Raw genomic sequence first — 57,185 nt, forward strand, 5'->3', positions numbered from 1 at the left:
CGCCCCGTCGCCACCATGATGGACATGGGCGTGGCGAGGCCGAGCGCGCAGGGGCAGGCGATGATGAGGACGGAGACGGCGGCGACCAGCGCGTGAGCGAGCGCGGGCGCGGGGCCGAAGAGGCTCCATGCGGCGAAGGCGAGGATGGCGACGGCGATGACGGCGGGGACGAAGATGCCGGCGACCTTGTCGGCGAGGCCCTGAATGGGCGCGCGCGAACGGCCCGCTTCCGCGACGAGGGCGACGATGCGGGCGAGCATGGTTTCCTCGCCGACGCCTTCGGCGCGCATGAGGAAACTGCCGGAGCCGTTCAATGTGCCGGCGATGAGGCGGGCGCCCGGTTCCTTTTCGACGGGGAGCGACTCGCCGGTGATCATGGATTCGTCGACCGCGCTGCGGCCTTCGACCAGTTCGCCGTCGACGGGGACGCGCTCGCCGGGGCGGACGCGGAGCATGTCGCCTTTTGCGATGTCTTCGAGGGGGACTTCCTCGTCGGTCCCATTCACCTCTTTGTTTTTCGGCAGGCGGCGGGCGGTGCGGGGGGCGAGGTCGAGAAGGGCGCGGAGCGCGTCGCCCGTGCGCTCGCGGGCGCGGAGTTCCAGCACCTGGCCGAGCAGGACCAGAGCGGTGATGATTGCGGCGGCCTCGAAATAGAGCGGCACGGCGCCATGCGCATCGCGGAAGGCGGGCGGGAAAATGCCGGGGGCGAGGACGGCGGCGAGCGAATAGAGGTAGGCGGCGCCGGTGCCCATGGCGATCAGGGTGAACATGTTGAGGTTCATCGTGCGGAGCGAGGCCCAGCCACGGACGAAGAAGGGCCAGCCCGCCCAGAGGACGACGGGGGTCGCCAGCGCCAGTTGCAGCCAGCCGGAAGCTGTGGCGCTCAGGGGAATGTGGAGGCCGAGGAGGTGGGCGCCCATTTCCATCGCGAAGAGGGGGAGAGCGAGGACGGCGCCGACCCAGAACCGGCGCGTCATGTCCTTCAACTCTTCATTCTCGGGCTTTTCGCGCGAGACGGTCATGGGTTCCAGCGCCATGCCGCAGATGGGGCAGGAACCGGGGCCATCCGCCACGATCTCCGGGTGCATGGGGCAGGTGTATTTCGAGCCGGGGGCGGCGGCCTTCGGCGCGTGGCCGTGGGCGTGGCCGTGAGCATGGCAGCAGGAGGGGGCAGTATTTTCGGCGTTCATAAGGTCTCCGGAGCTTTCCAGCTTGTTGGCGCGTTGTCCGTGAGGCGAATATGGGGCTTCCAGTAACGGGAAGGTCAAGGCCCGCAAAGGCTTGACGCCCCCGCGCGGGGCTGGCACTTCGCTATTGGGGGACTCGAGAGGCCGACAAGGAGAGTATGTCCGGCATGGCGGCAGGAATGCGTGCGGGCGACCCGGCCGAGGAGCGCCCATGAGAGGCGCATCGCGGCGCGCGGTCCCGGTCCTCATCGCGCTGGCGCTGGCCGCCGGCTTCGAGGCACCGACGCGCGCGGCCGGGGCGGAGAGTTCCTATTCATGGGACCGGCCCAAGGCGGCGCTCGCCTTCACCACCGAGGTGAGGGGGCGGCGCATTCCCGACTACCTGCGGACGCTGCTGGAAGACGCACGCGAGCTGAGCCCGGACGCCGAGAACGGCGCGCCGCCGCCGACGACGCTGTCGCAATTGCGGCGGCGGGCGCAGGAGGACGCGAAGCGGCTCGACGAGGTGCTGCGCTCGGAAGCCTATTACAACGGCAGCGTGGCGGCTTCGGTGCGGCAGGCGGCGGGCGGCGATTTCGAGGTGATCTATTTCGTCATCCTGGGCCCGCGCACGATGATCCGCGACTTCAACATCGTCTATAGCGGCCATCCGCAGGGCGGAGAGGGGATGCCGATGACGGGGGCGGAACTCGGCCTCGAACCCGGCAAGGCGGCGCGGGCGGAGCGCGTGATCGAACTCACGAGCGCGGCGATCTCCCATCTGCACAATAACGGCTATCCGAACGCGGCGCTGGACCGGCGGCGCGTGATCGTGGACCTGTCGTCGGAGGCGGCGGATGTGACGCTCTACGTGTCGGCGGGGGACCGCTACCGCTTCGGGCCGGTGTTCGTTTCCCATGCGGAGGGAGCGGAGGGGCGGACCGACCCGGACTATGTGCGTTCGCTCACGACGTTCCGGGACGGCGACGTCTACGACCGCAGTGAAATCGACAAGACGACGGACGAGTTGCGCGAGACGGGGCTCTTCACCGGCATCTCGATTTCTTCCGGCGAGCCGGTGGACGGCACGCTGCCGCAGCGGATCGAACTCACGGAACGCAAGCCGCGCACAGTCCGGCTCGGCGCGAGCTGGTCGTCGAGCGAGGGCGCGGGCGTGCGCGGAAGCTGGGAGCACCGCAACCTCTTCCGCCGGGCGGAGCGGCTGACGCTCGGGCTTTCGATCGCGCAGATCGCGCAGGCGGCGACGGCGGATTTCCGCAAGCCCGATTTCCTGCGGCGCGACCAGAGCCTGCTGGCGAGTTTCGAAATCGCGCATGAGGACAGCGATGCCTACAAGGAAAGCCGGATCAAGACGGGCGTGTCGCTGGAGCGCGTTCTGAGCGAGCGGTGGAAGGGTACGGCCGGCGTCACCTTCCAGGTGACGGAGACGGAGGATTCCAACGGGCGCATCTCCTATCAGCTTTTCGGCGTGCCGGTGACGCTGCGCTACGACAGCGCGGACGACCTGCTCGATCCGACCGAGGGCATACGCGCGATGGCGGGAGCGACGCCCTATTTCGGCACCAGCGACGGGAAGCCGACAACATTCACGAAGCTCGAAGCGACGGGCGCGACCTATCTCTCGCCCGCCGACGAGATCACCTTCGCGTTTCGCGGGCGCTGGGGCATGATCGCGGCGGAGGAGACGGTGGACGTGCCGGGCTCGACGCGCTTCTTCGCGGGCGGCGGCGGCTCGGTGCGCGGCTATGGCTACCAGATGGCGGGGCCGCTCGACGCGCAGGGCGACCCGACGGGCGGACGCTCCGTACTCGAAGCAAATGTGGAAGCGCGCTACCGGGCGACCGAGACGATCGGCGTCGTCGCCTTCATCGATGGCGGGCAGGCCTATGAAAACGTGGTGCCGTCTCTGGGCGACGAGCTGCTGTGGGGAACGGGGCTGGGGCTGCGCTACTACACGCCCATCGGGCCGGTGCGCGCGGATGTGGCGATACCGCTCAACCGGCGGCACGGCGTGGACGACGCGTTCCAGATCTATGTGTCGCTGGGGCAGGCCTTCTGATGACGGAGCGGGAAACATACCGGGCGACGATGGGCCTGATACCGCGGATCGGACGCGGGCTCCTCGGGCTCGGCTTCGCGCTGGCGGGGCTTGCGCTCGCGGCGATCGTGCTCGCCGTCGCGGTTCTCAATATTCCGGCCGCGCGGCACGGGCTGCTCCACTTCACGCTCGCGACCGTCAACACGGGCGAGACGCAAATCCGGATCGGCGACATCGGCGGGACATGGCCGGGGCAGTTGCGGCTGCGCGACCTCGAAATCGCCGATGCGGACGGCACGTGGCTCACGCTCGCGAATGCCGATCTCGACTGGCGGCCGCTGGCGCTGTGGCGGGGCGAGGTGCATGTGACGCTGTTCGAGGTGGCGGGACTGGAGGTCGTGCGCGTGCCGGGTGGCGAGGACAGCGCGGAGAATGAAGGGTTCTCGCTGCCGGTTCTGCCGTTCGATATCAGGATCGATACTTTCGGGATAAAGGAGACGCGGCTCGGGCGCGATGTCATCGGCGAGGAGGTCCTGTTCGATGCGTCGGGCTCGGCGCAGGCCACACGCCGCGTGACGCAGCTCGAACTCAATGCGATGCGGCGGGACGACGTGCCTGGCGAGGCGGCGGTTTCGCTGCTCTATTGGGGCGGGCCGGAGCGCGGGCGGCTGCGGGCGCAGGTGACGGATGGCGGCGCGGGCAAGCCCGGCATCGCGGCTCGGCTTTTCGGCGGCGGCGATTTCGAACGGCTGACGCTGACGGCGACGGGCGAAAGCCTGGCCGGGCTGATGACCGGCGAAGTGAAGGCGGAAGCGGGTGACTTCGTGCAGGCGGATGTCGAGGCACATGGCGCCATCGGCGAGCGGATCAACCTCACCTTCAACGCAGAAGCATCGGGCAGGCTGGTGGCGCGCGAACTCGAGTTCATCGGCGCGCCCCGGCGGGTCGCCATCAGGGGCAAGCTGACGGAGACGGAACGCGATGTGTTCCTGCTCGATGCACTGAACGTCGAAGCGGGCGAACTTCACCTGACGGGCGCGGCGACCGCGCGGCAGCTTGCGGCGGGGCCATACAGCATCGAGGCGGAGGGATCCCTGACGGGGCTCGGCCGGATGCTCGACCTGGAGGAGGCGGACCTTCTCGAAACCGTCGGCTGGCGGATCAAGGGCGACGCCGACGACGCGCTGACGGCGGCGAGGATAGAGGAAGCGGCGGTGACGACCGGCGCGGGCGTGGCGCGCTTCCGGGGCATACTCGATTTCGGCGACGTCTTTGCGATGTCGGGCGATGGCGAGGCCGAGATAACCGATCTCGCACCCCTGGGCGAGATGCTCGGCCAGCCGATGCGCGGGACGGCGCAAGTGTCGCTTTCGGATTTCACGCTCGAAGGCGATGCGGGGCGCGGCGACATTGCGCTGGAGACGAGCGCCATCGCGACGGACGATCCGGCGCTCGACCGGCTGCTGGCGCAAGGCATGGCCGGCACCGCTGCATTCCGGCTGGAAGAGGACGGCGCGATCGCCCTGCCCGGCATTTCGATCAAGGCGGGAGAGGGCTTCAGCCTGGACGGGAATTTCGCGTTGAGCGCGGAAGAGGTGGCGACCGGCGAGGCGACGCTTCAGGTTGCCGAGATTGGCGCACTGCTGCCGGATGCGGATGCGACCGGGACATTGACGGCGACGGCGCGGATCGACGGACCGCTGAGGACGGCGAATGCGGCGCTCAAGGCGGAACTGAGCGGCGGGACGCTGGCCGGGTTCGACGCAAGGCGCGCGACGGTCGAGGCGAGCCTCGCGAATGGGCGGGGGCCCCTCGCCTTCCGGCTCGAGGGACGCGACGGACGGGCAACGCTCGACACGCAGGTGACGCTGCCCGAGGAAGGCGGCGCGCGGCTCGACGCGATCGAGGCGAATGTTTTCGGCGCGCAGGCCGCCGGCACGGTTTCGATTTCGCCTGAGGGGCTTGCGAGCGGACATATCGGCGGCGAGCGCGTGGCGCTGCAGCCACTCGGCAAGCTGGCGGGGATCGCGCTCGAAGGCCGCGCCGACATTGCGCTCGATCTTGCCGCGCGGGCGGAGAAGCAGGATGCGCTGCTGACGCTGACGTCGCGGCGGATCGACGTGCAACTTGCAGACAGCCTGACTCTGGAGCGGGTGGATGTGCGCGTGGCGCTCGCCGATCTCATGGGCGACGCCGTCGTCGACGCGCGGGCGGAAGCGGAGGGCGGCGCGTCGGGCAATACGCGCTTCACGACGCTCGCCCTGACGGCGGCGGGGCCGCTGGAGCGGCTGGAGATTGCCGCACATCTGGCGGGCGAGCGGCTGACGCTGAAGGCGGAGCCTGTGAGGCTCGACATCGAGGCGCTTTACGAGCCGGACGGAATAACCGTGCGGAGGTTCGACGGGGCCATCGGCGGCGAGACGGCGGCGCTGGCGCGGCCCTTCAAGCTGGAGATGGCGGAGGGGCTTATCCGGGCGCGGGCGATGGCGCTCGAGTTCAACGGCGCGGCGGGACCGGGCAGCCTGACGGGCGCGCTGACGCTGCGGGCGCGGGCGGCGCAGGTGACGCTCGATATCGACAAGCTGCCGCTCGAACTGCTTTCGCCGGTGGTGCCGACGGAGGTGACGGGGGGCACGGTGTCCGGCACGGTCGAGATGGATACGGGACGCGAGCAGGCGGAGGTCAGGCTCCGCATTGCCGATGTGCAACTGGTGGAAAGCGGGCTTGAAGAGCGGCCGAGTTTCAACGCCACCGCCGATGCGACATGGGCAGGGCGGCGGCTGACGCTGAATGCGCGCGCGCTCGGCGTTTCCGAGGAGCCTTTCATTCTCCGCGCATCGCTGCCGCTGGTGCGTGACAGAGAGGGCGCGTGGCCGATGCTGCCGACGCGCGGCGCGGTGGACGGGAGCCTGACATGGAACGGGCCGCTGGCTTCGCTGATGGCGCTGTTCGACCTGCCGGGGCAGCGGCTGACGGGCGATGCCGACATTTCGCTGACGGCGGAGGGCGATATTTCCGCGCCGCTCGTTTCCGGCCGGGCGCGCATTGCGAACGGCACGTTCGAGAATTTCGAAACCGGCACGGCGATGCGCGATCTCGACATCACCATTCGCGGCGAACGGAGCGAAGCGATGAGCTTCACGATGAGCGCGCGCGACAGCGATAACGGGCGGCTGACCGGCGAAGGCACGGTGTCGCTTGCCGCCGGTGCGGCGCCCGCCGTCGATATCCGCACGCGCTTTGCCAACATGCAGGTGGTGCGGCGGCAGGACCTCGTGCTGGCGGTGGATGGAGACCTAACTCTGACGGGCCCTGCCCTGCCGCCGAGCCTCGATGCGCCGCTGCTGCTGCAGGGCGTGCTGACGACGACCGATGCGCGCTTTCACGTGCCGGAGAAGCTGCCGGGCGGCGTCGCGCATATCGACGTCATCGTGGTGCAGGGACCGGGCGAGGCGGACAGCGTGGAAGAGCCGGTGGCGGCGCCGCCGCTGCCGCTGATGCTCGATGTGCGGCTGGCGATCGGCAATCCGCCGGCGCGGGTGACGGGACGCGGGATCGACTCGCTGTGGACCGGCTCCGTCACCGTGACAGGGCTCGCGGAAGACCCGACGGTGACAGGCAAGCTGAGCAGCATGCGCGGCACGCTCGACTTCGCGGGGAAAACCTTCACGCTCACACGGGGCAACGTGACCTTTGCCGGGGAGCGGCCGGTGGACCCGCTGCTCGACATCGCGCTCGACTATGAGCGGAGCGATTTCGAGGCGACGGTTTCGGTGACGGGACGCGGCTCCTCGCCGAAGATCGGGCTCAGCTCCAATCCATCGCTGCCGCGCGACGAAATCATCGCGCGCATCCTGTTCGAGAAGGGCGTGGGCGAGCTGACCGCGTTCGAGGCGGCGCAGCTTGCGAACACGGCGGCGGAGCTTTCCGGCGGCGGCTTCGGCGGGTTCGGGATATTGGGCGAGATACAGAACACGCTCGGGCTCGACGTGCTGCGCGTGGACCAGGGCACGTCGGGCGGGACCACGGTTTCGGCCGGCAAGTATCTCCGGAAGGGCGTCTATGTGGGCGTCGAGCAGGGCGCGCTGGCGAGCGACAGCAGCGTGAAGGTCGAAATCGACATCACCGACAATATCAGCGTGGACACGAAGCTCGGCAACGACGCCTCGAGCGATGTCGGCGTCAACTGGAAGTGGGACTACTGAGACTTCCGCCTAGCGGGCGACGCCGTCCGGCGTGATGCCCTGCCGCGTCGTGGAGCCGGCGCTGAAATCGTTGATCCGGTCGAGCTGCTTCTGCTTCTGGATCTTCTCCTCGCGCTGCCGGCGCTCATATTCTTCCGCATACATTTCGGCGTCGTGGAGTTCCGGCGTGTCGTACTCCTCGTCGATATCCGAGCGGTAGTTGACGGGCGGCGAGTCGACGGGGTCCGAGAGCTCGTAAAGCGCGCCGGAATCGGCGGGCGGCGTTTCCCCGGCTTCCTGAGCCTGCAGCGGAGCGGCGGCGAAGACGAGGGCGAAGGCCGCACCGGCCGCCCAGGCGCGCGTTCTCACCCCGGCGAGGGAAATTACTGTTCCGGTCATTCGACACCCTTCCTTCATCAACCGCCCCAGCCCCGGCAGGGACCGTCCGAACGGGAACTATACAGGAAAGCCGCCAAGCCGGCACTCGCGGATTTCAGCCGGAAAGTGGCCGCCGCCGCCCGATGACGGCAGCGGGGGCCGGACGATCTGCCGCAGCCGCAACGGGCCGGCGGACACTCTGTCGCGGGGGTCCGGGCAGGGAAAATAGGTACAGTTTTTATGTGGGTATTACCCCCCGGCAAGACCCCATGAAGGGGCGAGACGGAAACGATCCGAGACGGCGGGAGCGATGACGAAGGTTACTTATATCGAGTTCAACGGAACGGAACACAGCGTCGATGTCGCCGACGGCCTGTCGGTGATGGAGGGTGCGGTTCGCTACACCATTCCCGGCATCGAAGGCGATTGCGGCGGCGCCTGCGCCTGCGCGACCTGCCACGTCTATGTGGAGGGCGGCTGGTTCGACAAGCTTGCGCCAATGGATGAACTCGAACGCGACATGCTCGATTTCGCCTTCGACGTGAAAGAGAACAGCCGCCTTTCCTGCCAGATCAAGGTCGACCCGTCGCTCGACGGGCTCGTCGTGAAGACGCCCGCGCGCCAGTACTAGAGAGACATAGCGAGATCAGGAACCACCGGCCGCACAGAAGAGAAAACAAGCGGCCAAGTCAGGAGGAAGACCATGAGTGCCAATGCCAAGGTCGTCTCGAAGGGCGACTGGAAAGTTTCGATGACGCCGGACGACATCTATCGCAACCCGATGGATATCGCCTGGACGTTCAAATACATCTTTTCGGAAGACAAGGTCGAAGACCTCTACAAGCGGGCGAAGCAGAACCAGTGGGATTCCGACGACCTGCTGCCGTGGGACACGCAGGTGGACCCGTCGCGCCCGCTGATCGCGAACGACAGCGACATCTACCACAAGATGCCGTTCTTCAAGCGGCTGTCGAAATCGCAGCAGGAAACCTTCACCGCGCATTCGACGGCGCAACTGCTGTCGCAGTTCCTGCATGGCGAGCAGGGCGCGCTGATGACGGCGGCCTGCGTCACGCATTCCGTGCCGGACGCGGGTGCGAAACTCTATGCCGCCACGCAGACGATGGACGAGGCGCGGCATGTGGAGGTCTATGCCAAATATTGCGAGAAGATCGCGCTCGTCTACCCGATGTCGCCGTGGCTGAAGCAGCTGATCGACGTGACGCTGCAATCCGACCGCTACGAGAAGGTGATGATCGGCATGAACATGATCGTGGAGGGGCTCGCGCTCGGCGCCTTCAACAACATGTACCGCACGACGACCTGCCCGCTTCTGAAGCAGCTCACCTTCAACGTGATGCGCGATGAATCGCGGCATGTGTCGTTCGGCCACGTGTTTCTCGGGCCGGTGTTCAAGAAGATGCACAAGGACGACCTCGAGGAACTCGCCGAGTTCGCGTTCCAGGCGGTCAACATTCTCGTCAAGGCGCAGACGGCGGGGACGATCGCCAACAAGGTCGATCCCGGCTTCATGCAGGTGCTGGAGAACAGCGGCATCGACGCCGACGACTTCTTCAAGGGATTGAAGGAGGCCCAGGACGCGGGTATCGCCAGCGAGTTGCCGCCCGGCCAGGTGCATGCGCTGAAGGATCTGATGATGCCGGCGCTGGCACGCGTCGGGTTGCTGACGCCGACCGCGCGCAAGAAGTACGACGAAGCGGGCATTCCCGTGTTCGACGACATCCGCGTGCTGCAGGCGATGGAAGGCGGACATCCGACCGGCGAAGCCGCGGCGGAGTAGGACGAAGGGGAACCGAGGGCGTTCCGGCGGTTCGGGCCGCCGGGACGCCACCGGCTATTGTCGCGTGGAAGGAGAGACGAGATGGCGAAGGCAGGCAAGACGGACGGGCGCGACGAGGAGCAACCGGATTTCCACCGCACACTGGTGGAGGGCATACCGGAGGCGATCATCGTTTCGACGCCGGAGGGAGAGATCACCTATTTCAATCCCGCCTCCGAACGGCTGCTCGGCTACAAGGCGGGTGAGGTGACCGGCAAGAGCATCACCGTGCTCGTGCCGCAGCAACCGGGACGCCGCGCCGATCCCGTGAAGTGGCTGGCGCGCTGGGCGGCGGAGCCGGAACACGAACAATCGCGCTTTCTCGACCTGATCGGGCGGCACAAGGACGGGCACGAGATGCCGGTCGATGTGCGCGTGGTGGAGGCGAGCATCGGCGGCGCACCGCGCTTCCTCATCACGTTCCGCGACAACAGCGTGCGGCGGCAGGAGCAGATCGCCTACAAGGACCGCAACCTGCTGTTCTCGCGCATCCTGATGGTGGCGGAAGACGGGATCATCTCGGTCGATGCGGAGCAGAAGATTTCGTTCTTCAACCTGAAGGCGGAGAAGATGTTCGGCTACCGGGCGGAAGAAGTGCTGGGACAGCCGCTCGACATGCTGCTGCCCGAACGGTTCCGCAGGCCGCATACCGGACAGGTGAAGGCCTTCGGCACATCGAAGGACGCCTCACGCTGGATGAGCGAGCGCGGGCCGGTGACGGGGCGCCGCAAGGACGGCACGGAATTCCCGGTCGACGCGACCATCACCAAGGTCGAGAGCGGTGGCAAGATCACCTATACGGCGCATTTGCGCAGCAGCGCGGGCAAGACAACCCGCCTTGGTTAGGGTACCTCCGCGACCTTGACCACCAGCTTGCCGATATTGCCGCCGTCGAAGAGCTTGTTGACGGCGACGGGCGCGTTTTCGAGGCCGTCAACGATGGTTTCGCGGTGCTTGAGCTTGCCCTCGGCGACCCAGGTGGCGAGTTGCGTCGCGCCTTCGGCGAACTTCGCCATGAAGTCGATGACGATGAAGCCGCGCACCTCGATGCGGCGCATGAGGATGGGCGAGAAGTCGGCGCGCATGGCCGGATCGCCGGTGTTGTAGCCGGAAATCATGCCGCAGAGAGGCATGCGGCTGAACAGGTTCATTCGCGCCATGACGGCTTCCATGATCTCGCCGCCGACATTTTCAAAGTTGACGTCGATGCCGTCGGGCGTCGCGGCCTCAAGCTGTTCGCGCCAATCCTTCCGCTTGTAGTCCACCGCCGCGTCGAAGCCGAGATCCTCGACGATGTGGCGGCACTTGTCCGGCCCGCCCGCGATGCCGACGGCGCGGCAGCCCTTGATCTTCGCGATCTGGCCGACGATGGAGCCGACGGCGCCGGCGGCCGCAGAGACAAGGACGGTGTTGCCCGGTTCGGGGCGGCCAAGCTCCAGCAGACCGAAATAGGCGGTGAGGCCCGTCATGCCGCAGGCGCCGAGCATGGTGGGAAGGCCAACGGGCAGCCCCTTCGGCAGTACGCCCATCGCGCTCATGCCTTCATCGGCGATGCAGTAGTCCTGCCAGCCGGTGAGGCCGCTGACATGATCGCCTTCCTTGTAGCGCGACGAATTCGACTTCACGACGACGCCGATGCCGCCGCCGCGCATGACCGCGCCGATTTCGACGGGCGGCATGTATTGATCCATGTCGCTCATCCAGATGCGGTTGGTCGGATCGAGGCTGAGATAGAGGACGCGGATGAGCGCCTCGCCGGGGCCGGGCTCGGGGATCGGCTGCTCGACAAAATCGAAATTCGAGGTTTCGATGCGGCCGGTGGGGCGCGTCTTCAGGCGGAACTGGCGGTTGACGTCGTTCTTCATGTTTTTTCTCCAGGGGGCCTCACGGCATCACGATTTCGAACCAGAAGTCGAAGCGGTCGAGCATCGACAGGAGATCGGCAAAGGGCTCGCGCGCGCCTTCGATCGTCATCGATTTGTCGGCAAGCGCGGCGGCGAAGGCGCGTTCGCCGATGACGAGTTCGGCCAGCACGGCGCGGGTGAGAGAGACGGACGGCGCCCTGGGGTCTTTTCTTTTCGCGTAGTGGTGCAGCACCGCGTTTTCGAGCGTCACAAGGAAGTGCTCGTTCGTGTCGGTGAAGTGGATGTTGAGCGCGATTTCATGCGCGCCCGCCTTTTCGCCGTTGAGGCGGACGGAGAGCGAATCCAGCAACTGCTCCGCCGGGAGCGCGCGCATCTGGCCCGCCGCGCCCTGACGCGGCTCGGTGGCGGGCGGACGCGGATTGCGAAGCTCCATCGCGGCGGTGAGATAGAAGCCGCGCCACGGACCGGACTCCGCCTGATAGCCGAGCTGTTCCAGCGCATCGGCCTGCAGGTGGCGGGCGTCCGCATTGTCCGGGTCGGCGAAGACGAGGTGGTTCACGAGTTCGGCAACCCAGCGATAGTCGCCATGCTCGTAGGCGGCGCGGGCTTTTTTCAGCAGCGCGTCCGCGCCGCCCGCGAGATCGACGTAGCGCTTGCCGGCTTCGACGGGCGGATGCTTGTGGAGGTTGGCGGGGTTGCCGTCGAACCAGCCGAGATAGCGCTGGTAGACGGCCTTGGCGTTGTGATTGAGCGTGCCGTAATAGCCACGCGTGTACCATTCGGAAGCGAGGGTCGGCGGCAGGGCCAGTTCCTCGGCGATTTCCAGCGGCGTGAGGCCGTGGTTCGCCATGCGGAGCGTCTGGTCGTGGACATATTTATAGAGGTCGCGCTGCTTCTTCAGGAAGGCGACCGCCGTTTCGCTGCCCCAGCGCGGCCAGTGATGGCTGGCGAAGAGGACATCGGCTTCCTTGCCGAAGAGCTCGATCGCCTCGTCGATGTACCAGCTCCACGACTTCGCGTCGCGGACCTGCGCGCCGCGCGGCGTGTAGATGTTGTGGAGGTGGCAGGAGCAGTTCTCGGCCATGCAGAGCGCCTTGAACTGCGGGAAGTAGAAATTCATTTCGGCGGGCGCTTCGGTGTCGGGCGTGACCTGGAAGACGATCTCGACGCCGTCGACGACGATCTTCGTGCCCGTCTGCGAGATGCTCTCTGTCGGCGGCACGAGGCTCACCTGCCCCATCGACACGGTCTTGCCGAGACCGGCGTCGATATGGCCTTTCGCGTTTCGCGGCAGGAGCGCGCCATACATATAAGTGGCGCGACGGCCCATCGCGTTGCCCGCCAGCACGTTTTCGCTGACGGCTTCCTCGAGGAAGCCTTCGGGCGCGATGATGCGCAGCCCGTTCTTGATGTCCTCGTCGCTCAGCACGCCGCGCACGCCGCCGTAGTGGTCGACATGGCTGTGGGTGTAGATGACGGCGGTGACGGGCTTGTCGCCGCGGTGCTGGCGCATCAATGCGAGCGCGGCGGCGGCAGGCTCGGCGGAGATCAGCGGGTCGATGACAATGTAGCCGGTGTCGCCTTCGATGAAGGTGATGTTGGAGAGGTCGAAGTTGCGGACCTGATAGATGCCGGGCACGACCTCGAACAGGCCGTGGACGAGATTGAGCTTCGCCTGACGCCAGAGGCTGGGGTTCACCGTATCCGGGCAGCCGCAGCCATCGCCCTGAAAGGCGAAGGTGCTCATGTCCCAGACGGCATGGCCCGCTTCGTTGAGGATTTTCGCATCGGGGATCGTGCCCATGAAGCCGCGCGTGGCAAGGCCCATGTCCTCGTCCGTATCCGGCGGCAACTGCCGCGCGAGGGCGGCATGTGCGCGGCGCGTGGCTTCCGTGGCGTCTTTCGGCTGTTCCATCGTTCCCCCTGCTCCCTCTTTCGAGAGGGATTGTTTTTTCCGTTCCTGCCGGAAGGCACGGACCGAAGGGGGAGACTACATCGCCGAGGCGAGGGCACAAAGGGCGGCGTTGCCGGCTTTCCTATGCTTCGCCCGTCATCGAAAAATGAGTGACGAGATAGAGCATGTCGATCTCGGCGCCTGTCGTGCTCAAGGGGGCCATGATCATTTCGAAGCGGATGAAGCTCTTGTCCTGATGAAGGACCCGCCCGGTCGCGCGGAGCGGCGCGCCGATTTCGAGGAGGGCGGCGGCGGCACTGCGCCAGCGCTCCAGGATTTCAGGTGCGAGCACCGCGGGAAGCGGCTTGTTATGGATGGGGCCGAAGACTTCCTCGAACTTCGAGCCGGCGAGGCGCGGGAAAATCTCGAGACCGCCGGGGGCCTTTCGCAACTCGAACAGGCAGAGATGCGGCAGGAGGCGGACAATGTCTTCCGGCCTGATGTCGGAGCGGAGCGGCATGGGGCGCCCGGCGGCCTGCTTCTGCCAATAGGCAAGACCTTCGCGGACTTCCGGCGCGACGCATTCGAGCGCCGGGTCGAGATCGATCGGCGGCAGCGCGATCGATCTGTAGCTCAGGCTTTCGTTGGTCATCCGCATGTTCGGCACCTCCCCACCCGGCACTCCCAAGCCGACCGAAAGAGCCTAATACGGCCCTGAAAAAAGGCAAAACGCCGATTTTTCGAGAGGGAACCGGCCAGTTTGCGGCGGCGCCCGCGAGATGCGTCACAAAATCGCTGGCAGGAAGCAAAGTATGATATTGCGAGGCATTATTATTTGTGTTTGAACAGCGGCTGGAAGCGTATGCGGCTTGCGCCGATGCGCGCAATCAGTGGTGGCCGACAGGCGCACCGGTTCGCCGGGAAACGATCCGGGAACGGCCGGGCGTTGCCGGCATTGGTACCGTCGCCGGACTGTCGCGGCGCATGAGTGGATGGTGACGAGATGGCAAACGGCAAGATGCTTTCGGGACGCAGGATTTTTCTCCGCCTATCGCTCCCGACGATGCTGGCCGCTCTCCTGAGTGCGTTCGTTTTCGCCGTGCCGCTGCAAGCGCAGGAAGCGCCGGTTGCCGGGACCCCGGTTGCCGAAGAGATGACGCCGGCGGAGGGCTCCATCGGCGTTACCGAGGAAATGGCGGCGGGAGACGAAGTCCTGCTTGCGGGCGAAGGGGAACTGCTGCCGAACGATCTTTCGCCCTGGGGCATGTTCATGTCGGCGGACATCGTTGTGAAGGCGGTGATGATCGGGCTCGTCTTCGCGTCGATCGTGACATGGACGATCTGGCTCGCGAAGAAAACCGAGATCACGCGCGCGCGAGGACGGGCGCGGAGCGGCTTCGCGGCGCTTGCCTCGGCAACCTCGCTCGAGGAGGCGAACGACAAGCTGCGCATGGCGAAAGGTCCGGTGCCGCAGCTCGCGCAGGCCGCGATGCGCGAGGTTCAGCTTTCCGGCATGTCACCCGAAAAGGAGGGCGTGAAGGAACGCATCGCGTGGCGCTTCCAGCGCATCGAGGCGAACACGGCGCGCGAAATCGGCATCGGCACCGGCGTGCTCGCGACCATCGGCGCTACGGCACCTTTCGTCGGCCTGTTCGGCACGGTGTGGGGCATCATGAACAGCTTCATCGGCATCGCTCATACGCAGACGACCAACCTCGCGGTTGTGGCGCCCGGCATCGCCGAGGCGCTGCTCGCGACGGGGCTCGGCCTCGTGGCCGCCATTCCGGCGGTGGTCATCTACAATTCCTTCTCGCGCTCGATTGCCGGCTACCGCGCCATCGTCGCCGACAGTTCGGCGGAGCTGCTGCGTCTGGTCAGCCGCGATCTCGACCAGGGCCGCAGCCCGCGCCTTGCGAAGGCGGCGGACTGAGCCATGGCCGTCAGACTGGACCATGGCGACGACGATCTCGCCGAGACGCATGAAATCAACGTCACGCCGTTCATCGACGTGATCCTCGTGCTGCTCATCATCTTCATGATCGCCGCGCCGCTGGCGACGGTCGACATTCCGGTCGATCTGCCCGCCGCCAATGCCGCGCCGCAGCCGCGCCCGACCGAGCCCGTGTATCTGTCGGTGAAGTCGGACCTCAGCGTGGTGCTGGGCGAAGAGACGGTGCCGCCCGGCTTTCTCCGCAGCGCGCTCGACCAGCAGACGAAGGGCGACCGCGAGCAGCGCGTGTTCCTGCGCGCCGACAAGACGGTCGATTACGGCGACCTGATGCAGGTGATGAACGAGCTTCGCGCGGCCGGCTATCTCAAGATCGCACTTGTGGGGCTCGACGCTTCGGAAGCGCCATGAGCATTGCGGGCACAGCGGACGACATGAGCCTGACGGGCGCGAGGCCCGCGTGGCGGGGCGGCGCGATCTTCGCGGTTGCCGCCCATGCGACGCTTGCAGCCGCCATTCTTTTCTGGCCGTTCGGTCCCCGGACACCGCCGGAAGTCGCCGCGGCGATCAGCATCGATCTCGCGCCCGTCGTGACCGCGCCGCAGCAGCCGCCGACGGAAGCGCCGCCCGGGCCGCAGCGCGAGGAGGCGCCGCCGGAAGAGGTGGTGGAGCCCGAGCGCCTGCCCGAGCCGCCCCTGCCGCGCATCGAGCATGCGGAACTGCCGAAGCCGCCGGAAGAGAAGCCCCAGGAAAAGCCGGAACCGGAACGCGAGGTGCAGCTCGAGACGAGCGCGCCGCAGGCCGTGGCCGCGCCGCCGGCGGACATCGCAGCCGCGCCCGTCAACGCGCCGCCCAACGCCGCCGAGATGCGCGCCATGCCGAGCTATCAGCAATTGTTGCTGGCGCATCTCGAACGCCACAAGAAATATCCGCGGGACGCGCGGCGGCGGATGCAGGAAGGCACGGCGCAGCTTTACTTCAGGGTGGACCGCAAGGGCCATGTGCTCCAATACAGCCTTCAGGCGAGTTCCGGCTATGCCGCGCTCGACGAGGAGGTGTTGGCGATGGTGAAGCGCGCGGAGCCGCTGCCCGCGCTGCCGAAGGAAATCGCCGGCGAGACGAAGGACTTTCGCGTGCCGGTGGTCTTCGACCTGAAGTAGGTCATCAGGACAGGATCAGGCCGCCATCGACGATGATGGTCTGGCCGTAGATGTAGGACGAGAGCGGCGAGGCGAGGAAGAGCGCCGCGCCCGCCATGTCCTCCGGCGTGCCGAGGCGGCCGGCGGGAATGCCGCGGATCGCCATTTCGCGGCGCTTCGGATCTTCCGTCGTGACCTTGGTGAGCTTCGTGTCCACAAGTCCGGGCGCGATGCCGTTGACGCGAATGCCGTCGCCCGCCCATGCCTCGCCGAGCGTGCGCGTGAGGCCGACGGCGCCGGTCTTCGAGGCGTTGTAGGCGGGGTTGCCGCGCGTCGCATGGAAGCCGGCCGTGGAGCTTACCGTGATGAGGGAGCCCTTGGCGGCGGCGAGCATGTCGTGGAATTTTATCGCGCAGGCCATGAGGCTGTTGAGGTTGACGTCCATCACCTTCTGGAAGCCGTCCATTTTGAATTCGCCGCGCTTGTAGATGACGGTGCCCTGGCAGAGGACGAGGATGTCGAGCTTCGCGAAGGGCGGCCGGTACACCTCGATGGCGTCGAAGTCGGCGACGTCCATGTGCGCGTAGTGGAGGCCGGTGAGGTCGGAGCCTTCGGCGCCCTCGTAATCCTTCGCTGAAGGTCTTGTGCCCCAGACATGAACGTCGGCGCCGCGCGTGCGATAGGCCTGCGCGATGCCGTTGCCGATGCCGCTGGAGCCGCCGACGACGAGCGCGGTCTTGCCCGAGAAATCGAGGTCCTTCATGCCGATCACCCGGCGAAGTTCGGGCGGCGTTTTTCGAGATTGGCCATGATGGCTTCCTTCTGATGCGCACCGCCGATGAGCTTGTCCTGTTCGACGGATTCGGCCAGCAGGATCGCGGCGGCGTCATTGTCCGGCGCGTCGTTGAGGATGCGCTTGGCGGCGCGGATCGCGGAGGGGCTCTTGTCGGCGATCTCGCGCGCGACGGTCAGCGCCTCGGCGTAAGGATCGTTGCAGAGCCGCGTCGCAAAGCCGTAAGAGAGCGCATCGTCGGCCTCGAAAATGCGGCCGGTATAGGTGAGGTCGCGGATGATGTCCTCGCGCGCGAGGCCCTTCATCAGGAACATGCCGGCCATATCGGGCACGAGGCCCCATTTGATTTCCATGACAGAGAAGCGCGTGCCCGGCGCGACGAAACGCATGTCGGCACCGAGCGCTACCTGGAAGCCGCCGCCAAAGGCAACGCCGTGAACGGCCGCGATGACCGGCACCGGAATATCGCGCCAGACGAGCGCCGCATATTGCGCCCGGTTGGCGATGCCATGCGTGCGCGCCGCCAGCCGGCCGGTGATTTCCGATTTGTTCGCGTCGCGCTCGCCGCTCGCCATGCGGCCGAAATTGCTCATGTCGAGCCCGGCGCAAAAGGCGCGGCCCTCGCCGGAGATGACGACGGCGCGCACGGCGCTGTCGGACTTCAGCTTTTCGCCGGTTTCGAGCAGCGCCATAAACATGGCATCGTCGAGCGCGTTCATCTTGTCGCTGCGTACGAGGCGCACATCGGCGACGCCGTCCGTGATTGTCGTCCTGACGCGGTCTTCCATGAGCAGAGCCTCCCGATCATTTTTCGTATTCAGTTTCAAGAGTCATAGCGGCACGGCGGGCGAATACAAGACCGCGCCGCCGGGCCGCCTATTCCCCGACGTCACGGTAGAAGAAGGACGCCGTCACCACGCCGATGACGAGCGCGATGCCGAGAAAATCGAGCCAGACCCACTCGGCATCGAAGGGAAGCGGCACGCCGGCGAGGCGGAGCAGCGCCTCCGCCCCGACGACCAGCGACGCGCCCGCCGCGCATGTAAGGACATGCGCGGCGATGCGGCCGTGGGTGACATGCCAGGCCACGATGCCGGTCAGGCGGCCAGCAAGCCTTCGAGGCGTTTGCGGATGATCGTTTCCGCTTCCGACATCATGCGGTCGATCAGTTCCTTGCAGGTGGGAATGTCGTGGATCAACCCCGCGACCATGCCACAGCTCCAGGCGCCGGCATCCATGTCGCCTTCCTGCATGACGCGCGGATAGACGCCGCCCACCAGTTCGCGGATGTCCTCGATGCCGAGGCTCGCGCCTTTCTCGCGCTCGATCTGGACGATCTTCTCGACCGCCGGGTTGCTCAGCACGCGCTCGGTGTTGCGGAGCGGACGCATGATGAGGCGGGTGTCGAGTTCCGACGCGGCGATCAGCGCCTTCTTCACATTCTCATGCACCGGCGCTTCCTTCGTGGCGATGAAGCGCGTGCCCATGTTGATGCCGTCGGCACCGAGCGCCAGCGCGGCGACGAGCTGCGAGGCCGTGCCCATGCCGCCCGAAGCGACGAAGGGGATCTTCAGTTCTTCCGCCGCGCGGGGCAGCAGGATCATGTTCGGAATGTCGTCCTCGCCCGGATGGCCGCCGCACTCGAAACCGTCGACGCTGACGGCGTCGCAGCCGATGCGCTCTGCCTTCAGCGAGTGGCGGACGGAGGTGCATTTGTGGATGACCTTGATGCCCGCTTCCTTCATCGCCGGCATGTAGGCTTCGGGGCTGCGGCCCGCCGTTTCCACGATGCGGACGCCGCCATCGATGATCGCCTTGATGTATTCCGGGTAGGGCGGATTGGCGAAGCCGGGCAGGAAGGTGAGGTTCACGCCGAAGGGCTTGTCGGTCATCTTGTTGCACTTCGCGATTTCCTTCGCGAGCAGTTCCGGCGTCGGCTGGGTGAGGCCGGTGATGATGCCGAGGCCGCCAGCATTGGACACGGCCGCCGCCATCTCAGCGAGGCCGACGAAATGCATGCCGCCCTGGATGATCGGGTGCTTTATGCCGAAAAGCTCTGTGATGCGCGTCTTCATATAGATGTCTCCCGGGTGTCCCTGGCTTGCGTAACGATGCGCCGAAACGGGTTGGTTCCTGTTCAGGTGCGGACGATAGCCCTAACGGCGTGACGGCGAAACTCGTCTCTGGCCGGGCACCCGTTCAAAAGCGAACAACCGGCCGACAGACATGCAGCCTGCCGCAACGGCAGAACGAGCATTTCTGCCCTCTTGAGAAATGGCATGTTGAGTGTCAATATCATCGCAACGTTACATTCGGGCAAAGCAGGAGCCTGCGGCATGCAAGTTATCAATGAGGTCTTCCCGACCGATCCGGAGCACATCAAGCAGATGATGGAGCCGGGACCCGAAGGTCCGATCTTCATGGTGAACCTGCTCAAGTTCAAGGAGCGGGCGGAATACAAGGACGGACGGGCGAGCGACCTCAGCGGGCGCGACGCCTACATGATCTATGGCCGCGCGGTGAGCGAGCTGCTGCCGAAATTCGGCGGCGGGCCGGTCTTCGCGGGCGACGTCACCTTTCTCGCCCTCGGGCAGGCGGAAGAGCTTTGGGACGAAATCGCCATCGCGACCTATCCGAACCGGCGGGCGATGCTCGACATGTCGATGTCGCCGGAGTGGCGGGAGATCGCGGTGCATCGCGATGCGGGGCTCGCGGGCCAGCTCAATATCGAGACGGTGCTGCAGGAGGGCTTCGACTCGCCGCTTGCCGCAATGATGAAGGGCATCGCGAAGGGGGCGCGCTGAATGGACGTTCTGCGTACGCCGGACGAGCGCTTCGCCAAGCTCGAAGGTTACGATTTCGCGCCGCATTACTTCACCGTGACGGATGAGGACGGCACGCCGGTCCGCATCCATTATGTGGATGAGGGCCCGGCGGACGCGAAGCCGATCCTGCTGATGCACGGCAATCCGACATGGGCCTATCTCTACCGCAAGATGATCCGGCCGCTGGCAGCGGCGGGCCACCGCGTGATCGCGGTCGACCTCGTCGGCTGCGGGCGCTCCGACAAGCCGGCCAGGAAAGCCGACTACACGCTGGCGCGGCATTACGACTGGATGTCGAAATGGCTGACGGGGATGGACCTGAGCGGCATCACTCTCTTCTGCCAGGATTGGGGCGGCACGATCGGGCTCTATCTCACCGCGAAACATCCCGAGCGTTTCGACCGCGCGATCGCCTCCAATACGGGGTTGCCGACGGGCGACGGCGAGAGCGAGTTCATGAAGATGTGGGTTGGCATGATGCGGGACGCGACGACGTTTCCGCTCGACCAACTACTGCCGGGGGGCATGGTGCACAAGCCGACGGCGGGGGAGCTCGCGGCCTATAACGCGCCCTTCCCGTCCGACGACTACATGGCGGGGATCATTTCCTTTCCGCTGCTGATCGCCGTGCAACCGGACAATCCGGGCGTGCCGATTAACAAGGAAGCGTGGAAAAGCCTCGAGCGCTTCGACAAGCCGTTCCTGACGCTCTTCGGCGAACTCGATCCGGTGGCGAAGGGTGCCGACAAGGCGATGCAGGCGCGCATTCCGGGCGCCAGGGGACAGCCGCATCATACATTTCCCGACGCACATCATTTCATTCAGGAGGACGTGCCGGACGGACTTGTCGAACATATCCTGCGCTTTATCGCAACCGCCTGAGGCAGATCGAAATGGCGCATACGCCCAAGGCGGAAGACGGACGAAAACTTCGCAGCGAGGAAAGCAGACGCAGGATTGTCGAGGCGCTGTTCGAGATCACACGTTCCGGCACAATGGCGCCGAGCGCGGCGCAGGTCGCGGAGAAGGCCGGTGTCGGCGTGCGCACGGTTTTCCGTCATTTCGAGGAGATGGACAGTCTCTACAGCGAAATGTCGGAACAAACCGCCGCGCGCATCCTGCCGGTCGTGCGGGCGCCCTACACCGCCAGCACATGGCGCGGGCGGCTGGACGAACTGCTTGAGCGGCGTTTCGGCATCTATGAGGAAATATTGCCGATCAAGATGGCCGGCGACATCTACCGCTTTCGCTCGTCCTTCCTGATGCAGGATTATCAATATTATCTGCAGGTGGAGCGCGAGACGCTTTACGAGGTGCTGCCCGCGCGCATCGCGAAAAACAGGAAACTCGCGGAAACGCTGCTGCTGCTGGCGAGCTTCCAGACATGGCGCCAGTTGCGGCAGGACCAGGATTTGAGCGCCGAGGAGACGGGGGACACGGTCCGGGCGGCCATCGGAAGGCTGACCGAGTAACGCGCCCGGTCTTGACGGCTCCATGTTATGTCACTCATAGTGCCAATAATTCAACGATGAACAAAGCGGGGGTGGGGAAATGAACGGGCTCAAGAAGTGGCAGGCCTATGCGCTGGCGGGCGTCATTGTGCTCGTGGCGATTGCCGGGGCCGCCTATGCCTTCCGCAAGGACATGGTTCTCTATTTCGTGGCGACGCGGGCGCGGGACGCCACCATCATCGAGCCCAATCGCGAAATCGTCTGGGACCAGGGACCGGCGGTTGCGGCGGAGCCCGCAGGTAACCGTCCGCCCAATATCGTCGTCATCCTCGCCGACGATCTCGGCTTCAACGACATCAGCTATTTCGGTGGCGGCGTCGTGCCGACGCCCAATATCGATTCCATTGCCAAGGCCGGCGCGAACTTCACCTCCGCCTATTCCGGCACGGCGGCCTGTGCGCCGTCCCGCGCGATGATCATGACCGGCCGCTACGGCACGCGCACCGGCTTCGAGTTCACGCCGACACCGCCCGGCATGACGCGCATCGTCGACATGTTCTACAATGACGGCACGCGCTTCCATGAAATGCTCATCGACCGCGAGGCGGCGGCAAAGGCCCCGCCTTTCAGGGAACAGGGTCTGCCCGGCTCGGAGATCACGCTGGCGGAAGCACTGAAGCCCAGGGGCTATCACAACATCCATATCGGCAAGTGGCATCTCGGCAATGCGCCGGAGTTTCTGCCCAATGCGCAGGGCTTCGACGAAAGCGTAATGCTGGAGAGCGGCCTCTTCCTGCCGGAAGACAGCCCGGACGTCGTGAACGCCAAGCTGCCCTTCGATCCCATCGATCAGTTCCTTTGGGCGCGCATGCAGTATGCGACGTCCTACAACGGCAGCGCATGGTTCGAGCCGAAGGGCTATCTCACCGACTTCTATACGGACGAGGCGATCAAGGCGATCGAGGCAAACCGCAACCGGCCTTTCTTCCTCTATCTCGCGCATTGGGGCGTGCATACGCCGCTGCAGGCGTCGAAGGCGGATTACGATGCGCTGTCGCATATCAAGGACGAACGCCTGCGGGTCTATGCGGCGATGATCGTCGCGCTCGACCGCAGCGTCGGTCGCGTGCTGCAGACGCTGAAGGAGAACGGGCTTGAAGACAACACGCTGGTGATCTTTTCCAGCGACAACGGCGCGCCGGGCTATATCGGCCTGCCGGATGTCAACAAGCCCTATCGCGGCTGGAAGCTGACCTTCTTCGAAGGCGGCATCCGCGTGCCGTTCTTCGCGAAGTGGCCGGCGCGCATTCCGGCCGGGGCGGAGCGCACGACGCCGGTCGCGCATCTCGACATGTTCCCGACCATCGTGGCGGCGGCGGGAGGCGAGCTTCCGGCCGACCGCGTGATCGACGGCATCGACCTTCTGCCCTATGCCGCGAACGGCGAGGAGCCGGCGCCGCGTCCGATCTTCTGGCGCGACGGCCACTATCAGGCGGTACAGACCGGGGGCTGGAAGCTGCAGATGGCGGAGCGGCCCAACAAGATCTGGCTCTTCAACCTCAATGTCGATCCGACCGAGCAGAACAATGTCGCGGACGAGAATCCGGAAAAGGTCGCCGAGCTGAAGGCGCTGGCCGACGCACATAACGCCACGCAGCGGGCGCCGCTTTTCCCGGCTGTCGCCGAAATGCCGGTGACGATCGACAAGACGCTCGAAGAGCCGGTGACCGAGGACGACGAATATATCTACTGGCCGGGCTGAGGGAGCGCACATGTCATCGCTTCTGCCGGTCAGCACGAACGGAGCCTATGAGGGCAACCGCGCGGCACCGTGGTTCCTGACGCTGCTTGCGGCGGGAACCATCGTGCCGGGGCTCATCCACGTCTTTCTGCCGGATGGCGGCGCGGGCGTCATTGCGGGTCTCGATCTGACGCAGAACGGGCGGGTGATTATCGGCGTCTTCGCCTGGGCGGGCGCGACGCAGATCGTCTGGGGGCTGGCATTGCTTGCCGTGTCGCTGCGCTACCGAAGCCTTGTGCCGGCAATGTTCGCGCTTCTTCTGCTGGAGCGGGCGATCATCGCGCTCAATACATGGGTGCTGAAGCCGGGCGAAGGCGCACATCACCCGCCCGAAGCCTATGCGACACTTGCCGCCCTGCCCGTTCTCGCCGTGTTGCTCGCGCTGTCGCTGAGACGGCGCGGCTAGACGTTTTCGAGAAGGGCCACCGTGCCCTGCCCGCCATCGGCGCAGACCGAGACGATGGCGCGCGATCCCTTCGGCATGGCGGAAAGTTCCTTTACGGCCTGGCTGAGAATGCGCGCGCCGGTCGCGGCGAAGGGATGGCCGATAGCCGTCGAGCCGCCATTCGGATTGAAACGGTCCCACGGAAATTCACCGAGATCGACATCGACCTTCGCCTTCTCGCGGCGGTAGGCGGGATCGGATGCCATCTTGACGTTCGCGGCGGCCTGCGCGGCGAAGGCTTCGTGGATTTCCCAGAGCGCGATATCCGCGAACTTGAGTCCGTGACGGGCGAGGAGGCGCGGGATCGCGCGGGCGGGCGCCATGAGAATGCCTTCGTCGAGACGGAAATCCATCGCCGCGATTTCCCAGTCGACCAGCTTGGCCGCATAGGCGCCGCCGAGACGCGCAAGGCCTTCCTTGTCGGCCACCCAGAGCGAAGAGGCGCCATCCGTCAGTGGCGATGAATTGCCGGCGGTGAGCGAACCGTTCACGGGATCGAAAGCGGGCTTCAGGGCGGCGAGACGTTCCGCGCTGGTGTCGCGACGCGGGAAGGTGTCGTGGTCGATATCGCCGAAGGGCAATACGAGATCGGAGAAGAACCCCTCATCCTGGCCGGCGATCGCACGCTGGTGGCTCCAGAGGGCGATCCTGTCCTGCTCCTCGCGCGTGATGCCGAAGCGCTTGATCGTGTCTTCGGTGTGCTCGCCCATGGAGCGGCCGCTGATGCGGTTGGCCCAGCCGCGCGGCAGATTGTAGTCGTCGGGCGTCACGCTTGAGAGCGTCTTCAGCGCGGCTTCCGGGTCTTTCGGAAATTGCGCGAAGATCGTATCGGCGACGGAGGATTTCAGCGCGAGAGGCACGTGGCTCATCGTCTCCACGCCGCCCACCAGCGCGAGATGAGTGCCGCCTCGTCCGACCATGCCGGACGCCTGAATGGCCGCGCCGAAGCTGGTGGAACAGGCCATGACGGTGGAGAAGGCCGGGATTTCCGGATCGAGGCCCGCTTCGAAGACGAGTTCGCGGCCGATATTCGAGATCGCCGGATCGGGGATGACCTGGCCCCAGATCAGGAAATCGGGGCGTGCCTTCGCCGCCATCGCAGCGGCAACCGGGCGCGAGAGATCGAGAGCCGTGTATTTCGCGAAAGAACCACCCGCCTTCACGAAGGGGGTGCGTAAACCCGACGAAAGATAGACATCCGACATGGGAAACTCCTTTGCCTCTCGGCGCTCGAGCGGTGTTTCCATGAATGTAGGGAGACCGGCGCCCGGTTTCCTGCACGAAAACGGGCGGCTGCGGTCAGCCCGCGAACAGGCATCCCGGCCCGGTCTTCACCCAGGGGGAGGTCCAGCCGTTTTTTCGGAAAATTTCCGCGGTATTCCGGGTATTCCCGAAACAGCTACCGTCAGCGAGAAGAATGGTGCGCCCGGAACGATTCGAACGTCCGACCCTCAGATTCGTAGTCTGATGCTCTATCCAGCTGAGCTACGGGCGCGTGCGCTTCGCGGACCTGACGGCCGTGGGCGGACCTTGGTGTCCGCGCCTCATCGAAGGCGGGCCACTCTTAAAGCGTTGGGGCCTCGAAGGCAAGGGGGCTGAATGACGGAAAAAGTGGCCCTCTCCGCCGCTCAGGAGGCGCCGTGGCGGGCCCGCCAGGAGAGGGCGGCGCCGAGGCTTTCCGCCTCATAGACGCCTCGGGCCATGGCCCGGGCGACGCAATCGGCCGCAAGGGCACCGATCGCCATTACCGCCCGGTAGCGCATATCCGGTCCCAACGGATGGGTGCCGGTTGCGAGGACGAAGATCGTGTCGCCATCGACCGGGGTGTGGATGGGCCGGACGGCCCGGGCAAGGCCGTCCTGTGCCATGATGGCAACGCGGCGCGCCTCCACGGGGGTCAGATCGGCATTGGTTGCAACGACGCCGATCGAGGTGTTGGAGCCCGGCACGACGTCGGCCTTCGAGCCTGCCATCGGATCCAGCGCCGCGAATTCCGGCAGAGGCGACGGCCAGCCGAGGCCGCCGAACTCGCCTCCCATTTCATAAGGCGCGGCCCAGAAGCAGGCGCTGCCGGGCATGACGACGGACCCGAAAGGATTTGCCGCCATCAGCGCCGCGACGGCGAGGCCGCTTTCGGCAAGAGCGGAGGCGGAGCCTAGGCCGCCCTTGTATTGCCCGGCCGTCGCGCCGAGACCCGCGCCCGCATTGCCGAGCCTGAAATCCCTGGCCGCCGTTTCGCAAGCGGCACGGCCGAGCGCGCGGTAGGGCGGCTCCTCGCCCCAGTTCTTGTTTCCGCCATTGGCGAGGTCGAACAGGATCGCGCCCGGCACGACGGGCGACACGAGCGGGCTCGAGCCGACGAGAAAGCCCCGGCCGCGCGCACCGAGCCATGCGGCGACACCCGAAGCCGCGTCGAGCCCCCAGGACGAACCGCCGGACAGCACCACGGCGTCGATTTCGTCGACGAGACAGGCGGGATCGAGCGCGTCGGTTTCGCGCGTGCCCGGTCCTCCGCCGCGCACATCGACGCCCGCGACCGCGCGCGCCTCCGGCAGGACGACCGTGACGCCGGTACGGGCGCCCATGTCTTCCGCGTTGCCGACCAGAAGACCGCCGACATCGCAAAGATGGTTGCGGGGACCTTTGCGGATGGTGCCGGGGAACATGTCGTGACCTCTCGCGTGCCGGGGGCGAAATCTGAGCAATGCAGAATCCAGAACATGATTTGCACCGGAAAGTCTGCAACTTTCTGGTCGATGCTCTAGGATGACACGCGGCCGCGACCGGCCGGAGAAGCGGCTGCAAAGGGAGACAAAGGATGAAGCTGACGCGAATTCTGGCGGCGCTGGGCGTATTGACGGTCGTTCTGCTGCTTCTCTTCGCGGGCTTCGCTCAATGGTGGCAGGAGAAAGAACCCTCTCCCTTCATGGTGGCCGCGGCCAACCCCTATGCGACCGAGGCAGGCGCGGAAATCCTGCGGCAGGGCGGCAGCGCGGTCGATGCCGCCATCGCCGTGCAGGCAGTGCTGTCGCTGGTCGAGCCGGAATCCTCCGGCCTCGCGGGCGGCGCCTTCATGCTGCATTTCGACAAGGGAGAGGACCGGCTCGACGCCTATGACGGCCGCGAGACGGCGCCCAAGGGCGCGACGCCCGCGCTCTTTCTCGACGGGAACGGCGAGCCCCTCCCCTTTCTCGACGCGATGATAAGCGGACGCTCGGTCGGCACGCCCGGCGTCGTCAAGATGCTGTGGCTGGCGCATAGCGAACACGGCAAGCTCGAATGGGCAAAGCTCTTCCAGCCCGCCATAAAGCTCGCAGAGGAAGGGTTTCAGGTGGCGCCGAAACTGGCGCAGGCGATCGCGCGCGACCCGGTGCTGATGCAAATGCCGGTGGCGCAGGATTATTTCTACCGCAAGGACGACAAGGACGGCGGCGCGCGCGTGCCTTACGGCGAAGGCGAAACGCTGACGAACCCCGCTTACGCGGCGACGCTGAAACTCATCGCGGAGAAGGGCTGGCAGGGCTTCTACGAGGGGCCGGTCGCCGAGGAAATCGTGACGGCGGTGCAGAACGCGCCGGCGCGGCCCGGTACGCTGACGCTCGACGACCTCGCCGGCTACGAAGCGAAGAAGCGCGAGCCGCTTTGCGCGCCCTACCGCGCGTACCGCGTCTGCTCGATGCCGCCGCCGACATCGGGCGGGCTCACGGCGCTGCAGATTCTCGGCATCCTCGAAAATTACGACCTGCGCGGGATGGAACCGATGACGCTGACCTCGGTGCATTTCATTGCCGAGGCGGAGAAGCTCGCTTATGCCGACCGCGACAAATATATCGGCGACCCGGATTTCGTGGAGGTTCCCGTCGAGGCCATGCTCGACAAGGATTATCTAAAGTCCCGCGCCGATCAGATCGACGCCAGCCTCTCGATGGGCAAGGCCAAGGCCGGACGGCTGAAGGACGAACGCGCCTTCAACTGGGGTCTCAACCAGCCGGTCGACCGGCCCTCCACCAGTCATTTCAGCATCGTCGACAGCGACGGCAATGTGGTTTCCATGACCACCTCCGTCGAAGGCCCGTTCGGCGCGCATCTGATGGCGGGCGGCATGATCCTGAACAACCAGCTCACCGACTTCTCCTTCTCGCCGGAGGAAGACGGCCGGCCTGTGGCGAATGCGGTGGCGGCGGGCAAGCGGCCCCGTTCGTCCATGACGCCGGTCATCGTGTTCGACGAGGATGGCGCCTTCCGCGCCGTCATCGGCTCGCCCGGCGGCAGCCGCATCATCGGTTATGTGACGCAGACGCTGATCGCGCTGATCGACTGGGACATGAGCATGAAGGAGGCGATCGCCCTGCCGCGCTTTCTCGACCGGAACGGCGCGCTGGAAATCGAGGCCGGTACGGATCTGGAGGCGCTGGCGCCGCAGCTCGGACAGCTTGGCCACAAGGTGGAGATACGTCCGCAGATGAGCGGGCTGCACGGCATTCTCGTGACGCAGCACGGGCTTGAGGGAGCCGCCGATCCGCGGCGCGACGGTACGGTGATTTCGGAGCAGCCCTAAAGCGGGGCCTGCGCTGCGCGGGCAAGGCCGAGCAGCGCCGCATCCGTCCGCCCGATGACGAAGACGGGTATGTCCGCGAGATAGGCGTCGAAGCGGCCCTTCGCCTCGAAGCGCGCGCGGAACAGCGTCTCGTCGAAAAGGCCCGGTCCGGCGGCAAGCCAGCCGGGCACAATGCCGCCGCCGATATAAATGCCACCGCGCGCACCGACAGTGAGCGCAAGATCGCCGGCCACGGCGCCGAGCCAGCCGCAGAACAGCCGCACGGCCTCCACCGACAGGGGGCAGGTGCCTGCCCGCGCGCGCGCCGCGATTTCGGCGGGGGAGGGAGAAGGCCCGGCCGCCGCGCCGGAAAGCGCGGCAAGAGCGCCATAAAGCGTGACAAGGCCCGGACCCGACAACACGCGCTCGACCGAGACGTGGCCATAGATCCCCTGGAGGTGCTGGAGCACCAGCGCCTCGCGCGCATCGGATGGGGCGAGATCGACATGGCCGCCCTCGCCCGCCACCACGATGTCGCGGCCGCCATCGAAGACGAGCGTGGAGACGCCGAGGCCCGTACCCGCGCCGAGAATGCCGACCGGCGCGCCCGCGACGCCCTTGCGCAAGGGGCCGACGGAATGGAGGTCGCGTTCCGTGAGCGCGGGGATGGAGAGCGCCAGCGCCGCGAAGTCGTTCATCAGGCGAGGTTTCGCCATGCCCGTCACGCTCGTCAACGTTGCGGCCGTCACATCCCAAGGGCAATTCGTCATGGCGATATGCGCGGCCCCGCCCTCGCCCTGCACCGGCCCGGCGGCACAGGCAGCGACACCGGCCAGCGCCGGACGGCCCGCCTCGTCGAGGAAGCGGGTGAGCGCCAGGTCGAGGCGGGCATAATCCGCGGTCTGGAAAATGGTGGGCTGAGAAAGTTCGATGACGCCGTCCCGCGCCACGGCCAGGGCGAAGCGCGCATTGGTGCCGCCTATATCGGCGACGAGCAGCGATGCCTCCCCCGGCAAAATCACGATACGGCCGAGATCGTCCGTCGTCGCGTTACGGTCGCGAGCGTCGACATGAAGTCGTCGCGCCAATGGGCGACATCCTCGGCCTTCAGTCTTTTCATCAGCGCCTCGAAGCGTTCCCGGCGTTCCTGCAGGCTCATATAGCGCGCAATCTGCAGGGCATCCGCCACTCCCTTTGTGTCGTAGGGGTTCACGATAACCGCTTCGGGCATCTGATAGGAAGCCCCGGCGAAGCGCGAAAGGATGAGAACGCCCGGATTCTCCGGGTCTTGCGCCGCGACATATTCCTTGGCGACGAGGTTCATGCCGTCGCGGAGCGGGGTCACGAGGCCGATCTTGCTGGCGCGGTAGAGGCCGGCAAGCGCGCGGCGCGGCATGGGCTTGTTCAGATAGCGCAACGGCGTCCAGTCGAATTCGCCGAAGGTGCCGTTGACATGGCCCGAAAGTCCATCCAGTTCCTCGCGCATCTGGCGGTATTCCAGCACCTCGCCGCGCGAGGTGGCCGCAATCTGGAGGTAGGAGACCTCGCGCCGCGTCTCGGGATATTCGCGCAGCAGGCGCTCATAGGCGTGGAAGCGCTCGGCGATGCCTTTCGTATAGTCGAGACGGTCGACGCCGACGATCTGCGTGCGGTCGCCCAGCCCTTTGGTCACCTTGTCGTATTGGCGGCGGGCTTCCTTGTCCTGCGCGGCGATATTGGCGAAGCCTTCCGTATCGATGCCGATGGGGAAAGCGCGGACAGTGACCGTGCGGCCGAAACAATGGAGCTTGTCGCCATTCGCGATGCCGTTGGCCTCGCGGACCACATAATCGCGGAAACGCTCGACATCCTGCTCGGTCTGGAAACCCAGCACGTCATAGGCAAAGAGGCCGCGCACCATGGCGTCGTGATGCGGCAGCGCCGCCAGCACCTCGCGGGCCGGAAAAGGGATGTGAAGGAAAAAGCCGATCGGCTGCTCCGCGCCCATCTGCCGGAGTTCATTGCCGAAGGCGAGGAAGTGATAATCGTGGACCCAGATCGTGTCGTCCGCGCGCAGCAGCGGATAGAGCACGCGGGCGAATTTGGCGTTCACCCGCCGGTAGCCTTCGTAAAAGCGGCGGTCGAAGGCCGTGAGGTCGATCCGGTAGTGGAAGAGCGGCCAGAGGCAGCGGTTGGCGAAGCCGTTATAGTAGTCCTCATATTCGTCGGGGGTGAGATCGACAGTGGCAAGTTCGAGGCTCCCGGCATCCTCGATCGAGGCGTAGTCGACCGCGCGCCTGTCCGTCTTGCCGCTCCAGCCGTACCAGAGCCCGCCGCGCGCCCGCAGCGCATCCACCAGCGCGACGGCGAGACCGCCCGCGCGCGCTGCATCCTTGACCGGTCCGACACGATTGGAAACGACGACTAGCCGGCTCATACCTGTTCTTCCCACTTGCGGCTCAAACGCATCGCCGCGTTGATGATGCCGACAAGCGAGTAGGTTTGCGGAAAATTCCCCCAAAGTTCGCCGGTGGCCGGATCGATGTCTTCGGAGAGCAGACCCAAACTATTGCGGCATGCGAGAATGGATTCGAAAATCTCTCGGGCTTCATCCGTCCTGCCGACACGGGCGAGGGCGTCTATGTACCAGAACGTGCAAATGTTGAATGCGTTCCCGGGCAACCCGAAATCGTCCGCCGTCGCGTAACGGAACATGTGCCGGCCGCGGCGGAGAGCCTTCTCGACCGCGAGAAGCGTGGACTGGAAACGCGGGTCCGAGGGGCGGATGAAATTGACTTCCGCCATCAGCAAAAGACCTGCGTCGAATTGTTCGCCCTCAAAGCTTTCCGTAAACGCGCCGAGCTTTTCGCTCCATGCCCGCTCGCAGATGATCGCGTGGACCTCGTCGGCGAGCCGGCGCCAGTGGCGCGAGCGCTCGGTGAGGCCGAGATGTTCCGCGATGCGCGCGAGCCGGTCGCAGGCGGCCCAGCACATGACGCTGGACGAGGTGTGAACGCGGGCGCGGGTGCGCAGTTCCCACATGCCGGCATCCGGCTGGTCGTGCATCGCATAGGCCCGCTCGCCGACCTTCTCGTAGCGCTCGAAATCGGCCATGGTCGCCCGTTGCAGCAGCCTTTCGTCGAAGAAGGACTGCGATGCGGCAAGTATTACATTGCCGTAGACGTCGTGCTGGAAATGCTCATAGGCCTGGTTGCCGCGGCGGACGGGGCCCATGCCGCGATAACCCGGCAGCGTGTCGACGATGTCTTCGTTGAGACGGGTTTCGAGGCCGATGCCGTAAACCGGCTGGAGATGGCCGTCCGGTGCGGAACCGACGATGTTGTTGAGATAGCGGAGATAATTTTCCATCGTCTCGACCTCGGCCAGCGAGTTGAGCGCCCGGATCACGAAAAAAGCATCGCGCAGCCAACAGAAGCGGTAGTCCCAGTTGCGTTCCGTATCCGCCATTTCGGGAATGCTGGTCGTCAGCGCCGCGACGATCGCGCCCGTCTCCTCATAGCAGCAGAGTTTCAGCGTGATGGCGGCGCGAATGACGGCCTGCTGCCATTCGAGCGGCAGGGCAAGGCGGCGCACCCAACGCTTCCAGTAATCCTCCGTCCGTTCCTCGAACTCGCGCGCGGTTTCCTCGACACCGCCGGTCAGCGTCTCGTCGGGGCCCATGATGAAGCTGATTGCGTTAGTCAGATTGAAGACCGTCTCGTCGAGCAGGTAGGTGAGGGGCGCATTGGTCGAGAGGCGGAGCGCCAAACCGCTGTGAAAAAACCGCACATGATGGCTGCCGCGCGTGACGCTGGGCTCCTGGGCGCCGTAGTTGAAGCCGGGGCGGAGCCTTATGCGGATGCGCGGCGAACCGGCGAGCGGCCGCACGCGGCGCACCAGCGTCATGGGCTGGAAGATGCGTTCGCGCCGTGTGAAGCGCGGAGCGAAGTCGCAGATTTCGACGGCATTGCCGTCGCGGTCGGTGAGTTCGGTGACGAGGACCGCTGTGTTCTCGCGGTAGAATTGCCGCGACGAGGCGGCATTTTCGATCTCGATGGACCAGAAGCCCCGCTCGGGGCGGTCCGCTTCGGGCTGCGAAGCAGCTTCCGGGCGGCCGTTGAGAAGATCGTAGAAGACCGGATCGCCATCCAGACGGGGCAGGCAGCACCAGACGATGCGTGCCCATTTGTCGATCAGGGCACCGAAGGTGCCGTTTCCGATAACTCCAAGATCAAGCGATGACAAAACCAGTTCCTGTCTGCTGTCTCCGATACATCAGCCGGTGTCCGAAAGCACCGACGCCACCTCTTTCAGCCAGTCTATGAACGCCTCGACGGAGGCCACGCGGTATTCGGCGCGGGAGGCTCCCGGCCCGATTTTTATCGTAACGCCTTTCAGCGCCCTGACGACCTCAAAGCCGTCCTCATCGGTGCGATCGTCGCCCGCGAAAACGGGAAGGCGGCCCGCGAAAGGTGGAACTTTCAGCAGGCTCTCGATGGCGAAGCCCTTGTTCACATGGTCGGGCTTCACCTCCAGCACCATTTTTCCGTCGATGAGGTTGAGGCCGGAAGTGGCGGCGAAAGCGGCTTCCATCGCCGCACGGCATTCCATCTCGCGCTCCGGCGCCCGGCGATAATGAAGTGCGAGGGCGCCGGGTTTTGTTTCCAGAATGAGGCGTGGATCGCCCGCGACGAGCGGTGCGAGGGCGCGTTCGATCAGGGCGATGTCTTCCTCCTCCACCGGCGGATGGACATCCGCATCCGGGCGCTCGCGCAATTCAAGCCCATGCACACCGGCGCCCGGCAGCACGACGCCGAGAAGACGGTCGAGCTCGGCGAGCGGGCGGCCGGAGACGACCGCGACGGCGCCACCGAGGCCGTCGAGCAGGCCGGCGAGAACCCGCGGCATGGCCGCGTCCACCACCACCGCGTCCGGCGAGGGCGCCAGCTCTGTCAACGTACCGTCGAAATCGAGAAACAGCGCCCAGTCGCGTTGTGGGGCGGGCGGGGGAAGCCCGTCGTCTTTCATCAAATCCATTTCCACTTCTATCCCCGCGCCGCGGATGCGGCGGCAAGACTTTCGGCCTCGGCGCATTCGTAAAGCGTACCGGCGCCGTCCGGTATGCAGATGCGGAAGGTCGTTCCCGAGGCATCGCTTTTCAAGAGTTCGATATGGCCGCCATGAATGCGCGTGAGTTCGGCCGCGATGGCGAGGCCGAGGCCGGTACCGTCGGCGCGGGTGCCGCCGGAGAAGGCTTCGAAGAGATGTTCGCGCGCCTTGGCGGGAAGGCCGGGCCCTGTGTCCGACAGGTCGATATGGACGTGATCCTGCGCGCGCCAGGCGGCAATGCGAACCTCGCCGCCCTTCTGCCGGTCGGCCGGGCCATCGGTCAGCGCCTGCGCGGCATTGCGCATGAGATTGAGCAGGATACGGAACAACTGGTCGGGGTCCGCCTCCACTTCCAGATCCGCCGGCACGTCGTTCACCCAATGGACAAGTTCGCGCTCCGGCCAGGCGGCCTCGGCCACCTCGTCGGCGAAGGATGCGAGCGGGACGCGGCGGCGGCGCGGCGCGGTCTCCTCCGCGCGGCCGAATTTCAGGGAATTGGTGCAGAGCTCGATTGCGCGGTCGATGGAAGCGAAGAGGCGCGGCGCGAGATGCTGCACGGTCGGATCGTCGATGGCGCCGATGCGGTCGGAGATGAGCTGCGCGCTGGCGAGAATGTTGCGGAGATCGTGATTGATCTTGCTCACCGCGATACCTAGCGAGGCGAGATGCGCCTTCTGGCTCAGGGTCGCCCTGATTTCCTTCTGCATCAGCGACAACTCACGCTCGGCGACGCCGATCTCGTCCGCCCGCGCGGAAGGCGCCATGACGCGGCGCGCGTCTTCCGGATTGTCGCGGAAGGCGACCATGTTGCCGGTGATGCGGCGCATCGGCCGGACAAGCACGAAATGAAGCACGACGAAGACGAGGCTTGCAGTGATGATCGAGATGACGAGCGAAAGCAGAAAGATGTTCTTGCCGTAGCGCAGCATCGCGTGGCGGAGCGGCGTCTCGTTGAAGACGATCTCGATCGACTCGCCGGCGCCGAAGCGTGGGCTGCCTGTCACCAGGACAATCCGGCCATCGCCCGCGAAGACGGTTTCGAAAGCATCCATGATGAGGCGCATGGCCATGGCGTCGCGAAGGTCGAAACTCGTGTCGACCATGGGCGGCATGTCCTCGCTCAGCACCAGACGGCGGGCATCGTCGCGGCGGAGCGCAACGGCATAGACCTGCGCATTCTTCAGCAATTCCTCGCGGAGCGCGGGCGACACCATATTATCGGGCCGCGCCTCGAGCGCGAGCGAGGCGATCTGCGCGGCGGCGAGGCGCTGCTCCAGCCAGTTCAGCCTGAAGTTCGCGACCGACGGCACGAAGATCAGCACTTCCGCCAGCATCACGAAGAGGATCGTGAGCACCAGGAGGCGGCGGGACAGCGAGCCGCGTAGCGGACGCGCGAGGCGCGGCCACCAGCCTTCCCTGATCCTGCAAGTATCGTCCGCCGTCGCTCTCATCGTTCGGGTTTTCTCCGAAACCTGACGCTGCGGACGATCTTAACCGAAGAGACCGAGAAAACGCACCAGCATCCGCGTCTTCGGGCTGAAGAGCGTGGGCGTGTAATAGCTGCCGGCGACGCGCTTGCTGATTTCCGACAGCGTCGGATAGGGCGCGATGACGCTTGCCATGGCGCTCAGTTTCAGCGCCTGCGACTTCGCCAGCACCCAGGGCAGGATCAGCTCGCCCGCATGAGGCCCGACGATCGTCGCGCCGAGCACGCGCGCATGCGTGTCGGTGACGACCTTGATGACGCCTTCCGTCTGCCGCTCGGCCTGGGCGCGGTCGTTCTCGGCGAGATGCCATCTGAGCACGTTGATCTTCATGTTGCGGTCGCGCGCGGAGACCTCCGTCTCGCCGACATGGGCAAGTTCCGGGTCGGTGAAGGTGACCCACGGCACCGCGCTGTGATCGGCGCGGGCGGGAACGCGGAAGAGCGCATTGCGGATGACGATGCCCGCGTGATAACCGGCGACATGCGTGAACTGGAGGCCGCCAGCAACGTCGCCGACGCCGAAGACATGCTTGTTCGTCGTGCGCAGGCGGTCGTCGACCTTCAATCCGCGGTCGCTGTATTCGATGCCGGCCTTTTCGAGATCGAGACCTTCGACATTGGCGCGGCGGCCGGTCGCGATCAGGATGTGCGAGCCCTCGACGGTGCGCTTCTCGCCCTTGTCGTCGATCTCGACGGAAATCCTTCCGGCCTCACCGGAGACGCTTGCGACCTTCACGCCTTCGAGAATCTCGATACCCTCGCGGCGAAGCCGGTCGATGACGATGGCCGAGAGCTCGGGGTCGTCGCGGTTGAAGGCGCGCAGTCCCTCCAGCACCGTCACGCGGGCGCCCAGGCGGCGATGCGCCTGCGCCATTTCCATGCCGATGGGGCCGCCGCCGACGATGATGAGATGGCGCGGACACTCCCTGTTCTCGAACAGGTTTTCATTCGTGTAGAACGGCACCTTGTCGAGGCCGGGGATCGGCGGCACGGCCGCGCGCGAACCGGTGGCGACGACGAAGCGGCGCGCCGAGATTTCCGCGTTGCCGGCGATCACGGTGCCGCCGTCGCGGAAGCGGGCGTGGTCCTTGATAACGGTGACGCCGAGCGCCTCGAAGCGCGCCACGGAATCGTTCGGCGCGATGGCGGCGATGACGCCGTGCACGTGATCCTGCACCTTGGCGAAATCCACTTTCGCCTTTGCGGGCGCGATGCCGAAGGGTTCGCCCTCACCCATGCCGTAGGCCTGTTTCGCCGCGGCGAGCAGCGCCTTCGACGGCACGCAGCCTGTGTTGAGGCAGTCGCCGCCCATCGCGTCCCGCTCGATCAGCACTGTGCGTGCGCCCATTTGCACTGCGCCCGCCGCGACCGACAGGCCGCCCGATCCCGCGCCGATGACACAGATGTCAGCCTTGATCCGTTTGGCCATGAGCCCTCTCGAGAATGTCCCGCCGCCCTTCGCGGGAGGATGATTTATTCGGCCGCGCCTGTCCGGCCTTTGCCGGCGAAGCGGCGATAGACGACGGGCACCAGCGCCAGCAGCGCGAGAGCGAGGATAGGCCCTATCACCTGCGGCTGGAAAATGAGGCCGAGATCGGGGTCGCGCCCCGCCTCGAAGATGGCGCCGAGGCCGTTGCCGAGGCTCGCATAGACGAAGGTCCCCGGCAGGATGCCGAGAAAGGTCGCCGCAACATAGGTGCGGAGCGGCACGCCGAGAAAGGCGGGCGCGAGATTGACCAGAAAGAAGGGAAAGAGCGGCACGAGGCGCAGCACCAGCATGTAGCTGAAGGCGTTCTCGCCGAAGCCTTCCTCCAGCTTGCGCAGCTTCGGCCCCGCCTTCGCCCGCAGCATGTCGCCGAGCGCGGTGCGGGCGGCGAGAAAGAGCAGCGTCGCGCCGATGGTGGCGCCGATGACCGTGAGGAGGCCGCCGAAGACCGTGCCGAACAGGAAGCCGCCCGTCAGCGTTGCGACGAGCGCGGCCGGGAGCGAGAAGGCGACGATCGCGATATAGGCGCCGACATAGGCAAGCGCCGCGAGCAGCCAGTGGTCGGCAACCCAGCCGGCCAGCGCCTGCCGGTTGTCGCGCAGCGTATCGAGCGTCAGGTAGCGGTGCAGGCCGAGCGCGAAAAAGGCGGCAAGGCCCGCCGCCAGAACGATCAGCGGCAGAAGGCGGCGCAGCGACAGGCGGCTGGCGGCGGGAGTGGGCTCGGTCATTTTTCGTCCCCGGGGCGGGCGGCATCGTTGAGCGACCAGTCGTAGCGATAAGACGACACGGCGGTGATGTTTTCCAGCCCGGCGCGGAGCTCCGCACCGGCATATTTCCGGAGTTCCGCCAGCACGCCCGCTTCGGTGCCGCCGAAATCCTTTCGGTACCAGTCGAAAATGCTCGAGGCGGTGAGCTTGCCGTCCCCGATTTCGGCGCCGCGCGGGCTGTTGATATAGGCGCGGGCCGCCTCGTCCAGCATGGCGTCGAGCGCCGCACCCGTATAAGGCTCCGGCGCGAGGTCCGGGCAGCCCCGGGCGGCGCAGTTGACCGCGTAATGGACGCGGCTGTCCTTGAATTCCGGCCGCAGGATGCCGTGCTCGATGTCGTCAAGCGACAGCTCCCTGCCCGCCACGGTGACAAGCTTCCTGCCCCACGGTCCCCTGGAGAAAAAGCCCGGCGAGATGCGTATGTCGCGGATCGAGGCGACGGGGTAATGGTCCGTCACGACGTCGACGGTCAGGGCATTGTAGAGATTGACCCAGTAGGCGAAGCGCTCGTCGCGGGAGAGGCTTTCCGGCGCCACCTCTTCCAGCGCGGCGATATAGGCCTTCAGCGCCGCATGATCGGCCGCATTGGCCTTCAGCGCGCCGTAGCCGACCCGGTTGGGCTCGCCGCTCTCGCCTTCGGTCAGATAGACCGACAGCAATCGGGCCCACTCGCCATGATCCGGCATTTTCGCTTCTTCCGCCTTCGAGGGCAGGATGGAGCCGAGTACAAGGAACAAAGCAAGTACAACCCGGACCAGGCGGTCGCCCGGGAGGCCGTCATTTACCGTATTGTGGCTCGTTTGCACGCGGTCCGGCCTGTTTTACCTGTCCGGCCGCGACATTACGCATAAGCGGCGGAAGCGACAGGGGGTATCACTCATTTGTGAGACAAGTTCAGGGCCGGTGATAAGTCGGGCGATGTGGCGGCAAATGCCCCGCCGCCGTTGACTTCCGCGGGCCTTATCGCTTATACACCCCGCCAGACAGCCGTCGGGTGGCAACGCCTGCGGCTCTTGTTTTTATTGGCATGCACGAGGCGGCCTGCAGACCGCCCTGAGCCCGACCGGCCAGCGGACTGGCAGGCGCCGGGCTCGGCCCAGACCGCCGGAGAAGAGACGTGAAACGGACCTATCAACCGAGCAAACTCGTCCGCAAGCGCCGCCACGGCTTCCGTGCGCGCACCCAGACCGTCGGCGGCCGCAAGGTTCTCGCCGCGCGCCGGGCCAAGGGACGCAAGCGGCTTTCCGCCTGACATCCAACGTCGTGGCATTTCCAGCGGGCGCGCATCGGAGCTTGGCCGCGATGAGCCAGATCGAGCGCCTACGCAAACGCCGCGACTTTCTCGCCGCCGCCCGCGGGCGCAAGCGGGCGGAACACGGCCTCGTGCTGCAGGCCCGGGAGCGCGGCGACACCGCCCCTCCCCGCGTCGGCTTCACCGTTACCCGCAAAGTCGGATCTTCCGTCATTCGCAACCGGGCGAAGCGGCGCTTGCGCGCTGCGGCCGCTGAAATCCTTCCACTCGCCGCAAAAGACGGTTACGACTACGTCCTGATCGGGCGGCAGGCCACTCTCACGCGGCGCTGGCCCGATCTTCTCGACGACCTGCGCCTCGCGCTCCGTACCGTTCACGCCAACAGCACCGGCACCGCGCGCGCTTCCTCCGCCGCTTCAGAGCCTGCATCTCCGAAAGACGATCCCCATGGGTGACAACCGCAACTTCATCATCGCCATCTTCCTGTCGGTCCTCGTCTTTATCGGGTGGCAGTATTTCTTCATCGAACCGCAGATGCAGGCGGAACGTGCGCGGCAGCAGGCGGCCACGGAAGAGACAGGCACGGCCGAACCCGCGCCCGGCACGGCAGCCCCCGGCGACGCCCGGCTGCCCAGCGTCGAAGCACCGGCGCAGCGCGCGCCCGGCGTGGCGGCCGCGGGCGCAGTGGCGCGCGACCAGGCTCTGGCGCAGAGCCCGCGCGTCGTCATCAGTTCGCATGAGCTCGACGGATCGATTTCGCTGCGCGGCGCGCGCTTCGACGATCTGAGGCTGCGCCAGTACCGCGCGACGGTCGATCCGCAGAGCCCGGAAGTCGTGCTCTTCTCGCCGGCGAAAACGGAGACGCCCTATTTCTCCGAGTTCGGCTTCATCGCCGCCCCCGGCGCCAACGTCAACCTGCCGACCTCCGCCACCGAGTGGGAACTGGAAGCCGGCGACCGGCTAACGCCGCAGACGCCGGTGACCCTGCGCTGGGACAACGGCCAGGGCCTTGTCTTCCACCGCGAGATTACGCTCGACGACCATTTCCTCTTCACCGTCACCGACCGGATCGAAAACCGTTCGGCGAACGAAGTGACGCTTTACCCCTACGGCCTCATCTCGCGCACGGGCAAGCCTGCCGGCAGTTCCTTCTTCATCCTGCATGAGGGCTTCATCGGTGAATTCCCGAGCGTCGGCGAGAAGGCGATCAAATACGACGACGCCTCGGAGGACGGTCCGGTACAGGTCAGCGACAACGAAGGCTGGCTCGGCATTACCGACAAATACTGGGCGGCCGCGCTGGTGCCGCAGACGGGCGAAAGCTTCGTCGCGAATTTCAGCGAACATCCGGACGCCGCGATCGAAAACTATCAGGCGGATTTCCGCTATGGCGCGCAGAGCGTCCAGCCCGGCGAAAGCCTCGAACTCCGCAACCGGTTGTTCGCCGGCGCGAAGGTCAGCAAGGTCATCGATGGCTACCGCGATGCGGGCATCTACAAGTTCAACCTGCTGATCGACTGGGGCTGGTTCTGGTTCCTGACGCAGCCGATGTTCGATGCGCTGCATTTCGTTGCACTGCATGTCGGCAATTTCGGCATCGCCATTCTCGTCGTCACCGTGCTCATCAAGCTCGTCTTCTATCCGCTCGCCAACAAATCCTACGTGGCCATGAGCAAGATGAAGAAGCTGCAGCCGGAGATGGAAAAGCTGCGCGAGCGCTACAAAGAAGACAAGATGAAGCAGCAGCAGGAGATCATGGAGCTCTACAAGAAGGAGAAGGTGAACCCGCTTGCCGGCTGCCTTCCCGTCCTGATCCAGATCCCCGTCTTCTTCGCGCTCTACAAGGTGCTGTTCGTCACCATCGAAATGCGCCACGCGCCGTTCTTCGGCTGGATCAACGATCTCTCCGCGCCGGACCCGACCTCGCTCTTCAACCTGTTCGGCCTCATTCCCTGGGATCCGCCCTCGATGCTGATGATCGGCATCTGGCCGCTCATCATGGGCTTCACCATGTTCGTGCAGCAGCGCATGAACCCGCTGCCCGCCGATCCGATCCAGGCGCAGATTTTCACCTGGATGCCCGTCATCTTCACCTTCATGCTGGCGAGCTTCCCGGCGGGTCTCGTGATCTACTGGGCGTGGAACAACACGCTTTCGGTGATCCAGCAGGGCGTCATCATGAAGCGGCAGGGCGTGAAGATCGAAATCTTCTCCAATCTCGGGCTTGAAAAGCTGGCCGGTGTCTTCACCGGCGGCGACAAGCCGAAATCCTGAGCCGATGGCCGATGAGGCACCCGACGGCAGCGGTCCCGATACCGACGCGCTGAATATCGAAGCGGGCCGCTGGCTCTTCGCGCAGGCCTGCGACTTCGTGCGCGGCGTCGTGGCGATGGACGGCCTGCCCGATACCACCGTCACGGAAGTGGCCTTTGCAGGCCGCTCCAATGTCGGCAAGTCGAGCCTCATCAACGCGCTGACCGGCCGCAAGACGCTGGCGCGCACCTCGAACACGCCGGGCCGCACCAAGGAGCTCAACTTCTTCACGCTGGGCGCGGGCGGCCATCCGGCGATCATGCTCGTCGACCTGCCGGGCTACGGCTATGCGCGCGAGACGAAGACGCGGGTCGATCAGTGGACGGACCTCGTCATGTCCTATCTGCGCGGCCGGGTGCCGCTCCGGCGCGTCCTCATGCTGATCGACGCGCGGCACGGCCTCAAGGACAACGACCACGAGGTGATGAAGCTGCTCGACGAGGCGGCCGTCTCCTACCAGATCGTCCTCACCAAGACCGACAAGCTCAAGGCGGGCGAGCTCGAAACCCGGCTCGACGAAGTCCGGGCCGGCATCCGCCGCCACGTCGCGGCCCATCCCCGGATCGTCGCGACCTCCAGCGAGAAAGGCACCGGCATCGCCGAGTTGCGCGCCGAGATCGCCTCACTGGCCGATCCCGCGGCGCTGGGGTATAAGCGGGCGGACTAGAATTCAGCGGCTGGCGGAAAGCAGGAGGCGATCGAAAAGCTCATGCCGGATACCGATAAGGGCGCGAAGGCCCAGGACGACGCGAGGCTCGAACGGGCGCGGATACTCTCCGAGGCGCTGCCCTTCATGCAGCGCTACGACAAGCGCACCGTCGTCGTGAAATATGGCGGCCATGCGATGGGCGACGAGGAACTCGGCGCCGAATTCGCGCGCGACATCGTGCTGCTGAAGCAGGCCGGGCTCAATCCCATCGTCGTTCATGGCGGCGGGCCGCAGATCGGCGCGATGCTGAACCGGCTCGGCATCAAGAGCGAATTTTCCGGCGGGCTCCGCATCACCGACAAGGCGACTGTCGAAATCGTCGAGATGGTGCTCGCGGGTTCCATCAACAAGCAGATCGTCGCGCAGCTCAACCAGGCGGGCGGACGCGCCGTCGGTCTTTGCGGCAAGGACGGCAACCTCGTCGTCGCGCGCAAGGTGCATCAGAAAGTTCACGACCCGGAATCGAATATCGAGAAACTCCTCGATCTCGGCTTCGTCGGCGAGCCGGAAAAGATCAATCCGGAAATCCTCGACGTCATCCAGAAGTCCGACATCATCCCGGTCATCGCTCCCGTCGGTATCTCGCGCGACGGGCATACCTACAACATCAATGCCGACACGGTGGCGGGCGCCATCGCCGCCGCGATGGGCGCGGCGCGTCTTCTCCTCCTCACCGATGTGACGGGCGTTCTCGGCAAGGACGGCAAGCTCATCGAGGCGCTCACCGTCGCGGAGGCGAAAGCGCTGATGAAGGATGGCACGATTTCGGGCGGCATGATCCCGAAGCTCGAAACCTGCATCGAATCCGTCGAGGGCGGCGTCGAAGCGGTGGTCATTCTCGATGGCCGCGTGCGTCATGCCGTGCTGCTCGAACTTTTCACGGAGCACGGTGCCGGCACGCTGATCCAGAAGTAGCGCAACCGCGATTTCAAAGGTTTTTTCGCGCGGCACCCCGGGCTATGGTTCCCTTGGCCGGATCAGGGGGCGGCCGAGCGCATGAAAAAGAGCCTGCAGATCGCCGCTGCCGCCCTTTTCGCATGGCTGATGCTGCCCGCCCTGGCTCATGCCGATTATCGGTTCTGCAACAAGACGAGCTATGTGCTCGACGGTGCGATTGCCGTCGAGGAGGGTGGCGCATGGACAAGCCGGGGCTGGCTTCGCATACCGCCCGGCGATTGCGGCACGATGCTCGAGGGTCCTATCGGCGACCGCGGCTATTATGTCTTCGCGCGGTCCATCGACGCGCATGAAGGCAGCGTCAAATATTTCTCCGGCAATGAGCGCTTCTGCATCGTCGAGCGGGACTTCACCATCGAAGGCCGCGAGCAATGCGCGATGCGCGGCTACGATTCCGCCGACTTCCTGAAGGTGGACACGAAGCCCGGCGCCGACTGGGCGACGACCTTCTCGGAGGCGAGCGACTACGTCATGGAACAGGCCCGCATCGCGGGTGCGCAGCGGCTCCTCAAGGATATCGGTTTTTCGATCACCCGGATCGACGGCGTCGCGGCGCGCAACACGCTGCGCGCCGTGGAGGCCTTTCAGCGTTCGGCGAACATCTCCGTCACAGGAAAGATCGACGAGGCGCTGATCGGGCAACTGACCGCGCGGGCGCTTGAGGAGCACGAGACGATCGGGCTCAACTTCTGCAACAGGACGGAAGAGCTCGTATGGGCCGCCGTCGGCTACCGCAATGGCGACAGCGATATGTCGAGCGGCTGGATACGCATCGAGCCGGGCACCTGTCGCAAGTCGATCAAGGGCAAGCTCTCGGGCGGTCCCTATTTCGCCTATGCCGAAGCCGTGGACGATGCCGGTTCGGTCGAGCGGCGGAACGGCGAGCCGATGATCTGGGGCGGCACGGAAAACTTCTGCACCAAGGCGACGCGCTTTCAGATCAGGGGACGCGACCGCTGCGCCGCGCGCGGCTTCGACCAGCGGGGTTTCATGCGCGTCGAGACCGGCGGCAAGCCCTATTGGTCGGTCGATTTCGACTAGCTCGTCTTGCGGCGTGCCGCGTCGATGCCGAAATACTGCAGGTGCCAGCGCATTTCGGATTCATCCAGCGGGTAGTCGATACCGTCTCGCGGCAGCACCACGCTTTCCCGCGGCACATGCGCGATATAGGTCTGGATGGCGAGCGCGGTGCGCATCGCGAGGCCTGCGGTCCAGCACAGCGCGGTGATGCCGCCGCCGCTCTGGGCGGCGATAACGGCCTCGACGCTGGCAGGCGGCACGCCCGAAAGCAGCGAGAGCGCCTGCACGACCGAGGGTCTTTGCGACATGGTGGCGGCCTCGACCACCTGCTCGTCGCCGAGCCGGCCTGCGTCATATGCCTCGCGGATCGCGTCGCGTGCGACCTGCGGTTCCGCGCCTTCGGTGTCCTTCTCGATCGCGGCCTTGGCGCGGAGCTTCAGCCAGTTCGATATCTCCTCGTCGAGCGCATGGCGGCGCGCCAGCTCGTCGATCAGCGAGCGGGACACGAAAGTCGCGATGCGGCGAACGGCGCGGAGCGACAGGTCCGTGCGCATGACCAGCGGGCGGTGCCAGGCTTCGATGCCGGCGGCGCGCGAGATCACGCTGTCCAGTGTTTCTTCGCGAATATCCGCGCTCGGATTGGCGAGCAGTTGTGCGACGGCGGGTATATCGAGCGTCGCCACCACGGCGTCCGAGACGCGCATGCTCAGGTTTTCGCGTTGCGCGATCGCCTCCACCGCGCCTTCGACGCGGCTCGTCGCGATGATTTCGATCAGGTCTTCGTCGGAGAGCAGGGGGGAGTATTTCAGCATCGGCCCGCAGACCGTGAACTCGACGTCGTCCGCAAGCCGTCGCGCGAGCCTGCGGGATATGGTGGGGCAATGCGCCAGTTCATACGAGATGATCGCGCGCACGCGCGGCAATTCGTCCTCGGCGAGCCTGTCGAGAAGCGCCACCGTGCGCTGCTGCAGGGCGCTGCGCTCCGTCGCCGGCATGTCCGGCATCAGGCGCGCGATCTTCCGCGCCAGTTCCTCGCGCACTTCGACGTCGGCATCGGTGCGCAGCAGCTCGTTCGCCTGGGCGGGCGCGGAGGGGTTCGCGGCGACGAGGCTGCGGACGCGGGTGTCGTCGTCGCAGGCGAGATAATAAAGCGCCTCGGGCGGGGCGTCGGTGCGGACCGCCAGTTCCCGCTTCATTTCGCTCTGATGGCTTTCGAGCACCTGGCGCGCGTCCTCGTAGCGAAGCTCCGGGGGGAGCTTTCGCCGGCCGAATAATCTGGACAGAAGGCCGGAGGCCATGGCCGCTCCTGAAGACGCAACGCGGAGAGATGCAACGGCCAGTTTCCAAGCCAGGCGATTAACGTCTGCTTAACCCGGCGGGCCCTGGAGCGAAAATCGGCGGCCGCCGCCTTGTCAGAGGCACGAATGCAGGGCACATATGGCAAATGCAGACGCCGACCCCTCTTCCCGCCGCGACCGCCGGTGCACCCGCCCGGGGTATCGCGCCACGGGGCTTTGCCCATGTCGACAGCTGGATTTTCGACCTGGACAACACGCTCTACCCGCCCGCCTGCGATCTCTTCGCGCAGGTCGATGAGCGGATGACGGCCTTCATCGCGCGCTATCTCGGCGTCGATCCGGTCGAGGCGCGGCGCATCCAGAAGGATTTCTACATCGAGCACGGCACGACGCTGTCCGGCCTGATGGCGGTTCACGGCCTCGAACCGAAGGAATTTCTCGACTTCGTCCACGACATCGACGTCTCCGCCGTGATGGCGGATGCGGCGCTCGGCGAGGCGATCGCGCGGCTGCCGGGGCGGAAGATCGTCTTCACCAACGGCTCCGTCGCGCATGCGGAAAATGTGGTGCGCCAGCTCGGCATCGATCATGTCTTCGACGGCATATTCGACATCGTGACGGCGCAATACGAGCCGAAGCCGCGCCGCCGCGCCTATGAATGCCTGATCGAGGCGACCGGCATAGAGCCCGCGCGCGCCGCCATGTTCGAGGACATCGCGCGCAATCTCGAGGCGCCCCACGCGCTCGGCATGACGACGGTCTGGGTCAGGCCCGGCCTGCCGGGGCCGGAGCGGCATCAGCAATTGTCGCATGAGGGCGCGGACGGCCCGCATGTCCATCACGTGACCGACAATCTTTCGGATTTCCTGAGAGGGATATTGCCGTCAGCGCCGGCCGAATAGGCGTTCGATATCGGCGAGCTTCAGTTCGACATAGGTCGGGCGGCCGTGATTGCACTGGCCGGAATGGGGCGTCGCCTCCATCTCGCGCAGCAGCGCGTTCATCTCCTCCGCCGTCAGCCGCCGTCCCGCGCGCACCGAGCCGTGACAGGCGATGGTGCCGCAGACCTCTTCCAGCTTTTCCTTCAGCGACAGGGCTTCGTCGAGTTCGGTGAGATCGTCGGCGAGGTCGCGCACCAGCGCCTGCACGTCGAGCTTGCCGAAGATCGCCGGCACCTCGCGCACGACTACCGCGCCCGGCCCGAAAGCTTCGAGCACGAAGCCGAGTTCGGCGAGTTCGCCCGCGCGCGCCGCGAGGCGCTCGGCCTCCGCCTCGTCGAGATCGACGACTTCAGGAATGAGCAGGATCTGCCGGGCGACGCCCTGCGCCGCCATCGCCTTCTTCATGCGCTCATAGACGAGGCGTTCATGCGCCGCGTGCTGGTCGACGATGACGATGCCGTCCGCCGTCTGCGCAATCACGTAGGTTTCGTGCAACTGCCCGCGCGCCACGCCAAGCGCGAAGCCCGCCGCGGTCTCCGTCTCGTCTTGCGGCAGCGGTTCGACGCGGGCCGATTGCGCGGCGAGACCCGTGAAGGCGCCCTGCCATGCGCCGCGCTCTTCCGCGAAGCCTGGCCGCGGTTCGGGCCGCCAGGTGCCCGTATAGGCAGGCGTCGTCGTTTCAGGCCGCAACGCGCCGAGCGTCGCGCCCGCAACCGTCGTCGAGGCGCGGTGGCCCGCCTCCGACAGCGCGCGCTTCAACGCACCGACGATCAGCCCGCGCACGAGCCCCGCATCCCGGAAGCGCACTTCCGCCTTGGCCGGATGCACGTTCACGTCGACATCGCGCGGATCGATGGTGACGAAGAGCGCCACCGCCGGGTGCCGGTCGCGGGCGAGGAAATCCGCATAGGCGCCGCGCACCGCACCGACGATCAGCTTGTCGCGCACGGGCCTGCCATTGACGAAGAGATACTGCATCTGCGCCGTGCCGCGATTATAGGTCGGCAGGCCTGCGAAGCCGGCAAGGCCGATTTCCTCGCGCATGGCGTCGATGGCGATGGCGTTCTCCGCGAAGTCGCGCCCCATGATCGCGCCGAGCCGCATCAGCCGCCCGGCCTCGCCCGGCAGCTCCGGTTCGAGCCGGAGCAGGTTCCGCTCCGTGCTTGTCAGCGTGAAGCCGACTTCCGGATGCGCCATGGCGAGGCGCTTCACGACGTCGGAGACCGCCAGCGTTTCGGCGCGTTCGCTTTTCATGAATTTCAGGCGCGCGGGCGTTGCGTAGAAGAGGTCGCGCACCTCGATCTGCGTGCCCGTCCGGCCGGAAGCGGGCTCGACGCCCGTCACCCGGCCGCCCTCCACCGAAATCCGGTGCGCGCTGTCGGCGTCGCGCGTGCGGCTGACGATGGAAAGCCTCGCTACCGCGCCGATCGAGGGCAGCGCCTCGCCGCGAAAGCCGAGCGTCGCGATGTCGTGCAGATCCTCCTGCCCGCCCGCATCGACGCGGAGTTTCGAGGTCGCATGGCGTTCGACCGCGAGCGCCAGTTCCTCCGCGCTCATGCCGATGCCGTCGTCGCTCACGCGGATGAGGTCGCGGCCGCCGCCGTCGATCGCGATGTCGATATGGCGCGCGCCCGCGTCGAGCGCGTTCTCGACGAGCTCCTTCACCGCGCTCGCGGGGCGTTCCACCACTTCGCCGGCGGCGATGCGGTTGATCGTCCCTTCGCTCAGGCGCCGGATACGGCTCATGTCAGGGTCAGGCTTTCATTTCCGCCAGATACTTCTTCGCCAGTATCTTACCCTCTTCCACGGCCGGCTGGTCAAAGGGATCGACGCCGAGAATTCGGCCCGCGATGATGGTTTCGAGCATGAAATGCATGAAGAGCGCGCCAAGCGTCTTCTCGTTCAGTTCCTTCAGCGAAAAAACCCTTACCGGGCGGCCGTTTTTCACCAGCGTATCGGCGGTCGCGCGCTGCTCCGCATCGACGAGATCGCCCACCTTGCGGCCGCCGAGAAAGGCGAATTCGCTCGCGCCCGCAATGCTTTCCAGCGCCTCGGGGCCCTTGCCTTTCGTTTCCGTCATGAAGACCGTGTAGAGCTTGTCGCGCGGGCCCGCGAGCCAGAGCTGGAGCTGGCTGTGCTGATCGACGGGGCCGAGCGCCTTCACCGGCGTCGTGCCCTGCCCGTCCTTGCCGAGGCTTTCGGCCCAGAGCTGGCAATGCCAGGCGAGAAAGCGTTCCAGCCGGTCGGCATAGGCGAGGAACACCGACATCGCCGTGCCCTTCTCCCGCGCCATCGCAACCGAAAGCGCCGCGCCCGCCGCCGGGGCCACGTCCTTGGCCGCCGCGCCTTTCAGCACCGGCTTCAGCGCCGCCGCCGCGCCCGCCCGCACCGCCGCGATGTCGAGGCCGAGCAGATAGGCCGGCAGCAGGCCGACATTGGTCAGCACCGCATAGCGCCCGCCCACGCCCGGATCGTGCTCCAGCGTCGGAAAGCCATGCGCTTCGGCCAGCGCCCGCATCGGGTTCGGCTTGCCGTTCTTCGCCGGTTCGGTCAGCACCGCGAAATGCTGCTTCATGTATTTTCCGCCGCCCGCCTTTTCGAGCGCGCTCATGGCGGAGAGCGTCTGGATCGCGGGCTCCACGGTGCCGCCCGATTTGGAGACGACGAGAAAGCGCGTCGTCCGCAGGTCGGCATTGGCAAACACCGCGTCCATCGTCACCGGATCGAGATTGTCCGGAATATGGATGCGTACCCCCTTCTGGATGTTCGCCTGCGTGCCCCAGCCTGTGAGCTGCGCCAGCGCCTGCGCGCCGAGCGCCGAGCCGCCGATGCCGAAAATGAAAATATCGGTCGTGTTGTCGAGGAGCCCTTCGGCCACTTCCTCGATGCGGGCGATGTCGTCCGTCCGCTCCGGCACGCGCAGCAGCGGCAGTTCGCCGCTCTCATAGGCGCCGCGCAGCCAGTCCAGCGCCTTGTCCGCTTCGCCGAGCGCGGCGTCGTAAGCCTTTTTCGTCAGGCCGCCCTCGCCGATCGCGTCGGCGAAGCAATTGTCGAGCGACTGGCTGTAGGGCAGAGCGAGATCGGCCATGTGCGAAAATCCACCATTGAGGAAAGCCCCGCCCGAAGAATCGCGGGCCCGCGGTAAACCGTAACAAGAACGAAAACGCGCGGCCAGCCGTCGCGGTTCCCCCTCGTCCGATGGCTATTGAGGGCCTTCGGCGGGATGAGTCGAGGGCTTCGGCGCCATGTCGTCCGTCGGGGGCAGGCCTTCGGCTTTCGGCGAAAGGTTCGGCTTGCCGACCACGGATACGAGCAGGTTCTCCGGCCGCAGAAGGCGTTGCGCCACGCGCTCGATATCTTCCCGTGTTACGGCTTCGATCAGGCCGTTGCGGCGGTCGATATAATCTATCCCGAGGTCTTCAAGCTGGATGCCGAGAAGCTGGCCCGCAATGGAGGCATTGGAGGTGAAACGCAGCGGATAGGAGCCGGTCAGATAGGTCTTGGCGTCGTTCAGTTCTTCTTCCGTCACGCCCTTGTCGCGCATCCGTTTCATTTCATCGCGGACGATCGCGAGCGTCTCGCCGACGCGCTCGTTCTTCGTGCCGACCTGGCCCATCAGCATGGCCGCCTGCTTCATCGGATTGAGATAGGTGCCGACCGAATAGGCGAGGCCGCGCTTCTCGCGCACCTCTTCCATGAGACGGGAGGAAAAGCTGCCGCCGCCCAGAATGTGGTTCATCACGAAAGCGGGAATGAAATCCGGGTCGTCGCGGGCAAGACCTTGCGTCCCGAAGAGCACGACGCTTTGCGGAAAATTGCGCACCGTGACGATCACCTGCCCCTCCGGCGCCACGGTCGCGTCGGGGATATCCGGCAGCGATGCCTCGGCGGGAAGCGATCCGAACGTCCGGTCGAGTAGCGAGCCGAGTTCATTCGCCGATATCGGTCCCACGACGGCGATCTTCAGGTTGTCGCGCGCAAGCGTCTTCTTCGTATAGCCGAGAAGATCGTCGCGGGTGATCTTCGCGATCGTTTCCGGCGTGCCGTCGCTTTCCAGCGCGTAAGGATGGTTGCCCAGCGCCGCCTTGTACCAGGCGTCGCTCGCGATCCAGTCCGGCGACTCGCGGTTGCGCGCGACGATGGAGCCGATCTGGGCGCGAATGCGCTCCACCGCCTCCACGTCGAAACGCGGCGAGGAAATCGCCAGCGCGAAAAGACCGAACGCCTCTTCCTTCCGGTCCGCCAGCGTCTTCAGCGTGCCGTTGAAATAGTCGCTGTCGGCGGAGAAGGAAATCCGCGCCGCCGTCTCGTCGAGGCGCCTCTGGAACTGTTCGGAGGAAAGGTCGCCGGCACCTTCGTCGAGCAGACCCGAAACCATGTTGGCGACGCCCGCCTTGCCGGCTTCGTCCGTCGCCGTGCCGCCGCGCCAGGCCACGTTCATGACGATAACGGGCACCTCGTCTTCCTGCACGAGCCAGGCCTCGATGCCGCCCGGGCTCACCACCCGTTCGATATCCATCGCTGCGGCGGGAAGCGCGGCGAACAGAAGAAGACAGAGCGCGAACGGAACGCAGCGCAATGCGACGGGGCGCATGAAGACGGCGCGGATCATGACCGGCCCTCCGGCAGCAGTTCGCCGGTCACGGACGAGGTGCCGGAGAAAATGATCCTCGCCGCCTCGACGACATCCTTCTTCGTCACCTCGCGAACGCGCTCCGGCCATTCGTGAATCTCTTCGGCGCTCAGACCCGTCATCAGACCTTCGCCATAGCTGTAGGCCATGCTCCGCTGGCTGTCGCGCGCATAGACAGTGCTGGCGAGGATCACGGTCTTCGCCCGTTCAAGCTCCTCGTCGGTCACGCCCTTTTCGAGCAGCAGCGCCACTTCGGCTTCCACCGCCCGTTCGAGGTCGGGAAGATCGCCGCCGACGCGCGGCAGCGCATAGAGACCGAACTTGCCGGCATCGAGGCGGCTGCCCTCGTACCAGCTCTGTGCGCCCGTCGCGAGGCCCTGCCGCACGACGACCGAGCGGTAGAGACGGCTCGTCGTGCCGCCACCGAGAATTTCCGCCAGCACGTCGAAGGCGGCCGTCACGCGCCCTTCCGCCGCCGAATAGCTCGGTGCGGGAAACACGCGGATCCATGTCGGCTCGCGGACGCGCTCGTCGCGCCGGACGATGCGCTTGTCCTCCTCGGGCCAGACGACGGCGGGGCGGTTGCGGTGGAACACCGGCGCGCGCTCCGCGATGACGCCGTAATATTGCTCGGCGAGCGGCCTCAACTCGTCTTCCGTGATGTCGCCGGCCACGATCAGCGTCGCGTTGGCGGGCGTGTAGAAGCGCCGGTAGAACTCCAGCGCGTCTTCCGTGTCGAGTGCCGCGATTTCGTCCTTGTAGCCGATGATGTCGCGGCCGAACGGATGCTCGCCGTAAAGCGCGGCGTTCATTTCGGACTGAAGTTCCGCCATCGGATTGTTCTCGATCCTCATGCGCAGTTCTTCCAGCACCACGTCGCGCTCGGGCAGCACTTCCGCGTCGGTCAACTGTAGGTTGACCATGCGGTCGGCCTCCATCTCCATGACGAGCGGCAGGCGGTCTTTCGCGATCACCTGGAAATAGGCGGTGAAGTCGTAGCTGGTGAAGGCGTTGTCCTGTCCGCCATTGCGTGCCACGATGCGCGAGAACTGGCCGGGCTGGATTTCCTTCGTGCCCTTGAACATCAGGTGTTCGAGGAAATGCGCGATGCCGGTCTTGCCCGGCGTCTCGTCGGCCGCGCCGACCTTGTACCAGACCATGTGGGTGACGACGGGGGCGCGGTGATCGGGGATCACCAGCACGTTCATGCCGTTGGAAAGCGTGAAACTGGCCGGTGCGGGATCCGAAGCGTTGCCGCCGCGCGCGAACAGCAGACCGAGGCCGACGGCGAGGATCAGGGCGGCAAAAGGCAGGGCGGCGAAAGTACGGGAACGGAACAAATCTTCCCTCCGGGGAAAGGCGGGCCGGCGGGAAGGCCGGTGCCGGCGGCCCGCAAAATGAAGCCGGCGGGGTTACCCGCCGGCCATCATGTCCAGCTTGTCCCGGCTCAGAAAATGCCGGAGAACCAGCCTTTTTTCTTGGGCTTCACGGTGGGCGTCTCGCCCTCGGTCACGGACTTGCCCTCGGCTTCGTTCTGCTGGATGCGCTGCGTCTCTTCCTTCGGATTGACGAGGCGCTCGTCGGCGGGCACGCCCGGCTGCTTCCAGAAGACGACGTTGTCCACAAATGACTTGTCCTGGTCGACCAGCGAGCGCGTCTCCGCGTTCACGACCTGCCGGATGCGCGGGTCGGCATTGGCGGCGCCGCTCTGGTCCAGCAGTGCCTGCTCGCCGGCGGACGGCGCGGCGCTGCCGCCGGCGGCGACGGCCGCGTCGCCCATCAGCGCGCGCTGCGCACCGACGCTCGGCTGAAGCTCCATCTCCTGCGGGCGCGGTGCGCCGGGCTGCGGCGGACGCAGCGAATAGTCGGGCGGAATGACGAGCGGCGCCTTTGTGACGATGGCGAATTCGTCGGGAGCGGATTTGCCATAACCGAGCGCATCGCCAAGGCTCCCGCCGCCGCAGGCGGCCAGCGAAACCGAAAGAGCCGCGAACAGCGCCGTTTTGACGCCCCAGCCTGCCTTCCGGGAGATAGTCGCTTCGATATTCACGTCCGCAGTCTCCTTAACGATGACCGATGATCGAGAGGCTTCTGCCGTTCAGGCCGGCGTACCGCCCGTCTCGCTATCCGGGCCATCTTTCTTTTTGCCGGCGCCGACAAGGCCCGGCCACACCGATTCAAGGATGATGAGCGCAACGCCCAAGGCTATCCACACATCGGCAATGTTGAAGATATACCAGTAAAAACCGAAGGCGTGAAAACTAAAAAAGTCGGCCACGGCGCCATAGGCGATGCGGTCGTAAACATTGCCGAGCGCGCCCCCCAGGATGAGGCCGATGGCGAGCGCGGTCGCCTTGTGTTCCACCCGGGCGAGCCAGAGCCCGAGGCCGCAAATGACCAGCAGGGCGAACCCGGCCAAAATGGCGACGCCGAGCGCCGTTTCGGCCTGGAAGAGGCCGTAGCTGACGCCGTTGTTCCAGGCCATCACGAGGTCGAAAAAGGAGGTGATCTCCACCCGGCCGCGCGCGGCGATGCCATAGACGTCGAGCATCCACCATTTGTGCAGCCGGTCGAGGGCGAAGCCCGCCAGCGCGATCAGAGCGCCGAAAAGCGAAAACGGTCCCCAGAAGGTCTCTCGCGTCGGACGGTCCATCTTTCCTCCGTTGCGCTTGGGTTCAGCCCCGCGCGTCATATTCCCGCACCGCCGCCGCATCGCGCAGCGACAGGTCGGGATAGTCGGGATCGGTGCCCACTTCCGGAAGGATACGCCATGAGCGCGCGCATTTGCGCCCCTCCGCCAGCTTCGCCACCACGGCGACGCCCGGCACGTCGTCGAGGCGGAAAGCGTCCGCCGGGCCTTCGCCCTCGATCAGGACCGCCTGGCTCGCAATCGCAAGCTCCGCCAGATCGACGCCCTTCAGCGCGGCGACATAATCGGGCTTCGAGACATAGACATCCGGCGCCGCCTCGAGGCTCGCGCCGATGCGCTTCTCGCGGCGTTCGACTTCGAGCGCGCCGGTGACGACGCGGCGAAGCTCGCGCACCTTGCGCCATTTCTCGGCCAGCGCCTCGTTCCGCCATTCGCCCGGCGTTTCGGGGAAGGTGCGCAGATGCACCGAGGCATCGTCGCCGGGGAAGCGCGTCAGCCAGACCTCTTCCACCGTGAAGCAGAGCACGGGCGCGAGCCACGCCGTGAGGCGCGAAAAGAGTTCATCCAGCACCGTGCGGCAGGCGCGGCGGCGTGAGGATGACGGCGCGTCGCAATAAAGCGTGTCTTTGCGGATGTCGAAATAGAAGGCCGAGAGATCGACATTCATGAAGTTCGACAGCGTATGCGTCACGCGCTTGAAGTCGTAATCGAGATAGGCCTTCCTCACCAACTCGTCGAGTTCGGCAAGGCGGTGCAGGATCGCGCGTTCGAGTTCCGGCATGTCGGCGACCGCGACGCGCTCCGCCTCGTCGAAGCCCGCGAGATTGCCGAGCAGGTAGCGGAACGTGTTGCGGAGCTTGCGGTAGGCTTCGACGTTCGACTTGATGATCTCGTTGCCGATATTGTGGTCTTCCCAATAATCGGTCGAGGCGACCCAGAGGCGCAGGATGTCCGCGCCGTTCTGCTCCACGATTTTCTGCGGCGCGATGACGTTGCCGAGCGACTTCGACATCTTGCGGCCCTTCTCGTCCATGGTGAAGCCATGGGTGAGGACCTGCTTGTAGGGCGCGCGGCCGCGCGTGCCGCAGCTTTCCAGGAGCGACGACTGGAACCAGCCGCGATGCTGGTCGGAGCCTTCGAGATAGAGGTCGGCGGGCGACGGGATGCCGCGCGCTTCGAGCACGAAAGCGTGCGTGGACCCGCTATCGAACCAGACGTCCAGAATGTCCGTCACGCGCTCGTAATCGTCCGCGTTATACTCATTGCCGAGGAATTCGGCTGCCGGCCGTTCGAACCAGGCATCCGCGCCTTCCTTCGCCACGGCCTCGACGATGCGCGCGTTCACCTTCTCGTCGCGCAACAGCGTACCGTCATCCTTCCGTACAAAGAGCGTCAGCGGCACGCCCCAGGCGCGCTGGCGCGACAGCACCCAGTCGGGCCGCGTCTCGACCATGGAATAGATGCGGTTGCGGTTGCGCGCGGGCACCCAGCGCACCTTCTCGATCTCTTCCAGCGCCACCTGCCGGAACGGCTTGCCGGCCGCCGCTTCCACCTTCGCGTCCATCGCCACGAACCATTGCGGCGTGTTGCGGAAGATCAGCGGCGCCTTGGAGCGCCATGAATGCGGATAGGAGTGGGTCACCTTGCCGTTGGCGAGCAGCTTCCCCGCCTTCTGCAATTCCTCGATCACGGCGGCATTGGCGTTGCCTTCCTTGCCCTGCCGCGTCAGCACGAACTTCCCCGCGAAAAGCGGCACGTGATCGTAATAGACGCCTTCCTCGTTCACCGTTTCCGGGATGTCCTTCGAGCCGAAATTTTCCACCCAGATGATGTAGTCGTCCTGGCCATGGCCCGGCGCGGTATGCACGAAGCCCGTGCCGGCTTCCTCCGTCACATGATCGCCTGCCAGCAGCGGCACGTCGAAATCGTAGCCCTGGCCGGCGAAGGGATGCGCGCAGACGGTGTTTTTGAGCTCATCCGTCGTCACATCGCGAAGCCGCGTCCATGCCTCGACCTTCGCGTCCTTCCTCACCTGTTCGGCGAGCGCGTCGGCCAGCACGAGCTTTTCGCCCGCGACTTCATAAAGGCCGTAGGCGATTTTCGGCGAATAGGAGATCGCGCGGTTCGCGGGGATGGTCCATGGCGTCGTCGTCCAGATGACGATCGCCGCGCCGTCGAGCGCGCCTTTCACCACCGGAAACTTCACCCAGATCGTGTGGCTGACATGGTCGTGATACTCGACCTCCGCTTCCGCCAGCGCCGTCTTTTCCACCACCGACCACATCACGGGCTTCGAGCCGCGATAGAGCGAGCCGTTCATCAGGAACTTCTGGAATTCCCGGACGATGCCCGCTTCCGCGTCGAAGGACATGGTGAGGTAGGGATTGTCCCACTCGCCGCTGACGCCGAGGCGCTTGAACTCTTCCTTCTGGACGTCGACCCAGCCTTGCGCGAATTCGCGGCATTCGCGGCGGAATTCGAGCGGCGGCACCTCGTCCTTGTTCTTGCCCTGCTTGCGGTACTTCTCCTCGATCTGCCATTCGATCGGCAGCCCGTGGCAATCCCAGCCGGGCACGTAAGCCGCGTCCTTGCCCATCATCTGCTGCGAGCGGACGACGACGTCCTTCAGAATCTTGTTCAGCGCATGGCCGATATGGATGTTGCCGTTCGCATAGGGCGGGCCGTCATGAAGGATGAAGGTTTCGCGGCCCTTCGCCTCCTTGCGGAGCCGTTCATAGAGGCCGAGCTTCTGCCAGCGCGCCAGCCATTCGGGCTCGCGGGCGGGAAGCCCCGCCTTCATCGGAAAATCGGTCGTGGGCAGGAAAAGCGTGTCGCGATAGTCGCGGCCGGTGGGGTTTTCTTCGGTGGACATGAATGGTCCCGGATATTGGGGTTGCGCGATCTTCGAACAGAAACACCCGGCTCGTGCCGCGCGGAACCTTTGCGGTCCCTCAGCGGCCGGCCGGGCCTGTAATTCGCGCTGTGATGCGGGGGCGGACCCCGTGAAAATCGGGCGTGCTCATGGGACGCGTTTCTAGCAGCCGGCCCCTTAACAGTCCAGTAAAGGCCCCCGCCTTTCCCGCCGCTTTCGGGGGGCGTCCGGGGGCCTTATAGTCCCCGCCATGCACCATTTCCGCCGCCTCATCCCCGCCCTCGTCCTCCTCCTGCTGCTGCCGCTCGCCCAGGCCAGCGCCCGGTGGGAGGGAAGCCCGACCCTCAACCGCATCGCCGCGCGGGGCGAGGTCCGGGTCGGCCTCACCGGCGACTACAAGCCGTTCTCGTGGGAGGCCCCGCAAGGCCATTTCGAGGGTCTCGATGTCGACCTGGCCGAGGCGCTGGCGGCCGATCTCGATGCGCGGCTCGTCATCGTCAGGACGAGCTGGCCGACGCTGATGGACGACCTTGCGGCCGGAAAATTCGACATCGCGATGGGCGGCATTTCGATCACCGAGGCACGAAAGGAGACGGCCTTCTTTACCGATCCGCTGCTGAGCGACGGCAAGGCGCCGATCGCGCGCTGCGAAGACGCGGAGCGGTTTCAGACGCTGGACGGGATCGACCGCGAAGGCGTCACCGTGATCGTCAATCCGGGCGGCACCAACGAACAATTTGCCCGCGCGAATATCGCGACGGCGCGGATCCTGCTCCACACCGACAACGCCACCATCTTCGAGGAGATCGTCGAAGGCCGCGCCGATGTGATGATGACCGACGCCATCGAAACGCGGATCATGGCGCGCGAGCATCCCGAGCTTTGCGCGATCAATCCCGACAAACCTTTCACACGCGCCGAGAAAGCCTATCTGCTGCCACAGGACGAAGTGTTCAAGACGCGGGTCGACGACTGGCTCGGCCGCCTCGAAGCCATCGGGGCGTTGCAGCAGATCATCGGGAAATGGGTGAAGTAGCTTTCAGTAGAGGCCAAAAACAAACATGTCACCCCGGCTTTCGCCGGGGTGACATTGTTTATTTTAAACCGAGAATATTCCTCACCCCGCGATAATCCGCTCCACCGCCCGCGCCTTCAGCGCCAGCTTGCCGTCGCCATTCGTGAACACCGCTTCCACATAGGCCTGCGTCCTCGACACATTCAGCACATGCCCCTCGCAGGCGAGGATGCCCTCCGTCACCGGACGGAAGAAATGCATCTGCAAATCCACCGTCGTGAAATTCTGGTCGTCTTTCAGCATGGTCATCAGCGCGAAGGAGCAGGTCTGGTCGGCGAGCGTCGCCAGATAGCCGCCGAAGACGGCAACCGGA

At 65.7% G+C, this 57,185-nt stretch carries 50 protein-coding genes and 1 tRNA gene; 22 read left to right on the plus strand and 29 right to left on the minus strand.

The annotated features are described in order from the left end of the window. The coding region (locus Q8S60_RS12445; protein ID WP_305668598.1) for an HAD-IC family P-type ATPase at positions 1 to 1,190 on the minus strand (1,190 nt) is incomplete at its 3' end. 208 nt (positions 1,191 to 1,398) lie between these two features. Here Q8S60_RS12445 and Q8S60_RS12450 point away from each other — a divergent pair. Both Q8S60_RS12450 and Q8S60_RS12455 read left to right on the plus strand, forming a co-directional pair. Continuing rightward, positions 1,399 to 3,246 (plus strand): autotransporter assembly complex family protein, encoded by a 1,848-nt coding sequence (locus Q8S60_RS12450; protein WP_305275808.1) that lies wholly within the window; start codon positions 1,399 to 1,401, stop codon positions 3,244 to 3,246. Beyond that, positions 3,246 to 7,430 carry a translocation/assembly module TamB domain-containing protein gene (locus tag Q8S60_RS12455; RefSeq protein ID WP_305275807.1) on the plus strand — a complete coding sequence of 1,395 codons (4,185 nt, stop codon included), beginning with the start codon at positions 3,246 to 3,248 and terminating at the stop codon, positions 7,428 to 7,430. Before Q8S60_RS12450 ends, Q8S60_RS12455 begins: the two co-directional genes overlap by 1 nt. A gap of 9 nt (positions 7,431 to 7,439) precedes the next feature. Here the strand turns inward: Q8S60_RS12455 and Q8S60_RS12460 are convergent, their stop codons facing one another. Next, a complete protein-coding gene (locus tag Q8S60_RS12460; protein WP_305275806.1) occupies positions 7,440 to 7,808 on the minus strand; it encodes a hypothetical protein in 369 nt (122 codons plus the stop codon). A gap of 289 nt (positions 7,809 to 8,097) precedes the next feature. Between Q8S60_RS12460 and Q8S60_RS12465 the strand changes: the two genes are divergently transcribed. The 3 genes from Q8S60_RS12465 (at position 8,098) to Q8S60_RS12475 (ending at position 10,473) form a co-directional block, all read left to right on the plus strand. Continuing rightward, positions 8,098 to 8,418: a 2Fe-2S iron-sulfur cluster-binding protein gene (locus Q8S60_RS12465; protein WP_305275805.1), complete on the plus strand. Its 321-nt coding sequence runs from the start codon at positions 8,098 to 8,100 to the stop codon at positions 8,416 to 8,418. A gap of 72 nt (positions 8,419 to 8,490) precedes the next feature. Then, positions 8,491 to 9,588, plus strand: coding sequence for a ferritin-like domain-containing protein (locus Q8S60_RS12470; protein ID WP_305275804.1), 1,098 nt, complete (start codon positions 8,491 to 8,493; stop codon positions 9,586 to 9,588). 81 nt (positions 9,589 to 9,669) lie between these two features. Continuing rightward, on the plus strand, positions 9,670 to 10,473 hold the full coding sequence (locus Q8S60_RS12475) for a PAS domain S-box protein (protein ID WP_305275803.1): 804 nt from the start codon (positions 9,670 to 9,672) through the stop codon (positions 10,471 to 10,473). Here Q8S60_RS12475 and Q8S60_RS12480 read toward each other — a convergent pair. From Q8S60_RS12480 to Q8S60_RS12490, 3 genes are all read right to left on the minus strand, one after another. Further along, a complete protein-coding gene (locus tag Q8S60_RS12480; RefSeq protein ID WP_305275802.1) occupies positions 10,470 to 11,492 on the minus strand; it encodes an NADP-dependent oxidoreductase in 1,023 nt (340 codons plus the stop codon). The two genes, Q8S60_RS12475 and Q8S60_RS12480, sit on opposite strands and share 4 nt — an antisense overlap. 19 nt (positions 11,493 to 11,511) lie before the next feature. Beyond that, on the minus strand, positions 11,512 to 13,407 hold the full coding sequence (locus Q8S60_RS12485) for an alkyl/aryl-sulfatase (protein ID WP_305275801.1): 1,896 nt from the start codon (positions 13,405 to 13,407) through the stop codon (positions 11,512 to 11,514). Between the two features lie 121 nt (positions 13,408 to 13,528). Beyond that, positions 13,529 to 14,044, minus strand: a complete 516-nt coding sequence (locus Q8S60_RS12490; protein ID WP_305275800.1) for a PAS domain-containing protein — start codon at positions 14,042 to 14,044, stop codon at positions 13,529 to 13,531. Positions 14,045 to 14,389: 345 nt separating this feature from the next. On the opposite strand from Q8S60_RS12490, the gene exbB reads away from it, so the two are divergent. Genes exbB through Q8S60_RS12505 form a run of 3 tightly spaced genes read left to right on the plus strand, consistent with a single transcriptional unit; the run spans position 14,390 to position 16,494 of the window. Next, entirely contained in the window at positions 14,390 to 15,316 is a 927-nt protein-coding gene (gene exbB, locus Q8S60_RS12495) for a tonB-system energizer ExbB (protein ID WP_305275799.1), read from the plus strand. Between the two features lie 3 nt (positions 15,317 to 15,319). After that, positions 15,320 to 15,745: a TonB system transport protein ExbD gene (exbD, locus tag Q8S60_RS12500; protein WP_305275798.1), complete on the plus strand. Its 426-nt coding sequence runs from the start codon at positions 15,320 to 15,322 to the stop codon at positions 15,743 to 15,745. After that, positions 15,742 to 16,494, plus strand: coding sequence for an energy transducer TonB (locus Q8S60_RS12505; RefSeq protein ID WP_305668599.1), 753 nt, complete (start codon positions 15,742 to 15,744; stop codon positions 16,492 to 16,494). Before exbD ends, Q8S60_RS12505 begins: the two co-directional genes overlap by 4 nt. Before the next feature lie 4 nt (positions 16,495 to 16,498). Here the strand turns inward: Q8S60_RS12505 and Q8S60_RS12510 are convergent, their stop codons facing one another. The 4 genes from Q8S60_RS12510 to Q8S60_RS12525 form a co-directional block, all read right to left on the minus strand. Beyond that, positions 16,499 to 17,236, minus strand: coding sequence for an SDR family NAD(P)-dependent oxidoreductase (locus Q8S60_RS12510; RefSeq protein ID WP_305275796.1), 738 nt, complete (start codon positions 17,234 to 17,236; stop codon positions 16,499 to 16,501). 5 nt (positions 17,237 to 17,241) lie between these two features. Further along, the gene (locus Q8S60_RS12515; protein WP_305275795.1) at positions 17,242 to 18,054 is read right to left on the minus strand and encodes a crotonase/enoyl-CoA hydratase family protein; all 813 of its coding nucleotides are present in this window, start codon (positions 18,052 to 18,054) and stop codon (positions 17,242 to 17,244) included. A gap of 88 nt (positions 18,055 to 18,142) precedes the next feature. Further along, on the minus strand, positions 18,143 to 18,355 hold the full coding sequence (locus Q8S60_RS12520; RefSeq protein WP_305275794.1) for a hypothetical protein: 213 nt from the start codon (positions 18,353 to 18,355) through the stop codon (positions 18,143 to 18,145). 8 nt (positions 18,356 to 18,363) lie between these two features. Then, positions 18,364 to 19,341 (minus strand): nitronate monooxygenase family protein, encoded by a 978-nt coding sequence (locus tag Q8S60_RS12525; RefSeq protein ID WP_305275793.1) that lies wholly within the window; start codon positions 19,339 to 19,341, stop codon positions 18,364 to 18,366. Positions 19,342 to 19,602: 261 nt separating this feature from the next. On the opposite strand from Q8S60_RS12525, the gene Q8S60_RS12530 reads away from it, so the two are divergent. From Q8S60_RS12530 to Q8S60_RS12550, 5 genes are all read left to right on the plus strand, one after another. Further along, positions 19,603 to 20,070: a DUF1330 domain-containing protein gene (locus Q8S60_RS12530; protein WP_305275792.1), complete on the plus strand. Its 468-nt coding sequence runs from the start codon at positions 19,603 to 19,605 to the stop codon at positions 20,068 to 20,070. Beyond that, positions 20,071 to 20,973, plus strand: a complete 903-nt coding sequence (locus Q8S60_RS12535) for a haloalkane dehalogenase (protein ID WP_305275791.1) — start codon at positions 20,071 to 20,073, stop codon at positions 20,971 to 20,973. A gap of 11 nt (positions 20,974 to 20,984) precedes the next feature. Then, positions 20,985 to 21,563, plus strand: coding sequence for a TetR/AcrR family transcriptional regulator (locus Q8S60_RS12540; RefSeq protein WP_305275790.1), 579 nt, complete (start codon positions 20,985 to 20,987; stop codon positions 21,561 to 21,563). Positions 21,564 to 21,642: 79 nt separating this feature from the next. Continuing rightward, entirely contained in the window at positions 21,643 to 23,304 is a 1,662-nt protein-coding gene (locus tag Q8S60_RS12545) for a sulfatase-like hydrolase/transferase (protein WP_305275789.1), read from the plus strand. A 10-nt stretch (positions 23,305 to 23,314) separates the two neighbouring features. Next, positions 23,315 to 23,749 (plus strand): hypothetical protein, encoded by a 435-nt coding sequence (locus Q8S60_RS12550; protein WP_305275788.1) that lies wholly within the window; start codon positions 23,315 to 23,317, stop codon positions 23,747 to 23,749. Here the strand turns inward: Q8S60_RS12550 and Q8S60_RS12555 are convergent. The 3 genes from Q8S60_RS12555 to Q8S60_RS12565 all read right to left on the minus strand — a co-directional run bounded on the left by Q8S60_RS12555 (position 23,746) and on the right by Q8S60_RS12565 (position 26,454). After that, the gene (locus Q8S60_RS12555; protein ID WP_305275787.1) at positions 23,746 to 24,993 is read right to left on the minus strand and encodes a thiolase family protein; all 1,248 of its coding nucleotides are present in this window, start codon (positions 24,991 to 24,993) and stop codon (positions 23,746 to 23,748) included. The genes Q8S60_RS12550 and Q8S60_RS12555 overlap by 4 nt on opposite strands. A gap of 213 nt (positions 24,994 to 25,206) precedes the next feature. Next, positions 25,207 to 25,283: transfer RNA gene (locus Q8S60_RS12560), tRNA-Arg, on the minus strand. Positions 25,284 to 25,416: 133 nt separating this feature from the next. Next, a complete protein-coding gene (locus Q8S60_RS12565; protein WP_305275786.1) occupies positions 25,417 to 26,454 on the minus strand; it encodes a P1 family peptidase in 1,038 nt (345 codons plus the stop codon). A gap of 152 nt (positions 26,455 to 26,606) precedes the next feature. On the opposite strand from Q8S60_RS12565, the gene ggt reads away from it, so the two are divergent. After that, complete coding sequence (gene ggt / locus Q8S60_RS12570; RefSeq protein WP_305275785.1) at positions 26,607 to 28,346, plus strand: gamma-glutamyltransferase; 1,740 nt, start codon at positions 26,607 to 26,609, stop codon at positions 28,344 to 28,346. Here the strand turns inward: ggt and glk are convergent. From glk to Q8S60_RS12610, 8 genes are read right to left on the minus strand one after another with little or no spacing between them, the layout of a single operon-like run. Beyond that, the gene (gene glk / locus Q8S60_RS12575; RefSeq protein ID WP_305275784.1) at positions 28,343 to 29,413 is read right to left on the minus strand and encodes a glucokinase; all 1,071 of its coding nucleotides are present in this window, start codon (positions 29,411 to 29,413) and stop codon (positions 28,343 to 28,345) included. The genes ggt and glk overlap by 4 nt on opposite strands. Next, the gene (gene otsA, locus Q8S60_RS12580; RefSeq protein WP_305275783.1) at positions 29,344 to 30,741 is read right to left on the minus strand and encodes an alpha,alpha-trehalose-phosphate synthase (UDP-forming); all 1,398 of its coding nucleotides are present in this window, start codon (positions 30,739 to 30,741) and stop codon (positions 29,344 to 29,346) included. Before otsA ends, glk begins: the two co-directional genes overlap by 70 nt. Continuing rightward, positions 30,738 to 32,549 (minus strand): glycoside hydrolase family 15 protein, encoded by a 1,812-nt coding sequence (locus Q8S60_RS12585; protein WP_305275782.1) that lies wholly within the window; start codon positions 32,547 to 32,549, stop codon positions 30,738 to 30,740. The genes otsA and Q8S60_RS12585 overlap by 4 nt, the downstream gene beginning before the upstream one ends. A 30-nt stretch (positions 32,550 to 32,579) precedes the next feature. After that, positions 32,580 to 33,341, minus strand: coding sequence for a trehalose-phosphatase (gene otsB / locus Q8S60_RS12590; RefSeq protein ID WP_305275781.1), 762 nt, complete (start codon positions 33,339 to 33,341; stop codon positions 32,580 to 32,582). Between the two features lie 8 nt (positions 33,342 to 33,349). Then, complete coding sequence (locus Q8S60_RS12595) at positions 33,350 to 34,864, minus strand: HAMP domain-containing sensor histidine kinase (protein WP_305275780.1); 1,515 nt, start codon at positions 34,862 to 34,864, stop codon at positions 33,350 to 33,352. A gap of 39 nt (positions 34,865 to 34,903) precedes the next feature. Next, on the minus strand, positions 34,904 to 36,328 hold the full coding sequence (locus Q8S60_RS12600) for an NAD(P)/FAD-dependent oxidoreductase (RefSeq protein WP_305275779.1): 1,425 nt from the start codon (positions 36,326 to 36,328) through the stop codon (positions 34,904 to 34,906). Positions 36,329 to 36,372: 44 nt separating this feature from the next. Beyond that, positions 36,373 to 37,113, minus strand: a complete 741-nt coding sequence (locus Q8S60_RS12605) for a TVP38/TMEM64 family protein (RefSeq protein ID WP_305275778.1) — start codon at positions 37,111 to 37,113, stop codon at positions 36,373 to 36,375. Next, on the minus strand, positions 37,110 to 37,889 hold the full coding sequence (locus tag Q8S60_RS12610) for a DUF547 domain-containing protein (protein ID WP_305668600.1): 780 nt from the start codon (positions 37,887 to 37,889) through the stop codon (positions 37,110 to 37,112). Before Q8S60_RS12610 ends, Q8S60_RS12605 begins: the two co-directional genes overlap by 4 nt. A gap of 380 nt (positions 37,890 to 38,269) precedes the next feature. On the opposite strand from Q8S60_RS12610, the gene rpmH reads away from it, so the two are divergent. From rpmH to Q8S60_RS12640, 6 genes are all read left to right on the plus strand, one after another. Continuing rightward, positions 38,270 to 38,404, plus strand: coding sequence for a 50S ribosomal protein L34 (gene rpmH, locus Q8S60_RS12615; protein ID WP_305275776.1), 135 nt, complete (start codon positions 38,270 to 38,272; stop codon positions 38,402 to 38,404). Between the two features lie 50 nt (positions 38,405 to 38,454). Next, positions 38,455 to 38,859: a ribonuclease P protein component gene (gene rnpA / locus Q8S60_RS12620; protein WP_305275775.1), complete on the plus strand. Its 405-nt coding sequence runs from the start codon at positions 38,455 to 38,457 to the stop codon at positions 38,857 to 38,859. Then, the gene (yidC, locus tag Q8S60_RS12625; RefSeq protein WP_305275774.1) at positions 38,852 to 40,678 is read left to right on the plus strand and encodes a membrane protein insertase YidC; all 1,827 of its coding nucleotides are present in this window, start codon (positions 38,852 to 38,854) and stop codon (positions 40,676 to 40,678) included. Before rnpA ends, yidC begins: the two co-directional genes overlap by 8 nt. Positions 40,679 to 40,682: 4 nt before the next feature. After that, positions 40,683 to 41,384 carry a ribosome biogenesis GTP-binding protein YihA/YsxC gene (gene yihA / locus Q8S60_RS12630; protein WP_305275773.1) on the plus strand — a complete coding sequence of 234 codons (702 nt, stop codon included), beginning with the start codon at positions 40,683 to 40,685 and terminating at the stop codon, positions 41,382 to 41,384. A 42-nt stretch (positions 41,385 to 41,426) separates the two neighbouring features. After that, positions 41,427 to 42,341, plus strand: a complete 915-nt coding sequence (gene argB / locus Q8S60_RS12635; RefSeq protein ID WP_305275772.1) for an acetylglutamate kinase — start codon at positions 41,427 to 41,429, stop codon at positions 42,339 to 42,341. An 81-nt stretch (positions 42,342 to 42,422) separates the two neighbouring features. Beyond that, entirely contained in the window at positions 42,423 to 43,424 is a 1,002-nt protein-coding gene (locus tag Q8S60_RS12640) for a DUF1036 domain-containing protein (RefSeq protein WP_305275771.1), read from the plus strand. Here Q8S60_RS12640 and Q8S60_RS12645 read toward each other — a convergent pair. Next, positions 43,421 to 44,701, minus strand: a complete 1,281-nt coding sequence (locus Q8S60_RS12645) for a DUF2336 domain-containing protein (RefSeq protein ID WP_305275770.1) — start codon at positions 44,699 to 44,701, stop codon at positions 43,421 to 43,423. The two genes, Q8S60_RS12640 and Q8S60_RS12645, sit on opposite strands and share 4 nt — an antisense overlap. Positions 44,702 to 44,847: 146 nt before the next feature. On the opposite strand from Q8S60_RS12645, the gene Q8S60_RS12650 reads away from it, so the two are divergent. Further along, positions 44,848 to 45,603: a pyrimidine 5'-nucleotidase gene (locus tag Q8S60_RS12650; protein ID WP_305275769.1), complete on the plus strand. Its 756-nt coding sequence runs from the start codon at positions 44,848 to 44,850 to the stop codon at positions 45,601 to 45,603. Here Q8S60_RS12650 and mutL read toward each other — a convergent pair. The 7 genes from mutL to ileS form a co-directional block, all read right to left on the minus strand. Next, positions 45,586 to 47,388, minus strand: coding sequence for a DNA mismatch repair endonuclease MutL (gene mutL, locus Q8S60_RS12655; protein ID WP_305275768.1), 1,803 nt, complete (start codon positions 47,386 to 47,388; stop codon positions 45,586 to 45,588). The two genes, Q8S60_RS12650 and mutL, sit on opposite strands and share 18 nt — an antisense overlap. A gap of 7 nt (positions 47,389 to 47,395) precedes the next feature. Then, complete coding sequence (locus Q8S60_RS12660; protein WP_305275767.1) at positions 47,396 to 48,730, minus strand: glucose-6-phosphate isomerase; 1,335 nt, start codon at positions 48,728 to 48,730, stop codon at positions 47,396 to 47,398. Positions 48,731 to 48,844: 114 nt separating this feature from the next. Further along, entirely contained in the window at positions 48,845 to 50,254 is a 1,410-nt protein-coding gene (locus Q8S60_RS12665) for a pitrilysin family protein (protein ID WP_305275766.1), read from the minus strand. Continuing rightward, a complete protein-coding gene (locus Q8S60_RS12670; RefSeq protein WP_305275765.1) occupies positions 50,251 to 51,615 on the minus strand; it encodes a pitrilysin family protein in 1,365 nt (454 codons plus the stop codon). Before Q8S60_RS12670 ends, Q8S60_RS12665 begins: the two co-directional genes overlap by 4 nt. Before the next feature lie 107 nt (positions 51,616 to 51,722). Then, positions 51,723 to 52,325 (minus strand): DUF3035 domain-containing protein, encoded by a 603-nt coding sequence (locus Q8S60_RS12675; RefSeq protein ID WP_305275764.1) that lies wholly within the window; start codon positions 52,323 to 52,325, stop codon positions 51,723 to 51,725. A gap of 48 nt (positions 52,326 to 52,373) precedes the next feature. Continuing rightward, positions 52,374 to 52,928: a signal peptidase II gene (lspA, locus tag Q8S60_RS12680; protein WP_305275763.1), complete on the minus strand. Its 555-nt coding sequence runs from the start codon at positions 52,926 to 52,928 to the stop codon at positions 52,374 to 52,376. A gap of 22 nt (positions 52,929 to 52,950) precedes the next feature. After that, positions 52,951 to 55,797, minus strand: coding sequence for an isoleucine--tRNA ligase (ileS, locus tag Q8S60_RS12685; protein WP_305275762.1), 2,847 nt, complete (start codon positions 55,795 to 55,797; stop codon positions 52,951 to 52,953). A 250-nt stretch (positions 55,798 to 56,047) separates the two neighbouring features. Between ileS and Q8S60_RS12690 the strand changes: the two genes are divergently transcribed. Then, complete coding sequence (locus tag Q8S60_RS12690) at positions 56,048 to 56,833, plus strand: transporter substrate-binding domain-containing protein (RefSeq protein ID WP_305275761.1); 786 nt, start codon at positions 56,048 to 56,050, stop codon at positions 56,831 to 56,833. Between the two features lie 81 nt (positions 56,834 to 56,914). Here the strand turns inward: Q8S60_RS12690 and Q8S60_RS12695 are convergent. Continuing rightward, positions 56,915 to 57,185 (minus strand): PaaI family thioesterase (locus Q8S60_RS12695; protein ID WP_305668601.1); only part of this gene is annotated, 271 nt, incomplete at its 5' end.

Source organism: Parvibaculum sp. (genome assembly GCF_030694575.1).
Classification (GTDB): domain Bacteria; phylum Pseudomonadota; class Alphaproteobacteria; order Parvibaculales; family Parvibaculaceae; genus Parvibaculum.

Bases quoted from the DNA above. Each gene is read 5' to 3' on its own strand.
- Q8S60_RS12505 (WP_305668599.1), top strand. From the start codon at position 15,742: ATGAGCATTGCGGGCACAGCGGACGACATGAGCCTGACGGGCGCGAGG.
- Q8S60_RS12605 (WP_305275778.1), bottom strand. From the start codon at position 37,113: ATGACCGAGCCCACTCCCGCCGCCAGCCGCCTGTCGCTGCGCCGCCTT.
- Q8S60_RS12470 (WP_305275804.1), top strand. From the start codon at position 8,491: ATGAGTGCCAATGCCAAGGTCGTCTCGAAGGGCGACTGGAAAGTTTCG.
- Q8S60_RS12515 (WP_305275795.1), bottom strand. From the start codon at position 18,054: ATGGAAGACCGCGTCAGGACGACAATCACGGACGGCGTCGCCGATGTG.
- Q8S60_RS12650 (WP_305275769.1), top strand. From the start codon at position 44,848: ATGCAGACGCCGACCCCTCTTCCCGCCGCGACCGCCGGTGCACCCGCC.
- Q8S60_RS12660 (WP_305275767.1), bottom strand. From the start codon at position 48,730: ATGGCCGATCTCGCTCTGCCCTACAGCCAGTCGCTCGACAATTGCTTC.
- lspA (WP_305275763.1), bottom strand. From the start codon at position 52,928: ATGGACCGTCCGACGCGAGAGACCTTCTGGGGACCGTTTTCGCTTTTC.
- rnpA (WP_305275775.1), top strand. From the start codon at position 38,455: ATGAGCCAGATCGAGCGCCTACGCAAACGCCGCGACTTTCTCGCCGCC.
- Q8S60_RS12550 (WP_305275788.1), top strand. From the start codon at position 23,315: ATGTCATCGCTTCTGCCGGTCAGCACGAACGGAGCCTATGAGGGCAAC.
- ileS (WP_305275762.1), bottom strand. From the start codon at position 55,797: ATGTCCACCGAAGAAAACCCCACCGGCCGCGACTATCGCGACACGCTT.
- yihA (WP_305275773.1), top strand. From the start codon at position 40,683: ATGGCCGATGAGGCACCCGACGGCAGCGGTCCCGATACCGACGCGCTG.
- exbD (WP_305275798.1), top strand. From the start codon at position 15,320: ATGGCCGTCAGACTGGACCATGGCGACGACGATCTCGCCGAGACGCAT.
- Q8S60_RS12595 (WP_305275780.1), bottom strand. From the start codon at position 34,864: ATGAGAGCGACGGCGGACGATACTTGCAGGATCAGGGAAGGCTGGTGG.
- argB (WP_305275772.1), top strand. From the start codon at position 41,427: ATGCCGGATACCGATAAGGGCGCGAAGGCCCAGGACGACGCGAGGCTC.
- Q8S60_RS12545 (WP_305275789.1), top strand. From the start codon at position 21,643: ATGAACGGGCTCAAGAAGTGGCAGGCCTATGCGCTGGCGGGCGTCATT.
- Q8S60_RS12480 (WP_305275802.1), bottom strand. From the start codon at position 11,492: ATGAAGAACGACGTCAACCGCCAGTTCCGCCTGAAGACGCGCCCCACC.
- Q8S60_RS12565 (WP_305275786.1), bottom strand. From the start codon at position 26,454: ATGTTCCCCGGCACCATCCGCAAAGGTCCCCGCAACCATCTTTGCGAT.
- Q8S60_RS12460 (WP_305275806.1), bottom strand. From the start codon at position 7,808: ATGACCGGAACAGTAATTTCCCTCGCCGGGGTGAGAACGCGCGCCTGG.
- Q8S60_RS12450 (WP_305275808.1), top strand. From the start codon at position 1,399: ATGAGAGGCGCATCGCGGCGCGCGGTCCCGGTCCTCATCGCGCTGGCG.
- Q8S60_RS12555 (WP_305275787.1), bottom strand. From the start codon at position 24,993: ATGTCGGATGTCTATCTTTCGTCGGGTTTACGCACCCCCTTCGTGAAG.
- ggt (WP_305275785.1), top strand. From the start codon at position 26,607: ATGAAGCTGACGCGAATTCTGGCGGCGCTGGGCGTATTGACGGTCGTT.
- Q8S60_RS12665 (WP_305275766.1), bottom strand. From the start codon at position 50,254: ATGATCCGCGCCGTCTTCATGCGCCCCGTCGCATTGCGCTGCGTTCCG.
- Q8S60_RS12490 (WP_305275800.1), bottom strand. From the start codon at position 14,044: ATGCGGATGACCAACGAAAGCCTGAGCTACAGATCGATCGCGCTGCCG.
- exbB (WP_305275799.1), top strand. From the start codon at position 14,390: ATGGCAAACGGCAAGATGCTTTCGGGACGCAGGATTTTTCTCCGCCTA.
- Q8S60_RS12525 (WP_305275793.1), bottom strand. From the start codon at position 19,341: ATGAAGACGCGCATCACAGAGCTTTTCGGCATAAAGCACCCGATCATC.
- otsA (WP_305275783.1), bottom strand. From the start codon at position 30,741: ATGAGCCGGCTAGTCGTCGTTTCCAATCGTGTCGGACCGGTCAAGGAT.
- otsB (WP_305275781.1), bottom strand. From the start codon at position 33,341: ATGGATTTGATGAAAGACGACGGGCTTCCCCCGCCCGCCCCACAACGC.
- Q8S60_RS12475 (WP_305275803.1), top strand. From the start codon at position 9,670: ATGGCGAAGGCAGGCAAGACGGACGGGCGCGACGAGGAGCAACCGGAT.
- Q8S60_RS12540 (WP_305275790.1), top strand. From the start codon at position 20,985: ATGGCGCATACGCCCAAGGCGGAAGACGGACGAAAACTTCGCAGCGAG.
- Q8S60_RS12510 (WP_305275796.1), bottom strand. From the start codon at position 17,236: ATGAAGGACCTCGATTTCTCGGGCAAGACCGCGCTCGTCGTCGGCGGC.
- mutL (WP_305275768.1), bottom strand. From the start codon at position 47,388: ATGAGCCGTATCCGGCGCCTGAGCGAAGGGACGATCAACCGCATCGCC.
- Q8S60_RS12640 (WP_305275771.1), top strand. From the start codon at position 42,423: ATGAAAAAGAGCCTGCAGATCGCCGCTGCCGCCCTTTTCGCATGGCTG.
- yidC (WP_305275774.1), top strand. From the start codon at position 38,852: ATGGGTGACAACCGCAACTTCATCATCGCCATCTTCCTGTCGGTCCTC.
- Q8S60_RS12465 (WP_305275805.1), top strand. From the start codon at position 8,098: ATGACGAAGGTTACTTATATCGAGTTCAACGGAACGGAACACAGCGTC.
- Q8S60_RS12485 (WP_305275801.1), bottom strand. From the start codon at position 13,407: ATGGAACAGCCGAAAGACGCCACGGAAGCCACGCGCCGCGCACATGCC.
- Q8S60_RS12690 (WP_305275761.1), top strand. From the start codon at position 56,048: ATGCACCATTTCCGCCGCCTCATCCCCGCCCTCGTCCTCCTCCTGCTG.
- Q8S60_RS12535 (WP_305275791.1), top strand. From the start codon at position 20,071: ATGGACGTTCTGCGTACGCCGGACGAGCGCTTCGCCAAGCTCGAAGGT.
- Q8S60_RS12600 (WP_305275779.1), bottom strand. From the start codon at position 36,328: ATGGCCAAACGGATCAAGGCTGACATCTGTGTCATCGGCGCGGGATCG.
- Q8S60_RS12530 (WP_305275792.1), top strand. From the start codon at position 19,603: ATGCAAGTTATCAATGAGGTCTTCCCGACCGATCCGGAGCACATCAAG.
- Q8S60_RS12645 (WP_305275770.1), bottom strand. From the start codon at position 44,701: ATGGCCTCCGGCCTTCTGTCCAGATTATTCGGCCGGCGAAAGCTCCCC.
- Q8S60_RS12455 (WP_305275807.1), top strand. From the start codon at position 3,246: ATGACGGAGCGGGAAACATACCGGGCGACGATGGGCCTGATACCGCGG.